This window comes from Bradyrhizobium genosp. A, from assembly GCF_049949275.1.
Classification (GTDB): Bacteria; Pseudomonadota; Alphaproteobacteria; order Rhizobiales; family Xanthobacteraceae; genus Bradyrhizobium.
In genome coordinates this window covers 2,071,420-2,126,710 of sequence record NZ_CP188196.1, presented here as the reverse complement: position 1 = coordinate 2,126,710, position 55,291 = coordinate 2,071,420, and the positions used below count along the sequence as shown (strand labels likewise).

Sequence of the window (55,291 nt, the reverse complement as noted above, 5' to 3'; positions counted from 1 at the left end):
CTCGACCACCAGCATCTGGCGCACGCCGCTCGACGCGGTGCTGCCGGCCGAGCCGGTCGGCGTCACCGAAAAGCCGTTCTATGCGCATCTCTCCGACATCGGCAAACGCCATCCCGTCACGCGCGGGCTGGAGGGCTCGGCGTTCGAGCCGCCGCACTGGAGCCGCTTCTTCCGCACCGTCGAAACCCGCAATTCGGTCAACCCGCCGGTGATGACGGGCGCGGACGGCAAGCCGCTGCTGTTCCTGTCGCGCTTCGGCGAAGGCCGCGTCGCGCTGCTGCTGTCCGACCACATCTGGCTGTGGGCGCGGGGCTATGAGGGCGGTGGTCCGCATCTCGATCTGCTCAGGCGGATGTCGCACTGGCTGATGAAGCAGCCGGATCTCGATGAAGAAGCGCTGCGCCTGCAGGTGCAGGGCAAGGATCTCGTGGTGGTGCGCCAGACCATGGCGGACAGCGTCCAGCCGGTGAGCGTGACCTCGCCCTCCGGTGTCTCGCATGACCTGACGCTCAACCCCGGCGACCCCGGCGAGTGGCGCGCCAGCCTGCCGGCCAGCGAGCTCGGCCTGTGGCAGGCGACCGACGGCACGCTGAAGGCGCTGATCAATGTCGGCCCGACCAATCCGAAGGAGTTTTCGGAGGTCACCTCCACGACCGACACTTTGAAGCCGCTGACGCAGGCCACCGGCGGCAATTCCGTGCGGATCGCGGATGGCGGGAGCGTCGAGCTGCCGCGCATCGTGCCGGTGCGCTCGACCAGCGTCTTCTCAGGCGACGGCTGGATGGGCGTGCGGATGCGCGACGCCAGCGTCGTCAAGGGCGTCGGTGTGCTGCCGATCTTCGCCGGCCTGATCGGCCTGTTGCTGCTGCTCGGCGCGTTCGCCGCGACGTGGCTGCGCGAAGGGCGCTGATCCCGCTCCTTGTTAAGGCACCGACGTGCTGCGGAGGCAAACTCGCCAGCGAAGTCTATCCGGTAAACATCCAGAGGCGCTCGCTCTCGAGATAGCCGGCGAGCAATAATGCTCCGAACGCGACGATAAGCGCCGAGGCGCCCACTTCGATCGCTCGCATGGCGAGCATGCCGATTCCGGAGACCATACCGGTCGTGCAGGTCGCGAGAATCACGGTCCAGGCAGCCCAGGAGAATTTGCGGGAATTTTGTCACGGGCACTTCACCTGGATTTTGTTGGCGAAGATTTCTCCATAGGTGCTGGAGGAATCGAGCGGCACGGCATCGAGTTGGCTGAGCCGCGCCTGCTCGGCCGGCGTCGGCTGGTGCGGGAGATCGTAGGTCACGGCGCATTGCGGCGCGCCGCTCAAGGAGACCGGCTTGTCCTTGGCGAATTCGAAGTCCACGAAGATGGTGGGGTCGTAGACCTCGATCTGCATGGCGTTGGCAGAGGCCGCCGCTCTCAGAGGCAAGGTGAAGTGCAGGGTCAGCGCGGCGTTCTTGTATTCGAGCCAATACTCGACAGGGTCGCCGAACTTCAGCTTCTTGCCGTCGGCGCGCGCGTAGGTGAAATAAGCGTACTCCTTCAGGGAATCCATGTTGGTCTGGGCCAGCGAGGCCAGCTCCTCGCGCGTGTACTGTCCTTTTTTGGCGTGGGAGATGCCCTGAAGCGCATAGGCCGAAAACATGTCGTCGAACGTCCAGGCATGACGGACGCCTGTCATCTTGCCGTCGGCCGCGTAGAGCACTTCGCTGTGGAACGTCACCCAGACGTGGGGATGCGCCTCCGCACGGTCCACAAGCGACCAAAGCAGAATGACTGCGCAGCAGTAAGACATCAGTTTCATGATGATGTGTTCGCCGAATCGAGAGATTGAGCACCCGCAGCAGCGGAGACGGTGACTTAAGGCCCTTGTCGTACGCGCGAGCTGCCGCAGGCATGCGCACGCGCGCTACTCTGGGGATATCCTGGCAAGCACGGAGAGCGTTGTCGATAATCAGAGGGCCGGCGGCGCGCGCGACAGGAATGCCGCACGGCGCTGTCGAAATATTCGATCGGAAACCGGGTTGAACGCACGATCAATTGCGGCGAACTGCAGCGAATGCGGATGTGCCGCCGCAGCCGGCAGCGAAGAGTTCGAGAGCAGGAAGCTCGAGAAGCAGATTTGACAGCGGTCCTCGTCATCGGCCAGCCGCGACGGGAGCTTCTCGAGGGTTTGCAGGGCCGAGCGGTTCTGTCCGACGCTTGCGATATCGGCGCGGTCGAACCCTGAAGAAGCGAGATCGTGCTTGTGGACGTGGGCGAAGGACAGCGCGAGCTGCAGCATCAACGCCATCAGCGCGAGATACGCTCCGCATCGCCGGACGAACCTTGCCGGCGCGATGTTCGCTCCTGCCAAGAGAGCTGTTCCCTTCTGGTGGTTCTGCAGCTTAAGAACCAGTGGCGCCATACCTGGCCGCTTGCGCGGCGATCGTGGCGCAATGGACGCGGAGAATGTGGCGACCGAGGGGCTTTCAGCGGCCCCAACGAAGTGGCACTTGGTCGGCGCAGTCGCCCCACATTCGACGATTGGACGCAGACGCCCGAAGCGATGCATTGCGGCTTGACGACCTCGGCCAAGGCGGTGTAGCTGAATGTAATGTTATAACATTACATATCCAGAGCGGCCATGTCCAAGCCTCTGATCTCCAAGCCTCTGATCGGGGAAATCCTCAGCCTGCCCGTCGGCCCCGAGACGACAGTTTGCAAGGCTTTGACCGCGGACGTGGTCATTCGCGGCGTCGACTTCAGGCCCAGACGTCGGGAGCGAATCTATGACGCAGACAAGATCTGGTCCGGGGACCACACGATGCTGGACTACACCGAGATCTGAGCCCGTTGCGCCGCGGAGCTCGATGCGGAAGCGCCCGCAAGCCTGTCCTCGACTGTCCACGTCCGATTCGGAGTGTTCATGAGCAAGCCCCAAATCGCGGGCGACCGCCGTCTCCCCGTCACCGTCCTGTCCGGATTCCTTGGCGCGGGCAAGACCACGCTGCTCAACCACATCCTCAACAACCGTGACGGGATGAAGGTCGCGGTCATCGTCAACGACATGAGCGAGGTGAACATCGACGCCGAACTAGTGAAGCACGACGGCGGACTCTCGCGTACCGACGAGAAGCTGATCGAGATGTCAAACGGCTGCATCTGCTGCACGCTTCGCGATGATCTCCTGAAGGAAGGCCTGATCGGCAGTCGAAGCGGAGGCGATCGGCCCGAAATTGCCGGCTACCAGGAGGACGCCGGCGTCCGACGAGCCGGAAATGCAGATCTCCGTCACCAATTGGCCACAACGCGGAACATTCGAGTTTTCGACGCGGCCACCGCCAATTGACCGGAGAGCCCGGTCAGATAACATTGCGGACTTAGGATAGCGGTTTGGGATGCGCTGGTTTCGGAAACATATCGGGCAAGGTTCGTGGCTCGCACTGGTTGCGCTGGCCATCAACTTCACGCTCGCTTTGGGTCACGTCCATACGCTGGACGGGCGCGCGTCCGGACACCCTCTGTTGCTGGCTCTCGGGGCGGCTGACAGCGGTCCAAGTGAAACCGGCCAAAGCCAGAACCATCCTGCGAACCATCCCGACGACGATTTTTGCCCGATTTGCATGGCCGTCGCCGCGATGGGCAGCGCGCTGGCCCCAACGCCTCCGGCGACGCTGCCGATCGAGCTGGCCGAGGCAGCGATCGATCGCCCGGTCGATCGATTGCTCTCGGCACCGCGTCCCCCGCGCGCCAGCTTTCAGTCGCGCGCGCCTCCGATCTCCTGACGTCAAAGCTTCGATCCATAGCTAGCGCCGCGTAATAGGGCGCGCCGCGGGCCCAGGAGCGAAGCTCCTTTCGCCCGCGCGCCGTCGCCTTGCGGAAAAGTGTGTTGTCAGGACTTCTCAAATGAATAGCCCTTCCTCGTTGCGTGCGTTCCGCGTCCTGCTCATGTCAGCATCCTCGCTGACTCTCGCGACCCTTTGGAGCGCGGGCGCGATGGCGCAGAACGACAACGCGACGCCCGGCACCGCCACGCCGCAGCCGACCGCTTCTCCAGCCGCAACGCCCTCGCCGACGCCGCAAGCGACGGAAACACCCGCTCCCGCGCAGCCGGCAGCGCAAGCGCCGCAGCAGCAGGCCGCTCCCACTGCCGGGCCCGGAACAACCGTGCTGCCGGAAACCCGCGTGGCCGCGCCGGTCGAGCGGCGGCGGCCGCGCACGCCACCGCCGACGACGGCAAGGCAGGTCACGACCAATCCGCCCGCGACCGTGCCGACGCAGGCGCAGGCCGAAGCCGCAGCCAATCGTCAGGTCGTCCAGCAGACCCAGAATTTCGACCAGCGGCGTGACAGCGTCATCCTGCCGAAGACCGGCACGACGAACTACCAACTCAACCAGAGGGACCTCGAGACACTCCCGCAGGGAAGTGCCGCCCAGCTCAGCGACATCGTGCTGCAATTTCCGGGCGTCTATCAGGACTCGACGAGCGCCGGCGATTTCCACATTCGTAACGAGCACGCCAACGTTCAGTACCGGATCAATGGCATCCTGCTGCCCGACGGTGTTTCCGGATTCTCGCAGCTTCTGGAGACCTCCTTCATCAGCAACATACAGTTGCTCACCGGCGCGCTGCCGGCGCAATACGGCCTGCACACGGCGGGCGTGCTCGACATCACCTCGAAGAGCGGAGCCGCGCTGTCCGGCGGCAGTGTCAGCATCTATGGCGGCAGCCGCCAGACCATCACGCCCAGCTTCGAATATGGCGGGGTCGCGGGAAACACCGACTATTATGTCGCCGGCCGCTATCTCAACACCGGCCTGGGTCTTGAGAACCCACTACCATCCCTCAACGCCATTCACGATCATTCCGAACAGGGACGCTTCTTCGCTTATACGTCGACGGCTCTCGATCCGCAGACGCGCGTCGTCACCATTTCCGGCTTCGGCCTGACCCGTTACCAGATTCCCAACAATCCCGGGCAGCCGGGCAACGCCGGCGGCTTTTGCACCGACCCGGCCTGCAGCACCTATACCGCTTTTGGCAAAAGCGACTTTGATTCGGCGACCCTCAATCAAAACCAGTACGAGAAGAACGCCTACAACGTCATTGCCTGGCAGAAATCCGAAGGCAATTTCGATGCGCAGCTTTCCTATTATTCGCGCTACAGCGATCTTCACTTCGTTCCCGACCCGGTCGGTGATCTCTTCATCAACAACGTCGCATCGGACGTTTATCGCAGCTCGTTCCTGAACGGCGTTTCCGGCGATTTTTCCTACCGCTTGAACGAGGCGCACACCGTTCGTGCCGGTTTCTACACGCACGGCGAGCAGACCAGGATCGCAACCACAAGCACGGTTCAGCCGCTCGATCCGACCGATCCGACCGGGATGACGGCGTTCGACACGCCGGTCAACATTCTCGACAAGAGCAATCTGTTTGGCTGGCAGGTTGGCGCCTATGCTCAGGACGAGTGGCGGCTAACCCGCGAGCTCACGCTCAATTACGGCCTGCGGTTCGACCAGATCTTCCAATACACTGATGCCAACCAGTTCAGTCCCCGTGCAAGCCTGACCTACAAGCCATGGTGGTCGACCGTTCTGCACGTCGGCTACATGCGCACGTTCCAGCCGCCGCCCCAAGTTCTTGGTCGAACGATTCCAACCGACATTTTCAACGGGACGACTGCGGCCGCTCCGACCGTGACGGCCGATCAGGCCGCCGTGCTGCCCGGCCAGGTGGCCGGCCAGCCGCTTCAGAATATCGGCGCGATCCAACCCGAGCGGGCGGATGTCTACGACGCGGGTTTCACGCAGCAGCTGCTGCCGCAATGCCCGACGAGCGCTGGCGCGATGCCGACCAAAGCGCCCGTTGCAGCCGCAAATTGTCCGAGTCTGGAGGTCGGCGGCAGCGTCTACTACAAGAAGGCCAGGGATCTGCTTGACGATGGGCAGTTCGGCCAAGCCTATGCGCTCACCGCGTTCAACTACGACAGAGCGGAAAATTACGGCGCCGAGGTGAAATTCAGGTTCAGATGGGGCGGCTTCTCTGCCGACACCAGTTGGGCGTGGGGGGTGCAGCACGCACACACTGTCGTCTCAAACCAGACCCTGTTTAACCCGGACGACCTGGTCTACATCCAGAACCATTGGATCCACACCGACCACGATCAAACCTACACGGGTTCGGGGAGGGTCGCATACCGGTGGTTCGACACCAGCAGCTGGTTGGACGGCACCACTGTAAGTGCGTCCTTCATCTACGGCAGCGGCCTGCGCACAACTCTGGACGGAGGGTGTCCCAACTGCGACCACCTGCCGTCCTATTGGCAGGTCAACACCGGCGTGTCGCACGAGTTTATCAATGGCTGGAACGGACTGCCGGTTACGGTGCGGTTCGACGTCGTCAACGTGGCCGACTACATCTACCAAATCCGCAATGGCAGCGGCATCGGCGTGTTTGCCTCGCAATACGGACCGCGCCGCGGATATTATTTCGGCATCTCGCAAAAGATCGGCGGACCGGAAAGGACTCCCGGCGTCCTGGGTGCCTTCTACACCAAGGCCCAAGCCCCGATTGCCTATCATTGGGAAGGCGCTTATCTCGGTGCCAACTTCGGAAGCGCACTGAGCGCGGGCGAGCATGTGCTCACGCCGATCGGCCCGGGCGCGACAAATCCGGCCGGCGCGCTGGGCGGCTTGCAGTTCGGTTACAATCATCTGGTTGCGCCGAACTGGCTGGTCGGCCTCGAGGCCGAACTCGACTGGACCTCGGCGCAGGGCAAAGCCAATTTCATCGATCCCGCCGGAACGGCCGCATTGTCGATGACCAGCGATCACAACTGGTATGACACGTTGAGCGGCCGGATCGGTTATGTCATGGGACCGCTGATGCTGTATGCAAAGGGCGGCGCCGCCTGGATGAATGCGGATTACCGCATGGACGTGAACAGCGGGCTCGACGGCACATCCGTGGTCAGCACGACCAGGCCCGGCTGGCTCGCCGGCGGCGGCGTGGAATATATGCTGGGGTCGCGCTGGTCGGCCAAGCTGGAGTATAATCATCTCGACTTCGGCAGCAAAACCTTGGGGCTCGCAACCCCGTTCGGCAATAGCGTGACCGTCGAGACCGCGGTCGACCAGGTCAAAGCCGGCGTGAACTATCACCTGGACGGACTACTTTGACAGGGTTTCGCGGAACCTAGAGCTGCGGGGAACGATTGGGGGGCCGATCGAGACACGAAAGAGCGATATGAACAGTTGCGGAAACAAACGCGGGAGCATTCTTTGCTCCCGGCCCGTCGTGGGTGCCTTCAGCTTGCTAGCCACGGCTGCGCTGCTTGCGCAGCCCGCGCAGGCGCAGGCCCCAAATCCCCTGCTGCCGCACAATCTGTCGCCATGGGGGATGTTCCTCAATGCCGACATCGTGGTGAAGGGGGTGCTGATCGGGCTTGCCTTCGCCTCGCTCGTGACGTGGACGGTCTGGCTTGCCAAGACCATCGAGCTTCGCCTCGCGAGGACTCGCGCAAGGCGCCGGATCGACATGCTGGAACAAGGCGGCAGCCTGCGTGACGCGGCGGACGCATGCGACGGCGACCGCGACGCCATCGCGCAGCAGATCCTCTCGACGGCGCGCGAGGCGGAGCTGTCGGGCGGCGTGGTCGATGACGGCTTCAAGGAGCGCGTCGCATTGCGGCTGGAGCGCGCAGAAGCGGCGGCGACGCGGCAGATCTCGCGCGGCGTCGGCATCCTCGCCACCATCGGCGCCACCGCGCCCTTTGTCGGGCTGTTCGGCACCGTGTGGGGCATCATGAACTCCTTCATAGGGATTTCCGAGTCTCACACGACCAATCTCGCCGTGGTGGCGCCGGGAATTGCCGAGGCGCTGCTTGCCACTGCGCTGGGGCTCGTCGCCGCAATCCCGGCCGTCGTGATCTATAACCACCTTGCGCGTGTGATCGCGGGCTATCGCGCCTTGTTGGGCGACGCCTCGGCGCAGCTGCTGCTCATGATCAGCCGGGGCCAGCGCGGCCGGACCATGTCGCTGCCGCACGCGGCGGAGTGACGGCCATGGCGATGCGTCTCGGCTCACGCTCCGGCGGCGACGATCTCGAAATCCAGCACGAGATCAACGTCACCCCCTTCATCGACGTGATCCTGGTGCTGCTGATCATCTTCATGGTGGCGGCGCCGCTTGCGACCGTCGATATCGGCGTCAATCTGCCGGCGAGCACGGCCCCGGAACAACCGCGGCCCGACAAACCGGTTTTCGTCACCATCAAATCGGACCAGACCGTCGCAGTCGGCGACGCCGTCATCGATCATTTGGCGCTTCCCGGAGCGCTCGATGCGGCGACCAACAGTCGCAGGGATGAAACGATCTTCATCCGCGCCGACAAGGCGCTGAGCTATGGCGAGCTGATGGAGGTCATGAACATCATGCGTGACGCCGGCTATCTGAAGCTCGCTTTGGTCGGGCTGGAAACGCCGGCAACCAAGCCATGAACGCACACACCCTGCATCTGCCCGAGCGACCGGGCTTCTCGCGCTGGAGCATTGCCGGCGTGACGATCCTGCTCGCGCATGCGGCCCTCGTGGCGGGCGTTGCGCTCTGGTATGCCCACCGGCCGCGGGCCGAACCCAACATCATCCCCGCTATTTCCGTGTCACTCGCGCCGGTCGAGGCCAGTTCGCCCGAAATCCAGGACCAGGACGTCGCGGTCGGGCCGTCCATGCAGCAGGCGGAGGAGGCGCCGCAGGAGCCGCCCAAGCAGGAGCAACCCGTCGAAAAGGTGGAGCAGCCGCCACCGCCGCAGCAGCAGGCCGAAGTCACCTTGCCGCAGGAGACGCCCAAGCAGGTCGAGCAGCCGAAGCCAGAGCCTGAGCCGCCGGCACCGGAGACCCGTGCGCCGCCGAAAACCGAGCACATCGGACAATTCAGTCAGGCCAGCGCCAACGCTTATAGCGCGCTGGTGTTCGGTCACCTGCAACGATTCAAGCGCTATCCAGCGGCCGCGCGCGGCGCGTCCGGCACGGTTACCGTGCGGTTTGAATTGAACCGTGCCGGCGACGTCATCGACAGCGAGGTGGCAAAGACTTCCGGCAATGCGGTGCTCGACCACGAGGCGCTCGACCTCCTCCAGCGCGCCAGCCCGTTCCCGGCATTTCCGGCCGCCAAGCCGGAGGCGCGAGACAGCTACCTCGCTCCGGTAAGTTTCGCCCGGTAAGCGCAACACGACGGCTCCGGCGTTGGCTTCTCCTTCGGCATCTCGCAGCACTTCTAAAGCGCAGTGAGATCAGGGTGAAACGTCATCGCTGCAACGATCGTTCACCTGCGATAGGCGACGCAGTCGATTTCCACCTTGCAATCCACCACCATGCTCGACACCACGCAGGCCCGCGCCGGAGGATTGGCGCCGAAATATTCGGCGAAGACCTTGTTGAAGCTTTGAAAGTCTCTGGGATCGTCGAGCCAGACGCCGCAACGCACGACATCCTTGGGCTCAAAGCCGGCTTCAGTCAGGATGGCGAGCAGGTTGCGGATCGCCTTGTGCGATTGGGGGATGATGCCGCCCTCGATCACCTCGCCGTTTTCCATGGGCGTCTGACCCGAAACGTAGAGCCAGCCGTCGGCCTCGACGGCACGGGCAAAAGGAAGATGCTGGCCACCGGTGCCGGTGCCGCCGGCCGCGCCGTATCGTTTCAGCGTCATTGGTATCGTCCTGTGTGTGATGATTAGACTTGCGGGGCCGTCAGCCGGTGATCAGGGCCCGGCCCGGCCGCGCGAAGGTGCTGCGTCCCTCAGTGACCACGGCCTCGCCCGCGACGAAGACAGAACGGATGCCTGTGGGCATTTCCGTCGGCGTCTCGAACGTCGCCTTGTCCATGATGGTCTCGTCGAACAGCGTGAGATCCGCGATCATGCCCGGCCGCAGGATGCCGCGGTCGGACAGGCCGAAGCGCTGGGCGGGCATCGCCGTCATCCGCCGCACGGCATCTTCCAACGTCAGCCAGCCTTGCTCGCGTGTCAGGCGGCCGGCGACGCGCGGGAAACTGCCATAGGCGCGCGGATGCGGCTTGGTGCCCGGGCGCGGAATGCCGTCGGAGCCGACCATGTGCAGGCGATGGGTGAAGGCCGCGCGCAAATCGGCCTCATCGAGCTGGAACATGATGATGCCGGTCTGGCCCTGATCCTCCTCGATGCACCGAATCATGAGATCGAACGGCGAGATGCCGAGCTCGCGCGCGGCATCGACCATCGACTTGCCCTCAAGCGGCTTCAGCGCGGGATTGCCGGTGCCGGAGATGCGCACATTGTGCCAGCCGATCAGCACGATCTTGGACTGCGCGGCATGCGGATCGGGATCGCCCTCCTCCACCAGCACGCGCAGCGCTTCGCGCTTGACCGGATCGTGCAGCCGCGCGCGCAGCGCGTCGATGCCGCCTTCGAGCGCGGCCGGCGGCAACAATTGCAGCATGTAGGAACTGCCGGCAGGATACGGATACATGTCGAACGAGATATCGATCCCCTCCGCGCGCGCGGCCTCGAGCCGGTCGAGCGCCCTGGGGATCGCGCCCCAGTTCGGCTTTCCCGCCGATTGCAGATGCGACAGCAGCCCCGCCGCACCGGAGGCGCGCAGGATCGCGATGAACTCGTCGATGGATTGCAGCAGGCCCGCTTCATAGCTGCGGATATGCGCGGTGAGCAGCTTGCCGTGAGCGCGCACGGTCTCCGCCAGCGCGCACAGTTCGTTGGTGTCGGCATAGGCGCTCGGCGGATACACGAGGCCGAGCGACAGGCCGGCGGCGCCTTGGCTGAGTTGCCGCGCGAGCAGCGCCTGCATGGCCGCGATCTCCTGCTCCGTCGCCGCGCGGCGATCGTAACCGAGCACCGCGAGCCGGATCGCGGCATGTCCGACCAGCGAGACGAGGTTGAGCGCCACGCCCGGCCCTTCCAGGGCCAGCCGGTAGCCGTCAAAACTGTCGAAGACTTCGTTCGCCCGGGTTTCACCGGCGAGACCCGAGAAGTGCAGGCGCAGCATCTCGGCGGAGCCTGCGGTCGCCGGATAGAGCGAGAAGCAGCAATTGCCGACCACGAGCGTGGTGACGCCCTGCAACACCTTCTCGGGCCTGTCAGGTTCGCGCAGGCAGATCAGGTCGTCATGGCAATGGGCGTCGATGAAGCCCGGCGCGAGATAGCATCCGCGCGCGTCGATGATCTCGGCCTCCTCCGCCGGCAGCGAGGCCCCGATCGCCGCGATGCGGCTGCCGCTGATGCGCAAATCGGCCTCGAACCACGGCGCGCCGGTGCCGTCGATCAGCCGGGCGTTGCGGATGAGCGTGTCCTTGGCCCTGCTCTGGCTTGTAGCTTGGGGCATGCCCCTCTCCTCAGTGGGCCGGCACGGCGCCTGGCGGCGGCGCCTCGGCGAAATCCGGAATCGATTCGATCCGCCCCAGCACCACGACATAGAAGAAGATGCCGATCAGCAGCACGACGCCGGCGATCAGGAAAGCACCGGCAAACGATTGCGTCCAGTCGACCACGATTCCGGTGACGATCGGTGCGAGCACGCCCATCATGTTGTTGGTGAAATTGAGAATGCCGCCAACCGTTCCCGCCCCGCCCTTCGGCGCGATCAGCGACACGATCGAGGACCCCACCGGCGCCGCGGCGGACAATCCCGAGATCGCGATCGACAACCACAGCAGCGCCCAGCCCGGCTTCACGGTGAAGGCGGCGCCGATCACGGCAAGCCCCATCAGCATGCCGACGATGATCACCGATTGGCGCACCCGCGTGCTGTCGTAGCCGCGCGCGATCAAATGATCGACCAGGAACCCGCCGATCAGGAGGTCCGACAACGTCGCGAAAATCCAGGGGATCGTCGAATAGCCCGCGGCCGACATCAGGTTCATATGCATGGTCTGCGCAAGATAGCCCGGCAACCAGGTGAGGAAGAGATAGAAGGTGTAGCCATAGGCGGAGAACCCGATGGTCAGCCCCCAGACCTTGCGATTGCGCAAGAGGTAGCCGAGCATGCGGCTCTGCCCCGCCGTGGCCGGGCCTTCCGGCGTGCCGCCGCCGGCAATGATGTAGTCATGCTCCGCCTTGGACAGCTTCGGATCCTCGCTCGGATTTCGATAGATGAGGTAATAGGCGACGAAATACAGAAAGCTCAGCAGCGCGGTGACGCCAAAACCCCAGCGCCAGCCGTAGAGAAAGATCACATAGGCGACCAGCGGCACGCCGATCACGTTGGAGAATTTCGCGGCGGAATCGAAGATCGCAGTCGAACGCGCGCGCTCGTCGAGCGGAAACCAATGGCCGGTCGCCTTCTGGCTTGCCGGAAAGGCCGGTGCTTCCGCGACGCCGAGCAACAGGCGCGCGGCGGCGATGCCCCAAAGTCCGCTGGCGAGCGCGGTGATGGTGGCGGCGACCGCCCAGAGGAAGCTGCTGGCGCGGCCGACGGTCGTGACACCGTAGCGGTCGAGCACCATGCCGCCGGGGACCTGCAGCAGCGAATAAGTCCAGAAGAACGCGCTGCCGAGCAGGCCTATGTCGGTGGCGCTGAGGCCAAGCTCCCTGGTGAGCTCGGGCGTCGCGGCAGAGAGCCCGACGCGATCGATGTAGTTGATGAGAATTCCGACACCGAGCAGACAACCGATCAGCCAGCGTCGCCCGGGTACCTGTTGGCCTGCATTCGCCATTTTGAATCCTCTCTAGATAACGTGGGATCAGATCTCTCGTGCCGCCAAACTGCGGAACGGGGGACCATCGCCGCGTCGATCATCGTCTCTTATAATGGACAATATTATCTTATAGCGTCACGTTAGATATTACGGCGCCAGGATGTCAAGCCCCGACATTCCGCCGCGCCGCCTGTGCGCGCGGCAACGACCGCGCACAACGGTGCGCGTTCGGCGACCTGCCGGCTCGGTTCAGTGACGATCTGAGAGTTCGGTTGCGGTGGCGACGAGGTCGTCGAGCAGCGCGGTCCTGCGCTCCTTCACCGAGTCCGCGGGAACGACGAAGCAAAGCGTCGCGACCGCGACCCCCTTCTTGTCGCGAATGGGCGCGGCAAGACACGACGTAAACCGATCGGACAGCGCCGTCGTCACGCATTTGCCGTCGCGTCTCGCGCGTGCGACGTCCTTGATGAAATCGTCGATATCGAGGACGCGGCCGTCCGGAAGGCGAAAATCCTCTTTCGGAACGAACGCACGAATTTCCGTTGGGCTCATATGATCCAGCAGCAACCGGCCCGATGCGGTCCACGGCAGCGGCACCTCGATGCCGACATCCGTCGTGATCCGGAACAGGCCCGACCCGTCCCGCGTATCGACCACCACGTATTTGCGGCCGCGCAACGCGCAGAGTTGCGCGGTGGCGCTATGCTGGGTCGCCAGCCGGTCGAGGGCTTCGCGGCATCGGCGATGCAGGGGATTGGCCTCCGCATAGGCCCGCCCGTAGAGATGCACCGCCTTCCCGAAATAGACCTGACCACCCTCGCCGACGCTCTCCAGCAAGTCCGCCTCGATCAGGCGGTTGGCGATGGCATAGACGGTGGATCGCGGCGCGCCCATTTGCTTGGCGAGGTCGCTGAGCCTGGAGGGCGCGCGCAAATGCAGCAGCGCTTCCAGGAGATCGATGGTCCGATCAATCCCGTTCTGGCGTTCCGCGGGCGAGGCGCCCTTTTTGGATGCAGCCAAACTTCACATATCCTTCGTCAGCTTCGCGCCTGCGGTTTTTGGCATAAACCGCGGCGACGGTATAGCGTGTCAGGCTTTCCGCTTTCAGAATAAAGCTTTGGAGTTACAGTCGGGGCACCGGCGAGTCACGAGCCCTGCATATAGCGAATGGGGTTTTCAGGATCCGCTTTGAAGATGCCGGCAACCTCCGCGAAGAGGGCCGATACCGCATCTTGCTTGAGATCATCGAACCGCTCGAAACTGAAGTTGTTGGCCCCCATCCGCAGTTCGCCCAGTTTTCCGGCATAACGGGAGACGATCGGCGTACCTTGGCTGGTTACGGCCACGTACACGCTGATGTAGTTCTTCTGGAGCGCAACGCCGATCACCGGCCACTCCGTGCTTTTTCCCGATTTGACGGCGTAGCGAAACTTTCCATAGCCGATCATCTTCATGCGCATTCCCGCCTCTCCCGCGGGCGTTCCTCGATGGAAATAGCGCTTGAGGGTCGGCGCAGCCGAGACGATCAGCTTGTGCAACTCGGTCAGATCGCGCCTTCGCTCCGGATCGAAATCGAGGTAGGCCTGCAATGTGTCGGCTGTCATCCGGAACATGTGAGCCTCGACTACCCGCGCGCCTTGCTCCAGTCGGGAGCGACCGTGCCCGAGACGCCTTCAAAGGCGCCGTCGACGAGCTCGAACACCAGGACGCGGGCGGCGTCGACCGGGCCCGGCATGGTCACGCGCCCCTTGGGGACGAGCTTGAAACCGACGCGGCTGTAATAGGGCTCGTCGCCGACCAGCAGCACGATGGCGTGGCCTTTGTCCCTGGCGTCCTGCAGCGCCCGCTCCATCAGCATGCGGCCGATGCCGCGGCTGCGGAACGGCGGCTCGACGGTGAGCGGCCCGAGCAGCAGCGCCGGCGTCTCGCCGATCACAATGGGCAATTGCCTGACGGAGCCGACCAGCAGCGTGCCGATGCGGGCAGTGAAAGAGACGTCAAGCAGGTGGTCGACGTGCTCGCGGATGCGGTAGGCGCTGAGCACGAAACGGCCGGGGCCGAAGGTGCGCTCGTGCAGCCGCTCGATCGCCTGGGCGTCGCCCGGGGCTTCGGGACTGATGGTGATTGAGAGGTCGGTCATGTTGCTTCGCGGGGTAGCATCTGCGTTTGTGGAGGTCCATGGGCGTTGCGCCCGGCTTCAGTTCCTTTTCGGCGCCGGCTGGGACAGATAGGCCAGCATCTTCATCTCCCGCCGTCCCCGCGTCACGGTATCGAGCACAAGGCCCGACGAGACCGACAGCATCGCCACGATCGTCAATCCCATCGACAGCACGGCGGTCGGCAGGCGCGGCACCAGGCCGGTTTCGATGAACGTGACGACGATCGGGATCGCAAGGGTGATCGCGGCCAGCGCCAGCAGGATCCCCATCACGGTGAAGAAGCGCAGCGGCCGCTCCGAGCGGTACAGCTTGAGCATGGTGCCGAGAATGCGAAAGCCGTCGCGCCAGGTGTTGAGCTTCGAGAACGAGCCTTCCGGCCGCGCGTAATAGGGCGTCTCGACCTCGGCGACCGGCAGCGACAGCTCCAGCGCGTAGACCGCGAGCTCGGTCTCGATCTCGAAGCCATCGGACAGCACGGGGAACGATTTGACGAAGCGCCGCGAGAACACACGGTAGCCGGACAGGATGTCCTTGAAGGCGTGGCCGAAGGTCGAGGACAGGAAGCCGGTCAGCATGCGGTTGCCGGTGCGATGGCCGAGACGGTAGGCGGCCTGCGACTGGTCGATGCGGAGCCCGACCACCATGTCGAGATGCTCCTCGAGCAGCTTGTCGATCATGCGCTGCGCGCTCGGCGCATCGTAGGTGGCGTCGCCGTCGACCAGCACGTAGATGTCGGCCTCGACATCGGCAAACATGCGACGCACGACGTGGCCCTTGCCCTGCCGCCGCTCGCTGCGCACGATCGCGCCGGCCTCGCGCGCGACGGCCGCGGTGTTGTCGCGCGAATTGTTGTCGTAGACATAGATCTCCGCCGCGGAGAGCGCCTTGCGGAAGTCGGCGACGACGGTCGCGACCGCCGCCTCCTCATTGTAGCAGGGCACCAGCACGGCGATGCGGGGTTGAGTGGATGTCATCGCGGCAGCGCTCCCAGACTGGCCGGCTCACAGCCAGCCGATGCAGCCTCTCGCACCTCGGCCGGCTGCAACAGCCGGGTGAACGACAGCGTCCACAGCGACAGCATCGCGATCGGCACGACGTAGTACGGCGTGAAGATCGGATGGCTGAGGAAGAAGCCGAGATTGACGACGAGGTTACCGGCAACGACGAAGGCAGCCTGCCGCACATGCCGCTCGCCGGACCATAACAGCGAGAGCGTCGCGCCGATCGCAAGCACGATCAGCACGATCTGCATGTCGCGCAGATACTGGCCGAAAACCGCAAGATCGAACGCCGGCGCGACCAAATCGGCGCTGCCATAGGTTGTCGCCAGCGCGCTGCCGGCGTTGATGGCCTGGGCGGCCAGCGTCGGCGCCATGCCAACGAGCACGCCGGCACCGAAGGCGAGGCCCTGCACGAATGTCGCGAGCGAGCGCGTCCACAGGAAGGGAATGCCGAGGAACAGGAAATAGCCGGCCGCGAGCAAGGCATTCGGCAGTCTGAAATTGACGGATGCGCCGAGCAGGAGACCGATCAGCGCGATCAGCAGGACGCTGCGCTTGCCCCTGGCCAGCCACAGTGCCGTCAGGAAGCCCGCGACCGCGCACAGCGCCATGGTCGGCGCAACCGAATAGCTCGCTTTCGCCGGATTGATCATGAGATAGACGGCAAGCGCGCCGAACAGGCCTGCGCCCGAGATCGACGGCAGCGTCCGCGCCACGGCAATGCCTGATAGCGCGAGGCCGCACACGATAAGGCTCGCGGTAATGTAGAGCGGCACGACCTGACGACCTTGCGGAAACAGCGCCAGCAGAAAGCCGGTGCCCGGCGGATATTGCAACACGACCTTGCCGTCCGGCATCGGATTGTGGCAGGGCCAGCGGATCGGATCCTTCCATTCGGCGAAGGCGATCTCCTTCAACTTGCCTTCGAAATAACGGTCGTCGTCCCTGACCGCGTTGGTGTCGAGCCCACCGGCGCCGAAGCGCTGGAACAGATGCGCCTGCCGGAGATAGCAGATGTCGTCATAGACCCCGCGCGCCTCGCTCCAGCGCGACATTGTCGCAATGTTGCTGGCGAGGATCGCGAGGCAGATCAGGCCGAAGGCGAGTTTTGGGGCTTTCATCAGGTTTCCGTGGCGCCCATTCGGACTGGTACTAGCATAGCCCGCCCTCAGCGCCACGTCGCAATCAGGGGCTTGCCGTGAAGCACTTCCGCGATCCGCAGCCGCGTGCCGGGGGTCGCCTCCTCCGGCAGCGCGGCGGTGTCAAAGAAGCCGCATTCGATGATCTCGTGGTTGGGCGCCGGCAGCCGGTCCTGCCGGAAATGCCTGACCACATAAACCGCGACATGGTCGCGGCGAGAGATGTGGCTGTTGAGGAAGATACCGTGCAACAAGGCCTCCCCGGTGAGATCGATATCGCCCTCCTCCTTGAGCTCGCGGCGCATCGCCTGTTCCATGGTCTCGCCATAGTCGACACCGCCGCCCGGCAAATACCAGCCCGAGACGTAGCTGTGCTTGACCAGAAACACCTTGTTGTCGGCATCGAGCACCACGGCGCGGACGCCGAGCGTCATGCCGCGGATCAGCAGGAAATAGGCGTGGAAGACGCGCCGCAGCAGCGGCTCGAATCTCCGTCGGATCTCGTCGAGGCGCATCGCCATTAGTCTCTCGTGATGCGCCCTTTCAGGCGTCCCTTGCGCGTTTGTCGCGACCTTGCCATTACAGCAAGCGAATAGCGAGGCAATCGCGCGCCATGGCACCTTTCACGCTCGCCCATCTGTCCGACCCGCATCTGCCGCCGCTGCCGAAGCCGCGGCTGATGGAGCTCGCCGGCAAGCGCGCGCTCGGCTACGTCAACTGGACGCGCAACCGTCACAAATACCAGCGCCGCGACGTGCTCGACGTGCTGGTCGCCGACATCAAGGCGCAGGCGCCGGACCACATCGCGGTGACAGGCGATCTCGTCAATCTGGCGATGGAGGCGGAGTTCGCGCCGGCACGCACCTGGCTCGACGGGGTCGGCTCGCCCGACCGCGTCACCACGATTCCCGGAAATCACGACGCCTATGTCCGCGCCACCGCGCATCGCTTCGGCGAGACCTTTGCGCCCTGGCTTGCCAGCGACGACGGCAGCGTCGGCTTTCCCGGCGTGCGTCGGCGCGGCCCGGCCGCGCTGATCAGCCTCTCCAGCGCCGTGCCGACGCCGCCTTTGATGGCGACGGGTACGCTCGGGCGCGATCAGCTCGACGCGCTCGATAAGGTGCTCGACCAGCTCGCAGCCGAGGACGTCTTCCGCGTGCTGCTGGTGCATCATCCGCTGAAGTCCGACGCGCGCCAGAAGCGGCTGACGGATTCCGCAGCCCTGCTGGCGCTGCTCAAGCGCAGCGGCGTCGAGCTGGTCCTGCACGGGCACGACCACATCCATTCGACGATGTGGTTCGAAGGCCCCAACGGCAACATTCCCGCGATCGGCGTGCCGTCGGCCTCGGCGCTCGCGCACGGGCGCTACCCGGCGGCGGCCTACAATCTGTTCGCGGTCGAGAAGGACAATGCCGGCTGGCGCTGCGAGCAGATCGTGCGGAGCATCGATCATGGCCTGCAGATGCGCGAGATCAAGCGTGCGCGGCTGCTTTGAGGCGCGCGCGTCAGCGCGAGCACGGACGACGGCGAGCAATCACCAGCTCCGCAATGCCGCGAGCACGGCGACGCCGAACAACGCGGCAGCGCCAAGGACGAAGCCGAACACGAACGGCCAGACGCGCGAGCGGCGGGGCGGCTCCGCGATCTCCGGCTTCGGCTCGGGCAGAACCACCATCGCGCGCTCGCGCTCGATCATGCGGCGGGCGACGTAGTCGGTCACGGCGTCCACGATCACCGAAGTGTCGTGCGATTCGGTGAGCACGATGCGGCCGAAGCGGGTGTCCTGGACGAAGCGGTACATCCGCTTGTCGCGCCCCATCATGATGTGGGCGACGACGTCGATCCAGAGCCTGGGCGTATCGCCCTGGCTGATGCCGCGGTCGAACAAATCGATCTGATCCGGCACCTGGGCGAACAGCGGGTCGAGCGCGTCGTTGAGGATCTCGAGCCGCGCCACCTCGGCGTCCCTGAGATCGACGACGACGCCGGTCCGGTCGGCGGCCTCAATCCGCGCGCGCAACAGCGCGTCGCGCAGCCGCACCGGGCGCGGCTGGCTGGGATGGGTCCCGCTGGTCTCGGGCTCTGACATTGTCGGCCTCGTCCTCGACTTTTCGGCCATTAACCTATCAGCAACCACAGTGCCCGCAAAGGGTCCATCATTCCAGATACTTACGGCGCCCACAGGCCGTTGATGTGTGCCAAAAACAGACGATCCCACCCGGCTTGCGCCGGATGGGACCCTCCGTCCTTGGACGTCTTCTTAAGTCGGTCAGGCAGCCGTCAGGCCGAGACCCGCGACGGCTCTTCCACGATCGAGAAACGGACGCCGGCCTTGTGGCGGTTCTCTTCCGAAACCGAGCGCCAGGCGTCTTCGGCTTCCTTGCGGGTCTTGAACGGACCCTGCACCTGGGCCGAGCCTTCGACGAGCTTGTGGAAGTTCATCGAGCCGAACTCGCCGCCGATCACCCAGAAATTGCTGCCTTTGGTCATTGTCAGTCTCCTGTTGCGTGGCGTTAGCCGAACTGGTTCATCGTGTTGTGCGCGCCGCCCGCCTTCAGGGCAGCTTCACCTGCGAAGTACTCCTTGTGGTCGTCGCCGATATCGGAGCCGGCCATGTTCTGGTGCTTGGCGCAGGCGATGCCCTGACGGATCTCCTGGCGCTGGACGTTCTTCACGTAGCCGAGCATGCCCTGCTCGCCGAAATACTCGCGTGCGAGGTTGTCGGTCGACAGCGCCGCCGTGTGATAGGTCGGCAGCGTGATCAGGTGGTGGAAGATGCCGGCGCGCTTGGCCGAATCCGCCTGGAAGGTGCGGATGCGCTCGTCGGCTTCAAGCGCCAGCGGCGTATCGTCGTATTCCGGCTTCATCAGCTCGGCACGGTTGTACTTCGAGACATCCTTGCCCGCTTCCTTCATCGCGTCGTAGACCTGCCAACGGAAGTTGAGGGTCCAGTTGAACGAGGGCGAGTTGTTGTAGGCGAGCTTGGCGTTCGGGATGACCTCGCGGATGCGGTCGACCATCTTGGCGATCTGCTCGATATGCGGCTTCTCGGTCTCGATCCAGAGCAGGTCCGCACCGTTCTGCAGCGAGGTGATGCTGTCCAGCACGCAACGGTCCTCGCCCGTGCCGGGACGGAACTGGTAGAGGTTCGAGGGCAGCCGCTTCGGACGCATCATCTTGCCGTTGCGGTTGATGATGACGTCGCCGTTGCGAGCGTTGTCCGCCGTGACTTCCTCGCAGTCGAGGAAACTGTTGTAGAGGTCGCCGAGGTCGCCCGGCTTGTGGCTGACAGCGATCTGCTGCGTCAGGCCGGCGCCGAGCGAGTCGGTGCGGGTGACGATGACGCCGTCCTCGACGCCGAGCTCGAGGAAGGCGTGGCGGCAGGCGCGGATCTTCGCGATGAACACCTCGTGCGGCACGGTGACCTTGCCGTCCTGGTGACCGCACTGCTTCTCGTCGGAGACCTGGTTCTCGATCTGCAGCGCGCAGGCGCCCGCCTCGATCATCTTCTTGGCGAGCAGATAGGTCGCCTCGGCGTTGCCGAAGCCGGCGTCGATGTCGGCGATGACGGGCACGACATGGGTCTGGAAGTTGTCGATCTTCGCGATCAACTCCTTCTCCTTCGCCTTGTCGCCTTCCTTGCGGGCGGCATCGAGGCTACGGAAGATGTCGTTCAGCTCACGCGAGTCGGCCTGACGGAGGAAGGTGTAGAGCTCCTCGATCAGCGCCGGCACCGAGGTCTTCTCGTGCATCGACTGGTCGGGCAACGGACCGAACTCGGAACGCAGCGCCGCGATCATCCAGCCGGAGAGATACAAATAGCGGCGATCGGTTCTGCCGCCGAAGTGCTTCTTGACCGAGATCAGCTTCTGCTGGGCGATGAAGCCGTGCCAGCACCCCAGCGACTGGGTGTACTTGGTGGGATCGGCGTCATAGGCCGCCATGTCGCTGCGCATCAGCGCCGCAGTGTAGCGGGCGATGTCCAAACCGGTCTTGAAGCGGTTCTGCAGGCGCATGCGCGCGACGGCCTCGGCCGACACCCCGTTCCAGGTCGGTTGGGTCTTGAGGAGCGCCTGGGCCGCATCGACTTCGCTCTGATACGACGCCGGGCCCTGGAGGGTGCTGATGCCACGGGGCTGGTAGTTCATGTGCCTTATCCCTTTCGACTGATGGCAAGGCGCTCGGCCTTGTCATCGACATTTTTGACAGTGAATTGCGAGATGCGTGTCATGAGCTAAACGCGAGAAAGGGAAGCTCGTACAGAGGGCTTGTATTTGAATGGTGATGTCATGTAACATCAGAACATGTAATAGACGTTATTTTGTAAATTTTGTAAAAAATACGGGTTAGCCTGTCTGTCCTTAACGCGTCTGGAGGCCTGAAAATGCCCGCCGAGTCCGGGAAAAAGCTGTTCGTCGGTCCCCGCTTCCGGCGAATCCGGCAGCAATTGGGACTCTCCCAGACCCAGATCGCCGAGGGGCTCGGGATCTCGCCGAGCTATGTCAATCTGATCGAACGGAACCAGCGCCCGGTGACCGCGCAGATCCTGCTGCGGCTGGCTGAAACCTACGACCTCGATCTGCGCGACCTCGCCACCGCCGACGAGGACCGCTTCTTCGCCGAACTCAACGAGATCTTCTCCGATCCGCTGTTCCGCCAGATCGACGTCCCCAAGCAGGAACTGCGCGACCTCGCCGAGCTCTGTCCCGGCGTGACACATGCGCTGCAGCGGCTCTACGCGGCCTATACCGAGGCACGCCAGGGCGAGACGCTGGCGGCAGCCCAAATGGCCGACCGCGACGTCGGCACGCGCTATGAGGCCAATCCGGTCGAGCGCGTGCGCGAGCTGATCGAGGCCAACCGCAATTATTTCCCGGAGCTCGAGCAGGCCGCGGAGAACCTTCGCGACGAGCTGAACGTCCCGGCGGAGGGACTTTATGCCGCGCTCGCCGCGCGCCTGCGCGAAAAGCATTCGATCCAGACCCGCATCATGCCGGTTGACGTGATGCGCGAGACGCTGCGCCGTTTCGACCGCCACCGCCGCCAGCTCCTGATCTCGGAGCTGGTCGATCCGCCCGGCCGCGCCTTCCAGCTCGCCTTTCAGCTCGGGCTTGGTGAATGCGCGCAGCATCTGGAGACCATCATCGGCCGCGCCGGCCCGCTCGACGACACGCCGCGCCGGCTGTTCCGCATTACGCTCGCCAATTACTTTGCGGCGGCCGTGATGATGCCCTACCCGGCGTTCCTCGCGGCGGCCGAAGCGCTCAATTACGACATCCACGTGCTGGCGCAGCGCTTCAATTCCGGCTTCGAGCAGGTCTGCCATCGTCTCACCACGCTGCAACGGCCGAACGCACGCGGCATTCCGTTCTTTCTGCTGCGCGTCGACAATGCCGGCAACGTCTCGAAGCGCTTTTCGTCGGGCACGTTCCCGTTCTCGAAATTCGGCGGCACCTGTCCGCTGTGGAACGTGCACTCGACCTTCGACACGCCGGATCGCCTGCTGAAGCAGGTGATCGAGCTCTCCGACGGCACGCGCTATTTCTCGATCGCGCAAATGGTGCGCCGGCCCGTCGCGCCGCACCCGCTGCCGCAGCCGCGCTTCGCCATCGGCCTCGGATGCGAGATCCGCCACGCCGCGCGCCTGACCTACGCTGCCGGCATGGATATGGAGAATACGGAAGGCACGCCGATCGGCGTCAACTGCCGGCTCTGCGAGCGCGAAAACTGCGCCCAGCGCGCCGAGCCGCCGATCACGCGCACACTGATCCTGGACGAGACGACGCGGCGGGTGAGCTCGTTCGCGTTCTCGAATGCAAGGGAGTTGTGACCGGCGGCACGCATCTGCCTCACTCTCGTCATTGCGAGCGAAGCGAAGCAATCCAGACTGTTTCCGCAGTAACAGCCTGGATTGCTTCGTCGCCCGCGACAAAATTGCTTCGCAATTTTGTCGCGGGCTCCTCGCAATGACGGAAGGCTTACGCCAGCGTATGCACGATCACAGGGCCCGCTGCCGCGCTCGCATGCCCTGCGAGCAGCGAGCCCAGATCCTTTTCGATCCAGGCGATGGCGCGCTTGTTCGCTTCCTCGGCCTGCTCGAACTTGTCGAAGATGGAGATCGCGGTCACCGTGTCATCGCCGGCATAAACCACGTAATAGGCCCTGAAGCCGTCGACGTCGCTGATGATCGGAACGGCGCCGTCCTTGATGCGGCGCGCCAGCTCTTCGGCGCTTCCGCTTTTCGCCTTGGCCTGACGGATGGCGGCATACATGGCATCCTCCCTTCAGCTTCTGATGTGGGCCTGGTGCCCGGCTTCGATCTTACGCCGAAGCGACCGGCCAATCCACGCTTGGTTAACCCGCCCCTAATCCACTTCCGCGATCTGCAACCAACGATTAAGCACGCCTCAACATCGCGGCCTTAGTCTCGCCCCACTCACTTTTCGCAAACAACGGCAGCCGATCCTGCCGCGTGAAGTGACATCAGGGGGTTCATCATGCGCATTGCGTTGCTGCTGACCGCGACCATTGTCGGCGCGCTGTTCGCCAATCCGTCCAACGCCGGCTCGCTCGACGTCGCGTCCGCCGATGCCGCGAAGGCGGTGCCGCCCGGCTTCCAGAGCTACCGCGGCTACATGTTCGACGTGTCGGAGAATTCCGATCGCAAGGACGTCGACAAGCTCACCGCGAATCTGAAGCAGCAGATCGACGTCGTCGAAGGCGCCGGGTTCTCCCCGCGCGTGCTTCGCTTCTTCCGTACCGTCCCGATCATCGCAAGCGAGCTGGCCTGCCTCGACGAAGGCGCCGCGACCGCGTGCTACGGCCGGGTCACGCCGGACATCCAGCGCACCAGCCCGCGGACGCTAACGGTGTGGGACCACGACAAGCAGCGCTGGACCAACCCGAGCGCCGTCGACCTCGCGGTCGATTCCGGGCTCGGCGTGATCATGGTCCGGCCAGACATGATGCGTTACGAGAAAGAGGCCGTGCTGCTCCACGAGATGCTGCACGCCTATCACGCGCGGCTGCTGCCGGACGGCTACGCCAACAAGGGCGTGATCAGCTATTACGCCTATGCCAAGTCCAAGGATTTCCTGCCCAAGGAAGCCTATGCGCTGAAGAACCACATGGAGTTCTTTGCGGTGACCGCCAGCATCTTCCTGGCCGGCAAGAGCGAATTCCACGATCCCAAGACCCGCGAAGCGCTCAAGGAGAAGATGCCGGACTATTACAAATATCTGGTCGGCGTGTTCGGCTTCGACCCCGATCCTGCGGCCGTCTCTAGCGGGCCGGTTGCCTCGCTGAAGTGAGGCACCTCCCGGCACCCGCCAAGGGCCGCGCCAGCAAGGCGGCCCGGCAGTCTGCAAGGCCTGTCTTGGGCCGTGTGACGTACAGCACGGCCGTTCGCTGAAGGATCGGGCATCGTCAATTTCAGAGGGCTGCGATCGGCAGCCCCGATTTGAATAAGGTGCTGATCATGAAAAAGCCGACTCTTTCCGCCATCGCCGCTCTCGTCGCCGTCACGGCGCTGGCCGGCTCCGCCCAGATCTCCCCCGCGGCCGCCGGCGGCCTGGACTGGCTCGGTAACGACAATTACGTGCGCTGCTTGAAATATGTCAGCGGGCTCGCCCATGGTGATGCCGCTGCCTACGACCGTGGCCGCAGGGCCTGCAATCGGCAGTACTATCCCGGACATCCCGGCTACGATTACTGATCATCCCGGACCAACCTGGATCAAGGCCGCGCGAAGAGCGCGGCCTTCTCGTTTCGTAAACCGGAAGCTGCGGATGACGCCCGGGCGGGAATTGCCAAGGCGGGGCCCGATCTGCATAGTCCCGCCGCATCGATTGGGACTGTTTCGAAGAGGATAGAAGACATGGCGGACGCCGACCTGGATGTCGTGATCCGGCAACTGGCCAGACAGCTGCAGACGGGCCTGATGACCCGCGCCAAGGAGCGGCGGGATCGCTTCAGCGGCCTTGCGGCCAAGGCCAAGGGCAAGGAGACCGGCGCCCGCTTCAAGATGATGGCCAAGGCCACCATAGAGCAGGCCACCGCCGCGGCAAGGCGCCTCCAGATGTCCGCCGACAACGTCGCCGACAGCTACGCCCGCGCGATGCGGCTAGCCGCCAGCACGCCCGTCGAGGCGAAGGCGGAGAAGCCGCCCAAGGACAAGCCGGCGAAGAAGGCCGCAAAGGCCAAGAAGGCCAAAGCCAAGAAGGCGAACTCGTAGCGGCGCTTTCTTCCTTCTCCCCTTGTGGGAGAAGGTGGCATAGGCGGCTTCGGCCGCGGTTCTTAAGAGCGCCGAAGCGAAGCTTCGGCTATGGCGCCGGATGAGGGGTTGTTTCCACGAATTCAACGCGAGAGGTTCGCGCGCGGTGAGATACCCCTCACCCGTCTCGCCGCTCTGCGGCGAGCCACCCTCTCCCACAAGGGGAGAGGGAAGAGGGCAGCGCGAGAATTTCACCGCCGCGGCGCGGCGATCCGGCTCGGCTCGGCACTCGAAAGCTCAGCGAGTTTTGCGCGCGCGGCGTCGCGTGTGCGGCCGTCCTTGCCGGGCGGCAACGCAACGGCGGCTTCGAAATCTGCACGAGCATCGTCGGCCTGGCCGCGGGCGAGGAACGCAAGGCCGCGGTCGAGGCGGGACTGCGCGTCCGTTGGATCGAGGCGGACGGCGGTGCTGTAGCTCAAAATCGCGCGGTCGAGATCCCCCTTGGCGGCGAGCGCGAGGCCGCGCTCGTGATAGGGCGCCGCCGGCTTGGGATCGAGCGCGATCGCCTCGTCAAAATCGGCAATCGCAAGACTCAGCTCGCCGTTTTGGCGGTACGCCTGCGCGCGGTCGCGATAGAGCGAGGCGCGGTTGGGATTGAGGTGGATGGCCTCGTTGAAATCGGCGATCGCCCGGCCGTTGTCGCCGTGGCGCAGCGCGATCCGTCCGCGCCCCTCATAGGCGAAGGCGATCAGGGAGCCCTGAAACGGCGAGAAGCCGATCACGGCCGAGCAGATGTCGGGCTCGTCCTCATCGCCGCAATTCACGACCGTATGCGTGGACAGGCCAATGGCCACGCCCAGGACGATCAACAATGGCACGGCAGCTCTGGTCATCTTCGACGGTGACCGGCGACGAGCCGGCCACGCATCCCCTTTCGAAGGAACACTCTCGATCAGGTGTTAACACCGGCCGTGCCGATCCTGTGTGCGCCAGGTCACTAAGCCAGGCAAAATTCAGCCGGTTTCGTATCAGCCCCAGGAACCACGTGAAGGACCACGTGAAGGACCATTTGAAGGACCACGTGAAGACGAGCGGCCCCATGGGCCCTGCGGCGGATAGTTCTCGTTGGCGCCGACCGACGGCGCTGCGCGCGTGCCGAGCTCGGCCGCGAGTTGCTGAAGAGCGGCGATCCGGTTCTGCGTCGAGGGATGGGTGGCGAAGAGATTGTCGACGCCATGGCCCGACAGCGGGTTGATGATGAACATATGCGCGGTCGCGGGATTTCGTTCGGCGTCATAGTTCGGCACCTGATGCGCGGCGCCCTCGATCTTCACCAGCGCCGACGCCAGCCACATCGGCTGTCCCGCGATGCGCGCGCCGAGATTGTCGGCGGCGTATTCGCGCGTGCGGCTGATCGCCATCTGTACCAGCATGGCCCCGAGCGGGGCGAGGATCATCATCAGGATCGAGCCGACGATGCCGGGGCCGTTGTTGTCGCGGTGGCCGCCGAAGAACATGCCGAACTGCGCCAGCATGGAGATCGCGCCCGCGATGGTCGCGGTGATCGTCATCAGCAGCGTGTCGTGGTTCTTGATGTGCGCAAGCTCATGCGCGATCACGCCGGCAAGCTCTTCGCGGCTGAGCTGGTTCATCAGGCCGACGGTGACGGCCACGGCGGCGTTCTCGGGATTGCGGCCCGTCGCGAACGCGTTGGGCTGCGCCTCGTCCATCACGAACACGCGCGGCATCGGCAGGCCGGCGCGGCCCGCAAGCTCGGCGACGAGCCCGACCAGCTCCGGCGCGCTTTGACGGTCGACCTCATGGGCACCGCACATCGAGAGCACCGCGCGGTCGGAGTTCCAGTAGGTGAAGAGATTGGTCGCCGCCGCAATGACGAGCGCGATCATCGCGCCTGAGGCGCCGCCGATCAGATAGCCCACGCCCATGAACAGGGCGGTGAGGCCTGCGAGGAGCATTGCGGTACGCAGATAGTTCATGGCCGTCTCCCGGAGCCGGCCGCGGGTAAACCTCTGGCCGGCACACCGGAAGTATGAATGCGGCGAGCCGCTGCAAGGTTCGTGCGTCGCCGGGCCGCAGATTCATCTGCGTTGCGGCCAAGCTTTCACGCCTCGCTAAACCTTGACCGGGATTTGCGCAAAAACGCGCGCGGACGCTTAGCGACCTGGAAAGCGCGTCGTCGGCTTAATCCGCGGTAACCGGCGCGCTGCACGATCCCTGCGCATTGACCGGTTCCGTTGGCCTTCCGTCAGCAAGGTGACCGTCATGGCAGACCGCTCGCGTGCCGCTTCCGTCGACCCCGGATCCGCTCCCTCGCAAGACACCAAGGCTGACGCGAAAGGCTTGCAGGACGCGCTGCACGAGCAGCTGTTCGCCAATGACGAGGCCAGCCATGCGCCCGATGCGCAGACGTCGTCGGATACCGTGCGCCGCTGGCCCCATCTGCGGCGCGGCGCCAAGATCGCGATCGGACTGGCCATCATTGCCGTGTTCGGCTGGCTGCCACTACGCGCGGTCTGGGAAAATTCGAGCGTCGAGGCTGTGCTGAATTCCCGCATCGTCACGCTGCGCACGCCGATCGGCGGGCGCGTGTCGGCGGCGCAGCATGTCACCGACCAGGCCAAGCTCGATGCTGGAACCGTGGTTCTGCGCGTCGTCAATTCGCGCGGCGATCGCACCCGGCTCGACGATCTCCGCCGGCAGAAATCGCGTCTTGAGAACGAGCGGCCGAGCCTCGCCGCCAAGCTGACCTCGGCCCAATCAGCGCAAAAGGATCTGGCACGGCAGGCCTCGCAATTCCGCGACGGGCGCGTGCTCCAGCTCGAAGCCCGCATCGCGGAGATCCAGACCTCGATCGAGGCGGCAGCCGCGCGGCGGGACGAGGCAAGCGCCGCCGTCGAGCGCGCGTCGTCGCTGGCAAAGTCCGGCAATATCTCGACCGTCGAGCTGGCGCGGCTGACGCGCGAGCTCTCGGTATCGCAACAGACCGAGCTCGGCGCGCGCAAGCGACTGGACGCAGCCAAGGTCGAGCTTGCCGCTGCACAGAACGGCTCGTTCCTCGGCGACAGCTATAACGACCGGCCAAGCTCCGTGCAGCGCGAGGAGGAAATGCGCCAGCGTGCCGGCGACCTCGAAGCCGATCTCGCACGCACCGACACCGACATCGCCTGGCTCGGCAACGAGATCATCATCGAGGAGGTCCGCTTCGCCGATCTGTCCGAGGCCAATATCACGACACCTGTCGCGGGCCGCGTCTGGGAGATGATGACCTCGCCGGGCGAGGACGTGCAGGCCGGCCAGCCCCTGCTCAAGGTGCTCGATTGCAGCGGCGCCGTCATCACCGCCAATGTGACCGAGAGCGTCTACAACCGTCTGCAGCTCGGCGATCGCGCCACCTTCGAGCCGAACGATGACGGCGCACCGATCTCCGGCACCGTGGTCAATCTGACCGGCGCCGCCGGCGCGCCCGCTAATCTTGCCATCAATCCCGATGCGCTGAGCAAGGAGCCCTATCGCGTGACCGTGGCGCCGCGCGATGCCGCATCTCACGCCTGCACCGTGGGACGCACCGGCCGCGTCGTGTTCGAACGACGCGAGACCGCGTCGTGATGATGGCACTGACGCCTGGCCTGATTGCGCTCGGCGCCTTCATGGCGATCGTGCCGCTGCTCAGGCGCGACAGCACGATGGCGCGCTCGTTCCTCGCCGGCATGTCGCTGGTTTTCCTGCTCCGCTATCTCTCCTGGCGTGTCACGACGACGCTGCCGCCGCCGCGCCTGACCGTTGATGCCGTGATCGGCTATCCCTTCATGCTGCTGGAAGCGGCCTCGTTGGTTGCGGTCGCCCTGTCGCTGCTGTTCCTGAGCCGGACGATCGACCGCACCAAAGCGGCCAGGATCGACGGCCGCGCCACCGATCCGCGCGCGCCGCTGATCGATGTTTTCATCTGCACCTACAACGAGGAGCGATCGATCCTCGAGCGCACCATCATTGGCGCAACCGGCATGGAGTACGGCAACTATCGGGTCTGGGTGCTGGACGACGGTCGGCGGCCGTGGCTGCGGCGGCTCGCCGGCGAACTCGGCTGCGAATATCTCACGCGACCCGACAACCACCACGCCAAGGCCGGCAACATCAACCATGCACTCAGGCATGTCGGCACATTGACGGAGCGGCCGGCCTTCGTTGCCATCCTCGACGCGGATTTCGTGCCGCGGCCCGACTTCCTCGCGCGCACCATCGCGCTGATGGACGATGCCTCGGTCGGCGTGGTGCAGACACCGCAGCACTTCATCAATTCCGATCCGATCCAGACCAACCTTGCCGCAACCGACGTCTGGCCCGACGAGCAGCGCTTCTTCTTCGACATCCTGATGCCGGCGAAGGACGCCTGGGGCGTCGCCTTCTGTTGCGGCACCTCCTCCCTCATTCGCTATGAAGGGCTGAAGCGGATCGGCGGCTTTCCGACCGACTCGGTCACGGAAGACTATCTCGTCACGCTGCGTCTGAAGGAGTTCGGCTTCAATACCATTTATCTCAACGAGCGGTTGACGATCGGGCTCGCGCCGGAAGGGCTGAAGGAGTACATCACCCAGCGCGCCCGCTGGTGCCTCGGCTTCATGCAGATCATCCGCGGCCGCAGCGGTCCGTTCTCGCGAACGTCAAAACTCTCCTTCATCGACCGCTTCTCGCTGGTCGATTCCTTCATGAGCTGGTCAGCGGTCTACGCATCAAAGGTCGCGGGCCTCGTGGTGCCCTGGCTGTTCCTGCTGTTCGGCATCAAGGCAGTGCGGGCTGATCTCGCCGAACTGCTCCGCTTCTTCCTGCCGTTCTATGTCTGGCACAGCCTCACCATGGCCTGGCTGTCGCGCGGCCGTTCGCTCGCCATGATGACCGACGTCTCGCAACTCATCGCCGCGCCCGCGGTGCTCAAGGCCGTGGCAGCCGGCCTGCTGAAACCGAAGGGACACAAATTCAAGGTCACGGCGAAGGGCGGCGACCGCGACAGGCGATTTGTCGAATGGCCGCTGCTGCGGATCTATGGCTGCGCCCTCGCGATTACGCTCGCGGCCATTGCCTATGCTTTCATTCTGCATCTGCGCGGCGAGAACATTGCCTATGGCGGGCTGGCACTGGCCTGGAGCCTCTACAATGCATTCATCCTCGCCGTGGTCTGCTTCGTCTGCATCGAGCAGCCGCGCAAGCGCAAGGCGGAGCGCTTCGACCGCAACGAAGCCGTTCTGCTGCGCCAGGACGGCAAGTCGCATTTGGCGCAGCTCGCTGATATCTCCATTACCGGAGCGCGGCTGATCGATCCCGATCCGCCGCTCCCTGGCAGCACGATCGAATGCCGCATCTACGGCCGCTCGATCGCGGCGATCGTGGTCCGACGTACCGCGGACGGATTCGCGGTTCGCTTCGAAGAGAGCATGGACACGCGCGTGCATGCGATCAGGGCGTTCTATGCCGGCGAGTATGTGCGGGCCTATCAGGGTGTCAGGGCGCTGCCGGTCGGCAAAGCGCTGCTGATGCGACTGTTTGGCTAGCTCGCATTCCGCGCGCTGGCATGGCATGGAAAGGATGGCCTGAGGCCATCACTTCACCTAAACTTCCGCCGAATCCACGCCTGCCCCTCCCCACCGGAACCCCTATGGTCCAGACCCGATTTGCGATCGCGGCCGCCGCTCTGCTCGCGCTCTCCGTTCCCGCCGCCGCCCAGTTCGCGCCGCCGCCCGCAAGGCCTGTTGCGCCGAAGGCCACGGCGCCTTCGCCGCGCGCGGCGTCGTGCCACAATGGGGCGAGCTTCGATCGCTTTCTCGCCGACGTGAAACAGCAGGCGGTTGCTGCAGGCGTGTCGCAGCGGACGATATCGGAGGCGTCGCCCTATCTCGTCTACGACCAGGGCATCGTCAATCGCGACCGCGGCCAGCGCGTGTTCGGCCAGCTCTTCACCGAATTTGCCGGCCGCATGGCCGCGCCTTATCGCATGCAGAACGGCCAGCAGCACATCAAGCAACATGCAGCAGCGTTCGCGCGCGCCGAGAAGGAATACGGCGTGCCGCCGGCGGTGATTGCCGCGTTCTGGGGGCTGGAGAGCGATTTCGGCGTCAACATGGGCAATCTGCCGACGCTGAAATCGCTGGTGTCGCTCGCCTATGACTGCCGCCGCTCGGAGATGTTCGTGAGCGAGACCATCGCCGCGCTGAAGGTGATCGACCGCGGCGATCTCACGCCCGACGAGATGATCGGCTCCTGGGCCGGCGAGCTCGGCCAGACGCAGTTCCTGCCGACGCATTACGTCAACTATGCCGTTGACTATGACGGCGACGGTCGGCGCGACCTCCTGCGCAGCGAGGACGACGTGATCGGCTCGACCGCGAACTACATCGCCAATGGCTTGAAGTGGCGGCGCGGCGAGCCTTGGCTGGAAGAGATCAAGGTGCCGCAGAACCTGCCATGGGATCAAACCGATCTCAGCGTGCAGCTGCCGCGCTCGAAATGGGCGGAGTTCGGCGTCACCTATCCCGACGGCCGGCCGCTGCCGAATGACAATCTCGCGGCGTCCGTGCTGCTGCCGATGGGACGCTTTGGGCCGGCTTTCACGGCGTATGCGAATTTCGCGGCCTATACCGAATGGAATAATTCGCTGATCTATTCGACCACCGCGGGCTATCTCGCCTCGCGCATCGCGGGCGCCGCCCCAATGCGCAGGCCGGCCGGGCAGGTCGCGCAACTGCCGTTCAACGAGCTCAAGCAATTGCAGCAGCTTCTGGTCCAAGCCGGCTTCAATGTCGGCAAAGTCGACGGCGTGCTGGGCCAGCAGAGCCGCGCCGCCGTGAAGGCGATGCAGATCAAATACGGCCTGCCCGCCGATTCCTGGCCGACCGCCGAGCTTCTGGCCCGCATGCGCGGCGGCACGGCACAAGCGCAGCCGGCGGGGGTGGTGCGGTAGAAATTTCGCACCGCACAAGCCGCTTTGGCGATTGTATTATTCCATGAGGCTCCCATGTGAGTGGCTCAGGTTTTCCCCTGAGATTTCCCACCATTTGAAGCGAGCATCACATGTCCTTCCACGACGCCGTCGTCCCCGCTTATCTGCAGATGCTGAACAGCCTCACCGGCCTGCTCACCAAGGCTGAGGCGCACTGCGCGGCCAAAAAGATTGACCCGAGCGTCATGCTCGGCTCGCGCCTCTTCCCGGACATGCTGCCGCTGTCGAAGCAGATCCAGCTCGCCAGCGATTTCGCCGCCAAGGGCTGCGCCCGGCTGACCCATAGCGAGGTGCCTTCGATGCCCGACACGGAAAAGACGTTTGAGGAGCTGAAGCAGCGGCTCGCCAAGACGATCGACTACGTGAAATCGTACAAGCCGGAGCAGTTCGAAGGCGCCGACACCAAGGACGTGACCTTCCCGGCGGGCCCGGACCGGACCATGACACTCAAGGGCCAGCAGTTCTTCAGCGGGGTCTCGCTGCCGAACTTCTATTTCCACGCCACCACCGCTCACGGCATTATGCGTCATAACGGCGTCGAGATCGGCAAGCGCGACTTCCTCGGCGCGAACTGACGTTGTCGGATCGCACAGCCGCGGCAGCAGAAATCCGCTGCCGTGGCCTCCGATTGCACATGAATTATGCTGCGCGGGGCCTGCCGCGCAGCTCGCCTGCACTTTCCGTATGGCTCGTCCCTTGCGCTGATTGTCGCAATGCACAAGTGTTCCAGACCTTTAACCCCTGGAAGCATCCCAATGAGCCGTCTGACCAAATTGTTTGAGACCTACAAGCTCGGCCCGATTACGCTGGCCAACCGTTTCGTGATGGCGCCGCTGACGCGCAACCGCGCGGCGCCGGGCACTTTCGTGCCGAGCCCCCTCGCTACCGACTATTACGGCCAGCGCGCTTCCGCAGGCCTGCTGATCACCGAAGCAAGCCAGGTCTCGCAGCAGGGCCAGGGCTACCAGGACACTCCCGGCATCTATTCGAAGGACCAGGTCGCAGGCTGGCGCAAGGTCACCGACAAGGTACATGAGCGCGGCGGCAAGATCTTCATCCAGCTCTGGCATGTCGGCCGCATCTCGCATGTCGACCTCCAGGCCAATGGCGCAGCCCCGGTGGCGCCGAGCGCGATCCGCGCCAAGGGCAAGACTTTCGTCAACGGCGGCTTCGCCGACGTCTCCGAGCCGCGCGCGCTCGCGCTCTCCGAGATTCCAGGCATCATCGACGACTTCAAGCGCGCCGCCAGGAATGCGCTGGAGGCCGGCTTCGACGGCGTCGAGATCCATGGCGCCAACGGCTATCTGCTCGAGCAGTTCGCCAAGGACGGCACCAACAAGCGGACCGATGCTTACGGCGGCGGAATCGAGAACCGCGCGCGACTGATGCTGGAAGTCTCCAAGGCCGTCGCCGCCGAGGCTGGCGCCGACCGCACCGGTATCCGCATCTCGCCGGTGACACCCGCCAACGACATCTCGGATTCGGACCCGCAGGTCCTGTACGACCATATCGTCGACGGCCTCAGTGCGCTCAAGCTCGTCTATCTCCACGTCGTCGAGGGCGCCACAGGCGGGCCGCGCGACGTCGCCCCGTTCGACTATGCCGGCCTGCGCAAGCGCTTCTCAGGCGCCTATGTCGCCAATAACGGCTACGACTTCGAACTCGCCACCAAGGTGCTGGACGCGAATGCGGCCGACCTGATCGCCTTCGGCAAGCCGTTCATCTCCAATCCCGATCTGGTCGAGCGGCTGAAGACGGGCGCGACGCTGAACGATTGGGACAAGAACACGTTCTACGGCGGCGGCGCGAAGGGGTATACGGACTACCCGGCGCTCGCGGCCGAGCCGGCGGAGTAAGGGATCATCCATCCTTCGAAGCGCGCCCACGCGCCAAAGAAAAAGGCCGGGATCGTTCCCGGCCTTTCGTTGTTGGACGTGTACAAGCCCCGCCATATTGCTGTGTTCCAGCATCCTTGCTCTAATGCGGCGATGGACGACACCCAGACACTCGTTCGCCGCGCGACTGCGGCGGTCAATGCGGGCAAGCCGGATGAGGCGCAACGTCTGTGCGAACAGGGCCTCACACGTGATCCCGGCGATCCCGTACTGCATCATCTGCTGGCCGCCGTATTGTTCTCCAGGGGTGTCATCGCCCCGGCTCATGCGCATATCGACGTGAGTCTTGCCAAGCGGCCGAACAACGCGCCGGCCCGGCTGTTGGCCGCCCGCATCGCGCGCAGCCAAGGTCAAATCGACGCTGCGCTCGTACATCTCGATGCCGCGATCGCCACCAGCCCGCAGCGCGAGATGTTCATCGAGAAGGCACGAACGCTCGATATGGCTGGGCTGCGAGATCAGGCACGCGGAGCCTGGCAGGCGATCCTCAAGGTCATCCCTGGTCATCAGGAAGCAACGGCGCGGCTTGGCCGGCTGGCGTGGGAGGACGGCGACCCCGCCACCGCCGCAAAACTGCTCGCGCAAGCGACCGCGACCGACGCGCCGTCGTCCGTGTGGTTCAACCTTGGCCTCGCGCGACAAGATCTGCATGACCACGCCAGCGCTGCAATCGCCTACCGCAAGGCGTTCGAACTCAAGCCCGACCATGCCGAGGCCGCACTCAATCTCGGCATCGCCTTGCAGGAGGGTGGAGACGTCGATGCTGCCATGCGCGCCTTTGGTCAGGCCTATCGCCTGCGTCCGCAGCTGTTCGGCTCTATCGCGATGGCGCTGACCTCGGCCTCACACGGCCGTCTATGGCTCGACGAGGACGGACTGCGGCGTGCTCTAGCGCGTTAGCCGCCCACGCTTCGCGCGAAACTGCTTGCGGTAGACATTGGGCGCAGCCAGCACGTCGGCGACGACCTTCGCGTAGGATTGCCGGTGCGCCTCGTCAAAGGGCTCGAACATCAGCTCGGGCGCTTGTCGCGGAACGGCAAAGCACTGCGCAATCGGCGTGCCCTTTTGCAGGATCCCGGAGAAATCGGGCTTGATCCAAACGGCTGGAAAATTGATGCCGCCGTCGTGGAAGCGATCGGCGTCAACCAGGCCCGAAACGAGGCGAAACGGCAGGTCATCGCGGTTGACGGGATGCGTCGCGAACAGCGACCAGCCGGGCTCGAGCTCGATGGTCCAGAAACTGTTGAACTTGATCGCACAGCGTCCATTCGCGAAAGGTGCCGCAGCAAATTGCGCGGCCGGATGGAAGCTGAGCGGCGCGCGTGGATGTCCAGCCGTCTCCGGCTCGGGAATGTCCCAATCCCACGAAAAGGCACCGGCCTCGATCCTGATATCGCATGACAGGGGAATCATGACTCCGTAGGCCATTGCATCGACGAAGGGCGGACATTGCTTGACCGTGCGGATGTCGCGGCCATGGATGTCAGAATGCGCCGTCGCAGGCATTGCCCGCAGCCAATCGGGCAAGGCGCTGCGCGCCGGAAACGGTCGCACCAGATGATCGGCCAGCTTTGGATCGCAACGGAAAATCATGCGCATGGCGAAGTCTCGCTTCTTGATCCGAGCCACTCAGGACCGGATTTGGCCAATTCAGATCACCACCGCTGATAAGGCAATAGGCCAATAAGACAAAAGGCCGGGATCGCTCCCGGCCTCCTGCTTTCATGCATGGCCGGGACGAACCCGACCATCGCGATGCCTGCGAATTACTTCGCTTCGGCGCGCTTCGGCGGCGAGGCCGGCCACGACTTGATCAGCGTGTCGTAGTCGACGGTCTCACCCTTCGGCTTCTCGTTCGCCAGCTTGCGCTGCGGAGCGATGTTGCCGTCCTTGGCCGACTTTGCGAACCAGTACTCAGCCGTTTCCTTCTTGTTGAGCTTCGGTCCGCAGGCGCCTTGCACGCCGGACTTCTCCAGACGCTCCATCACCGAATCCTGGGCAGCGGCGAGCGCATCCATCGCGGCCTGCGGCGTCTTCGCACCGGACGATGCATCGCCGATGTTCTGCCACCACAATTGCGCGAGCTTCGGATAGTCAGGCACGTTGTTGCCGGTCGGGGTCCACTGCACGCGCGCGGGCGAGCGGTAGAACTCGATCAGGCCGCCGAGCTTCGGCGCACGCTCCGTGAACGACTTGTCCCAGATGTCGGATTCACGGATGAAGGTGAGACCGACATGGCTCTTCTTCAGGCTCACCGTCTTGGAGACGATGAACTGCAGATAGAGCCAGGCAGCCTTGCGGCGATCGGCCGGGGTCGACTTGAGCAAAGTCGCCGATCCCACGTCCTGGTAGCCGAGCTTCATGCCTTCCTTCCAGTACGAACCGTGCGGCGACGGGGCCATACGCCACTTCGGCGTACCGTCCGCATTCATCACCGGCAGGCCGGGCTTCACCATGTCGGCGGTGAAGGCGGTGTACCAGAAGACCTGCTGGGCAATATTGCCCTGGGACGGCACCGGGCCCGATTCGGAGAAGGTCATGCCCTGCGCCTGCGGCGGAGCATATTTCTTCATCCAGTCGAGATACTTGGTGATCGAGTAGACCGCCGCCGGGCCGTTGACGTCACCGCCACGCTCGACGCTCGAGCCGACCGGGCGGCAGCCTTCCATACGGATGCCCCACTCGTCGACCGGAAGGCCGTTCGGAATGCCCTTGTCACCATTGCCGGCCATCGACAGCCAGGCGTCGGTGAAACGCCATCCGAGCGAAGGATCCTTCTTGCCGTAATCCATGTGGCCATAGATCCGGGTACCGTTGATCTCCTTGATGTCGTTGGTGAAGAAATCAGCGATATCTTCGTAAGCCGACCAGTTCACGGGAACGCCGAGGTCGTAGCCATACTTGGCCTTGAACTTGGCCTTGTAGTCGGGGTTGGTGAACCAGTCGTAACGGAACCAATAAAGGTTCGCGAACTGCTGGTCGGGCAGCTGATAGAGGTGACCGTTCGGCGCCGTCGTGAACGACTTGCCGATGAAGTCGTTGACGTCGAGCATCGGGTCGGTGACGTCCTTGCCGTCCTTCGCCATCCAGTCGGTCAGGTCGACTGCCTGGCCGTAGCGGAAGTGCGTTCCGATGAAGTCGGAGTCGTTGATCCAGCCGTCATAGACGTTCTTGCCGGACTGCATCTGGGTCTGGATCTTTTCGACGACGTCACCTTCCTGGATGATGTCGTGCTTGACCTTGATGCCGGTGATTTCCTCGAACGCCTTGGCAAGCGTGCGGGATTCGTATTCGTGCGTGGTCAGCGTTTCGGAGACGACGTTGATCTCCATGCCCTTGAAGGGTTCAGCGGCCTTCATGAACCACTGCATTTCCTTCATCGCATCGTCTTTCGACAGGGTCGACGGCTGGAATTCGCTGTCGATCCACTTCTTGGCGGCGGCTTCGTCCGCGCGCGCCGGCGCGGCGATCGTCATCGAAGCCGCGATCAGCGCCACCGCGCTGGTCATGGTCAGAAGACTATCCTTGGTCGTTCGCAAGTGTCGCATAAAATGTTTCCTCCGGTTGCAGCGACAAACTAAATCCAGGCCCGGGTAGACCCCGGATCTGCTCTTTCTCGCCTGCCTCAGACGGTGCGAAAGATCACCGCGCCTGAGACAAGCGAAATCACGGTTGCGAGCCACAGGCTCGTTATTTCAAATCCTTCTCCGATCGGAAGCGTCGCGATCGGATCAGTGCCGACGAGGCCAATCCACACCAGGTGAATGACGGCAGCCATGATCAGCGAAATGAACAGGCGGTCGCCGCGCGTGGTCGGGATGCGCAGAAGCCCGACACGCTCAGCTTCGGGATAGGTGGCGGCGAGCCAGGTCATCACGGCCAGAGTGCAGGCCAGCGCCGCAAAGAAGATTGCGGTCGGCGGCGTCCAGGCCATCCATGCAATGGACTCCATTATCGCCTCCCTTACACCCGGCCGAGCGCGAAGCCGCGCGCGATGTAGTTGCGGACAAACCAGATCACGAGCGCGCCCGGAATGATCGTGAGCACGCCAGCTGCCGCCAAAAGCCCCCAATCCATGCCGGCCGCCGACACCGTTCGCGTCATGACCGCCGCGATCGGCTTGGCGTTGACCGAGGTCAGCGTGCGCGCCAGCAACAGTTCGACCCAGGAGAACATGAAGCAAAAGAATGCCGCGACGCCGATGCCGCTCGCGATCAAGGGCACCAGGATCCTGATGAAGAAGCGAGGGAAGGAATAGCCATCGAGGAAGGCAGTCTCGTCGATCTCGCGCGGCACGCCGGAGACGAAGCCCTCGAGGATCCACACCGCCAGCGGCACATTGAAGATGCAGTGCGCGAGCGCGACCGCCCAGGGCGTATCGAACAATTCGATCGCCGAATAGAGGTTGAAGAACGGCAGCGCATAGACCGCCGCCGGCGCCATCCGGTTCGACAGCAGCCAGAAGAACAGATGCTTGTCGCCGAGGAAGCGATAGCGCGAAAACGCATAGGCCGCCGGCAACGCCACGGAAATCGAGATAATGGTATTGATAACCACGTATTCCAGCGAATTGATATAGCCGGAATACCAACTCTCGTCGGTGAAGATGCGCTTGTAGTGCTGCAGCGTCGGCGCATGCGGCCACAAGGTCATCGTCGAGACGATCTCGGCGTTGGTCTTGAAGCTCATGTTGACGAGCCAGTAGATCGGCAACAGCAGGAAGATCAGGAACAGCCCCATGATGAGGCGGCGGCCGGGGATCGAGTGCATCACGCCGCTCCTTCCTGAGGTTTCCGTTCGCTACCGGCATTGGTCATGACGGTGTAGAAGATCCAGCAGACGATCAGGATGATCAGATTGTAGACCAGCGAGAGCGCGGCGGCCTTGCCGAGGTCGAACTGGCCGAGCGCGATCTTGACCAGCTCGATCGACACGAAGGTGGTCGAGTTGCCAGGTCCGCCGCCGGTGACGACGAACGGCTCGGTGTAGATCATGAAGCTGTCCATGAAGCGCAGCAGCACGGCGATCAGTAGCACGCGATTCATTTTCGGCAACTGGATCGCCTTGAACACAGCCCAGCGCGAGGCACCGTCGATCTGCGCAGCCTGGTAATAGGCCTCGGGGATCGACTTCAGGCCGGCATAGCAGAGCAGCGCGACGAGGCTGGTCCAATGCCAGACGTCCATCACGATGACGGTGACCCAGGCGTCGATGGCGTTGGACACGTAATTGTAGTCGATGCCCATCGCATTGAGCGTATAGCCGAGCAGGCCGATGTCGGGCCGACCAAAGATCTGCCAGATCGTGCCGACCACGTTCCACGGAATCAGCAGCGGCAGCGCGAGGGTGACGAGGCAGGCCGCGACGGTCCAGCCCTGACGCGGCATCGACAACGCGACGACGATGCCAAGCGGCACCTCGATCGCGAGGATCACCAGCGAGAAGAACAGATTGCGGCCGAGCGAGGCCAGGAAGCGGCCGCCGAGATCGGTCGAGGGATCGAGCAATTCCTTGAACCAGCCGACGCCATTCCAGAAGAACTGGTTGTTGCCGAAGGTGTCCTGCATCGAATAGTTCACCACCGTCATCAACGGCAGCACCGCCGAGAAGGCGACGACCAGGAACACCGGCAGCACCAGGAACCAGGCTTTTTGGTTGATGGTCTTGTCCATCAGGCAGCTCCTTCCACCAGAAGGCTGTCGGCATAGACGTGGATGTGCGCCGGATCGAATTTCAGCCCGGCGGTACCATCCGAGCCGGTGAAGCCCGCAGGCGCCCGTGCCGCGAGTTTGGCGTCGCCGAGACGCGTGCGCGCGAAGCGGATGCGGCCGAGATCGTCGATGCGCTCGATCTTGGCGGTGAGCAGGCCCGGTGTGGGCGCGACGACCTCGACGAATTCCGGACGCACGCCGATCTCGATCTTGGCGCCTGCCGGCAGATTGTCGTAAGCGCGGTTGAGCGCGATGACGTGGCCGTCGATCCGCGCCTCGCGTCCCTTCACTTCGGCGGCCAAGATGTTCATGCCGGGCGAGCCGATGAAATAGCCGACGAAGGTGTGGGCGGGCTTGTCGAACAGCTCGGCCGGCGTTCCGCTCTGCACCACGCGGCCGTCATGCATGACGACGACTGTGTCGGCGAAGGTCAGCGCCTCGGTCTGGTCGTGGGTGACGTAGATCATCGTGAGGTCGAGCTCGCGATGCAGCGCCTTCAGCTTGGAGCGGAGCTGCCATTTCAGCTCGGGATCGATTACCGTCAGCGGCTCGTCGAACAGCACGGCGGCAACATCGGAGCGGACGAGGCCGCGGCCGAGCGAGATTTTCTGCTTGGCGTCAGCGGTGAGCCGCGTCGCCTTGCGATTCAGATAGGGCTCAAGATCGAGCAGACGGCCGATCTCGGCGACGCGCTTGTCGATCTCGGCCTTCGGCACGCCGCGGTTCTTCAGCGGAAACGCCAGGTTCTGCCCCACCGTCATGGTGTCGTAGATTACCGGAAACTGGAACACCTGGGCGATGTTGCGCTTCTGGGTCGACAGCGGTGTGATGTCCTGGCGGTCGAACAGGATTTTCCCCCGCGACGGCGCGATGATGCCGGAGATGACGTTGAGCAGCGTGGTCTTGCCGCAGCCGGACGGGCCAAGCAGCGCATAGGCGCCGCCCTGCCGCCAGGTCATGGTCACCGGCTTCAGCGCAAAGCTCTCCTCCGGCGCATCGTTGCCGCCGTAGGAGTGCGCGAGATCGACGAGGTCAATGCGGGCCATATCGCATCTCCCTCAAGCGCTTTTACTTGTTGACGCGTTTTCTTCGCGCGAACCGCTACGTACTTCGCTCGAAAACGCTATGGCAGGCGCCGCGACGAGGCGATCAGCCGCGTCGAAGACAAAGACGTCATTGGGGTCGAGCACGGCGTCGATGGTCTGACCGGGCTCGAACTCGTGCACACCGTGCAGCACTGCAACCCAGTTCGATCCGTCGCGGGTCAAATGCACGAAACTCTCCGAACCGGTGATCTCGGTCACCGTCACCGTGGCATGGAAGGCGTGACGATCAGTCTGGCCATTGGCGAGTGCGAGCTGATGCGCGCGAAAACCGACGCGATAGGCGCCATCGGCGAGTGAGGAATAGAGACCGGAAGCGGTCGCGGCGATGCCTCCCGCATATTGCACCGAGCCGTTCTTCTTCTCGATGCCGACGAGATTGAGCGGCGGATCGGAAAACACCTGCGCGACCCGCAGGGTCTGCGGCTGGCGATAGACGTTGGGTGTCCCGCCGATCTGGAGCGCCTGCCCTTCCCACATGCAGACCGTGTTGCCGCCGAGCAGCAGCGCCTCGGTCGGCTCAGTCGTGGCATAGACGAAGATCGCGCCCGACGCCTCGAAGATGCGCGGCAGCTCGGCGCGCAGCTCCTCGCGCAGCTTGTAGTCGAGATTGGCGAGCGGCTCGTCGAGCAGCACGAGATCGGCGCCCTTCACCAGCGCGCGCGCCATCGCGGTGCGCTGCTGCTGGCCGCCGGAGAGCTGGAGCGGCGTGCGCTTCAGGAACGGCTCGAGCCGGAGCAGGCGCGCGGCTTCCGCCACGCGCGCCTCGATCTCCTCGCGCGGCTTGCCCTGCACGCGCAAGGGCGAGGCAATGTTCTCATAGACCGTGAGCGAGGGGTAGTTGATGAACTGCTGATAGACCATGGCAACCGAACGCTGGCGCACGTCCACACCCGTGACGTCCTTGCCGTTGACCAGCACCTTGCCCGTGGTCGGCTTGTCGAGGCCGGCGAGCAACCGCATGATCGAGGTCTTGCCCGACAGCGTCGGCCCGAGCAGCACGTTGAGCGTGCCGCTTTCCAGCGTCAGCGAGATGTCGCGGATGTGTGGGACCCCGTCGACGGTCCGGGTCACGTGATCGAGTGTCACGCTCATGAGCGTCCTCCTGCTTCCAGCAGCGGACTTTGCGGCACGGCGTGGGTCCTGATCCAGTCGTCCAGAGCGGCAATTTCGTCGGCAGATAGTCGCAGACCGAGCTTGGAGCGGCGCCAGACGATATCCTCGGCGGTCACCGCCCATTCATTGGTCATCAGGTAGCGAACCTCGCGTTCGGTCAGAGTTGCGCCAAAGGCCTGGCCGAGATCGGGGGCCGATTTGGCGTCGCCGAGCAATTTGATGGCGCGGGTGCCATAGGCGCGGGCGAGACGTCGCGCATGCTCGTGGCTCAGGAAGGGATAGCCGCGCTGCAGCTCGCCGATCAGGCCGTCGACGGCCGACACGTCCATGTCGCCGCCCGGCAGCGGCCATTTGCCGGTCCAGCCCTCGCGCGCTTTCGCACTGCGAAGATAGGGCGCGAGCCGTTCCAGCGCCTCTTCGGCAAGGCGGCGATAGGTTGTGATCTTGCCACCATAGATCGACAGCAGCGGCACTCCGCCCGGCGTGTCGAGCTCGAACACATAGTCGCGGGTCGCGGCCTTGGCTTCGTTGGCGCCGTCGTCATAAAGCGGCCGCACGCCGGAATAGGTCCAGACCACGTCCTCTGATGTCACGGGCTTGGCGAGATATTCGCTTGCGGCGGCGCAGAGATATTGGATCTCCTCCACTGTGGCCTTCACCTTGGAGGGATCGCCGTCATAGTCGCGGTCGGTGGTGCCGATCAGCGTAAAATCGTCCTGATAGGGGATGACGAAGATGATGCGGCCGTCGGCATTCTGGAACATGTAGGCGCGGTCATGGTCGTAGAGCTTCTTGACCACGATGTGCGAGCCCTGCACCAGGCGCACCTTTGCTTTCGCGTTGACGCCGGCACCGCGGCCGAGCACGTCCTCGACCCAGGGACCGCCGGCGTTGACCAGCGCGCGAGCCTGGATCTGCGAGCGCGCGCCGGTCATCGTGTCGACCATGCTGACGGTCCAGACGCCATCGGACTGCTTGATATCCGTCGCACGGGTCCGGGTGCGAATCTCGGCGCCCTTGTCGGCAGCGTCCCGCGCATTGAGCACGACCAGGCGGGCGTCATCGACGAAGCAGTCGGAATATTCGAAGGCGCGGCGATAGCGATTCGGGATCAGCGGACGGCCGACCTCGTCGCGCCTGAGATCGACCGAGCGGGTCGCCGGCAGCAAATGACGACCGCCGATGTGATCGTAGAGGAACAGGCCAAGGCGCAGCAGCCAGGCCGGGCGCAGGCCCGCGTGGTGCGGCAAGACGAAGCGCAGGGGACGGATGATGTGGGGCGCGATGCCCCAGAGAATCTCGCGCTCGATCAGCGCCTCGCGGACCAGCCGGAACTCGTAATATTCGAGATAGCGCAGGCCGCCATGGACCAACTTGGTCGACCAGGACGACGTCCCGCTCGCCAGATCGTTCATTTCACACAGGAAAACGGTGTTGCCGCGGCCCACCGCGTCACGCGCGATACCGCAACCGTTTACACCGCCTCCAATGATGGCGAGGTCGAAAATACGCTCCAACAGACGCATCCCCCGGCGACCACTCGTTCCGTCGAGTGGTTACTTTCGTTTTTGATTAGATCACACCGAAAAACGAAAGCAAGACGAAAGAGAGGGGAAGGGAAGTGAAAATGGAACTTTTTCCCCACCAGAATGGTGCAGAAACAGGCAGAGAGATGGGCGGATTTAGAGGCAATCGGCGTGATTGAACGGCATGCGGATATGACCGAGCAATGAGCCCGTTCGCGGCCTTGAATGTAGAAACATGTCTACATATACTGCCTATGACACCGCCGCAACTGGGAGCGCCCACCATGGTGACCACCCTCACCAGCCGAGAATTCAATCAGGACACCAGCGGCGCGAAAAAAGCTGCATCGCAAGGACCCGTCTTCATTACGGATCGCGGCCGCCCGGCCCATGTGCTGCTGACGATCGAAGATTATCTGCGCCTGAGCGGCGAACACATGAGCCTTGCCGAAGCTCTGGCGCAAGCAAGCGCGGACTTTGATTTCGATCCGCCTCGCGTGCCCGGCGGGGTCTTCAGGCCCGCCGATCTCGATTGATGTTTCTACTGGATACCAATGTCATTTCCGAACTCAGGCGACCGGATAAAGCCGATCGCAATGTCGTCGCTTGGGCCAATGCAGCCCCCGCGGCGAATTTCTTCATGTCTGTCATCTCGATTCTCGAGATTGAACTTGGCGCGCGTCTGATCGAACGCAGGGACGCTGCGCAAGGCGCTCTCTTGCGCGCGTGGATCGGCGATCAAGTTCTGACTCGCTTCGAGGGGCGCATTCTAGCTATCGACACAGCCGTGGCACAGCGCTGTGCGCAACTTCACGTTCCCAATCCGCTGGCTGAACGCGACGCTCTCATCGCAGCGACGGCGCTTGTTCACGGATTGACGGTTGTCACGCGCAATGTCGGGGATTTCGAACCTACGGGCGTGCCGCTGCTCAACCCGTGGGACGCCGCCTGAGGCACTAGCGCAACCGCACCACCGGCGCGGCCTCCTGCGCTTCGGCCTGAGCATCATCGATCTCCCCCGCCCCCTTCGGCATCGCCGCCATCACCTCGATGCCCTTGCTGTGGCAGATGGTGGCGAGGCGCTCGGGCAGATCCTGATCGGTGACGAAGGTCTGGATCTGGCTGATATGGGCGATGCGGACCGGCGCGCTGCGGCGAAGTTTTGTGGAATCGGCCACCAGCATGACGCTGCGGGCGTTGGCGATGATGGCCTGCGCCACCTGCACCTCGCGATAGTCGAAGTCGAGCAGCGCGCCCTCCTCGTCGATCGCGGACGCACCGATGATGGCGTAGTCGACCTTGAACTGGCCGATCAGTTGCGTCGCGGTCGAACCGACCACGGCGCCGTCGGCGCGCCGCACCGTGCCGCCGGCCACCACCACCTCGATGCGGGGATGGCGGTAGAGCAGCATGGCGACATTGAGATTGTTGGTGATGACGAGGAGATCCTCATGCGAGGTCAGCGCGCTCGCGACTTCCTCCGTCGTCGTGCCGATGTTGATGAAGAGCGAGCAGCCGTTCGGGATCAGCGAGGCGGCGGCCGCGCCGATCGCCTTTTTCTCGTCGGCGGCGACGAAGCGGCGCGCTTCATAGGCGAGGTTCTCGACGCCGGAGGCGATGATCGCGCCGCCATGGACGCGGGTCAGCGAACGGCGCTCGCAGAGATCGTTGAGGTCCTTGCGGATCGTCTGCGCCGAGACTTCGAACCGGCGCGCCAGTTCCTCGACCATAACGCGGCCGGAGGCTCGGGCGATGTTGAGGATTTCAGCTTGGCGATGGGTCAATCCGGTCACGGCAATGGCCTCAAATCAGAGCGACACATGGTGCGGCGGTTCGCGCGCGCGGTCAATGCGCGCGCCGATCACGGTTAATCGATGAAACCCTGACCACGCCGTTTCTTACCAAGTCATGGCAGCAGCGAGCCGCGCGAGCAGCGCCGGATCGTCGAAGGCGCTCGCGGAGGCAACCGCGCCTGATCCAACAAGGTCAGCATCGCTGAGGCTGGTCCGGATGCCGATGGTCGGAATGCCGGCGGCGGTGGCCGACTGCACGCCGGAGCGGGAATCCTCGAAGGCGATCGAGGCAGCCGCGCTGGCGCCGACGAAGCGCAAGCCCTCCTGGTAGGGCAGCGGATGCGGCTTGCCGTGCGGCAGCTCGTCGCCGATCACGAGCGCCTTGAAGCGGTGCGTGATACCGAGGCCGGACAACAGCAGCTCGGCATTGAGTCGCGGCGCGTTGGTGACGGCGACCATGGGAATGCCGGCGTCGTCCGCGCGGTCGAGCAGCGCCATCAGGCCCGGCAGCGGTTCGATCTGTCCCGCGACCAGCGTGCGGAAGACTTCCTCCTTCTCGCCGAGAATCGCGGCGCGTCGCTCCAAAGTTTCATTGGGCAGAAATCGCTCACCGATCGACACGTTGGCGAAGCCTTGCAGCTCCCTGGAGAAGCGCGCGTGGTCGAAAACATGACCGTGAGGACCGAGCACCTGATTGAACGCCTTCAGGTGCAGCGGGTCGGTGTTGGCGAGCGTGCCATCGATATCGAACAGCAATGCCCTGCCGAGAGTCTCGATCATGTCCGTACCTTCCCGAATGCGCGACGCATCAATGCCGAAGACGTATCAATAGAGCCTCGCGCGCGCAATGACGCACGCGCATGACGACCACGCGCCACTCGACAAAGCCGCGCGCCGCTGCAACACTCCATACAAGATCAAAAAGGAGGAAACGATGACGATCAACCGACGCGATCTGGCTCTCTCGACTCTCGCCGTCTCCGCGCTTGCGCTCTCGACACCCGCGTTCGCCGCTTCGGCAGACGAAGAAGCCGTGGCGAAGCAGGTCGAGGCCTTCCGCCTCGCCCAGATCGCGGCCGATCCCAAGGCGCTCGGCGCGCTGTGCTGGGACGATCTCAGCTATAGCCATTCCAACGGCAAGGTCGAGGACAAGGCGACCTTCATCACCAACGCCACAGACGGCAAATCAAAATTCCTCTCGATCGAATACAAGGACCCGACCATCAAGGTCGTCGGCCCCGCCGCGATCGTGCGCTTCCACTGGGTCGCGGAACAGGAGATGGCGGCCGATGGGAAAAAAGTGCCGACCAACCTTCACATCCTGATGAACTGGCAGAAGCAGGGCGACGAGTGGAAGCTCTTGTCGCGTGCGGCGACGAAGTTGTGATCGACGACGTCATTCCGGGGCGCGCCGAATGGCGCGAACCCGGAATCTATTGGTCGGCAATTTCTGAAGCAAGATAGATTCCGGGCTCGCGCGACGCGCGCCCCGGAATGACCGGCAGGCTACTACGCAGCCTCCTTCACATCCCCGCTAACCAGCTTGCGCGCAGCGCGCTCGGCTTCGCGCGCGTTGCGGAAGAGCTGGCCTTCGAGGCGATTGAATTGGTGGGACGAGGCGAAGAAGCAGTAGCCTCCCTGACCGCGAACCACGATGCCCGCGGTCTCTGAATTCACTTCAATGATGTAGCTATCCGGCATGGCCCGTAGATTCCTCAGTGCGGGCAAATAACGACGACTCTGCCCAAAGGTTCCTGAGGACAAATCGGCCGTTTCCACCCCGAATCGACGCGCTATTGAGTACGCCGGGACCTCATCCATTTTATGACTGGTTGTTGGCAAAGCCGCGGCGCATTGACTCATCAGCGCCGCGTTTCGCGGTGCTGCAAGTTTTTGTGAGATGGGACAGAGCGCCGCGCGCGGTTACGTCGCGATCGGCGGATCGCCGCGCTGGATCGCCTGCGGATGGCCGTTATCGTCGATCGAGACATAGGTGAAATTGCCGTCGGTCACGAGGATCGGCTGCTGCTCGCGTCGTCGCAGCGCCCAGGCTTCGAGATGGACCGTGAGCGAGGTGCGCCCGACGCGCACCAAATTGGCATAGACCGAGACGAGGTCGCCGACATAGACGGCCTTGCGAAAATTCATCGCCTCGATCGCAACCGTGACAGTGCGTGACTTCGCGACTTTTGATGCGAACACGCCGCCGCCGACGTCCATCTGGCTGAGCAGCCAGCCACCGAAAATGTCGCCATTGGCGTTGGTGTCGGCGGGCATCGCCAGCGTGCGGATGCAGAGGTCGCCGCTCGGCTCGGTATTCCCCTGTTCGCTCATGCTTCTCTCGCGTGAAATCTGCTCACTTGAAATTGTCCCAGCCCGGATCTGGCGCGAAACGCCCACCGAATCGGTCGGCCAGCGCGCGCATGGTCGATACGACATTCTCCACGCCGCGTGCACGCGCGTAATTCAACGGCCCACCGCGGAACGGCGCGTAGCCGGTGCCGAAGATCATGGCGCCGTCGACCGCATCGGGATCGTCGACGATGCCTTCGCGCAGGCACGCGACGCAGACATTGGACATCGGCAGCACCAGGCGGTCGATCATCTGGTCGGTCACGCGCGGACCGGTCTCCGGCAATGGCGCCTTCTCCGCTTTGCCGTCCTTCCAGGTGTAAAACCCCTTGCCGGTCTTGCGGCCGAGCTCGCCCTTGGCGACTTTTTCGCGCAACCATGCGGGCGTGGGCGGCAGCAAGTCACCAAACCTGGTGCGCAGCATGTCGCCGACGTCGAGACAGATGTCGAGGCCGACCTGATCGGCCAGCTCGATCGGCCCCATCGGCATACCGAACTGCTCCGCGGCAGCATCGATCAGGCGCTGGTCGATCTTCTCGTCCAGCATCACCATCGCTTCCAGCATGTAGGGCGTCAGCGCGCGGTTGACGAGGAAGCCCGGCGAGCTCTTCACCGACAGCGGCAAACGGTCGATCGCGCCGACGAAAGCGAGCGCTTCCTTAAGCACCTCTGGCTCGTTGCCGTCATGGCTGACGATTTCGACCAGCTGCAGCCGCGACACCGGATTGAAGAAATGCAGGCCGACGAGCCGCTCCGGCCGCGACAAATTGGTGCGCAGATCCTGAAGCGGAATGCTCGACGTGTTGGTGGCGAGAATCGCGCCCGGCTTCATCTTGGGCTCGAGGCCGGCATAGACCTTCTGCTTGAGCTCGAGCTTTTCCGGCACCGCCTCGATGATCAGATCGGCGTTGCGGACGCCCTCGCCGTCCATATCGGGGATCAGGCGATCGAGCGCGTCGCGGACCTCGGTCGGCTTGCGGAAGATCTTGCCGTAAAGCTCGGCCGCGCGCTTGACCGCACCTGCAATCGGCTCGGCCTTCATGTCGGCCAGCGAGACTCTTAACCCCTGCCCTGCGCACCAGGCCGCGATATCGCCGCCCATGGCGCCGGCGCCGATGACATGGACGTGCTTGACCGTGTTGCCGGAGCCGGCCGCCTTCTTCATCTGCTCGCGCAAGAAGAACACGCGGATCAGATTTTGCGCGGTCGGAGTCACCATCAGCTTGGCGAAGGACGCCTGCTCCGCCCTCAACATCGCAGCTTTGCCGCCGCCATGCGTCTCCCAGAGATCGATCAGCGCGTACGGCGCGGGATAATGCTCGCGCGGCGCGGCCTTCGCCGCCTCCGAGCGCATGCGTTTGGCAAGCAGCCCGCGCACCGGGCCGAGATTGGCCGCACGGGTGAGCAGGCCGGGCTTGGCCCGCTTCAGGCGGCCGAACAGCACATCCTTCACGGCGTTGCGGACGTGGCGCTCCTGCGTCACGCTGTCGACGAGGCCGAGCGACTTGGCGCGACGCGCATCGATGGTGCGGCCGGTCAGCATCAAGGCCATCGACTGGGTCGGATTGACCAGCGCGGTGAAACGCGCGGTGCCGCCGAGGCCGGGATGCAGGCCCAGCATGACCTCCGGGAAGCCAAAGCGCGCGCCGTCGATGGCGATGCGCGACTGGCAGGCGAGCGCAACCTCGAGCCCGCCGCCGAGGCAAAAACCGTGTATGACCGCGACCGTCGGCAGCTTGAGCGCTTCAAGATGATCCACTACCGCATGCGCGGCGCGGATGCGGGTTTCCACCATCGCGGGATCGCTGGCGCCACGGAATTCGTTGACGTCGGCACCGGCGATGAAGCCGGACGGTTTTGCCGAGCGGATCACGAGGCCGGCGGGCCGCTCCGTCTCGATCGCGGCGAGAACGGCGTCGAACTCCTCCATCACATCGGAGGACAGCGTATTGGCGCTGGCATCGGCCCGGTCGAACAGCAGCCAGGCGACACCGTCGGCATCACGCGTCAGCTTGAAATGCTTGTACGGACCGTCTTCTGCTGGCTGGGGCCCGAGCGAGAGCACACGGTCGCCGAGCGCGGTCATGATCTTGGAATCCATGGTCACACCGCCTCGATCAGCATCGCGCCGCCGAGTCCGCCGCCGATGCATTCGGTGGCAATTCCGCGCCTTGTGCCCAGCCGCTTCATCGCATTGACGAGATGCAGCACGATGCGGTTGCCGGAGGTGCCGACGGGATGGCCGAGCGAGATCGCACCGCCGTCGACATTGAGTTTTTCACGGTCGATCTCGCCGGCCGCGCCATCGAGCCTGAGAATCTCGCGGCAGAACTTGTCGTCGTTCCAGGCGGCGAGACAGCCGAGCACTTGCGTGGCGAAGGCTTCGTTCAGCTCCCAGGTCTCGACGTCCTGGAGTGTGAGGTTGTTGCGGGTCAGCAGCGGCGTCGCCGACATGACGGGGCCGAGCCCCATGATAGCAGGATCGAGCGCGGCCCAGTTGCTGTCGACGATCGCAGCCTTCGGCGTCAGCTTGTGCTTTGCGACCGCCGCGTCTGAGGCGAGGATCACCCAGGAGGCGCCGTCGGTGATCTGCGAGGAATTGCCCGCGGTGACCTGGCCCCAGGGGCGTTCGAACACCGGCTGGAGTTTTGCCAGCGTCTCGGCCGTGGAGTCCGGACGCACGCCGTCATCATGGTCGAAGAATTTTCCGCCGCGGGAGAAGGCGGTCTCAACCTCGCCCTTCAGAAAGCCCTCGGCCTGCGCGTGCGCAAGGCGCCGATGGCTCTCGGCGGCGTAGGCGTCGGACTCGGCGCGCGTAATGCCGAAGAGATGGCCGACGACTTCGGCGGTCTGCCCCATGTTCAATTCGGTGATGGGATCGGTCAGCCCGCGCTCGAGGCCGATGATCGGCTTGAGATAGCGCGGTCGCAGCTTGAACGCGGCGGCGAGCTTCGCGGCCACGCCCCTTGCAGTGGCGAGACCGGCGAACCAGCGCACGCCAGAGTTCGGCCAGACCAGCGGCGCGTGGCTGAGCGCCTCGGTGCCGCCGGCCAGGATCATGTCGGCGTGGCCTTCGCGGATGTAGCGGTAGGCGGTGTCGATCGACTGCATGCCGGAGCCGCAATTGATCTGCACGGTAAAGGCAACCATGTCCTCGCCCATGCCGAGCCGGAGCGCGGCAACGCGGGCCGGGTTCATCTCGTCCGCGATCACGTTGACACAGCCGAGGATGACCTGGTCGAAATCGGTCGGCGAAAACGGCTGGCGCGCCAACAGCGGCCGGCCGCATTGCACGGCGAGATCGACTGGCGTGAACGGGCCCGGCCCCGAGCGCGCCTTCAGAAACGGCGTCCGGCTACCGTCGACGATGAAAACCGGTCGTGCCATCAGCTCGCCGCCCTCTGTTCACCGAGTTCCTGGAAGAACTGATGCACGTCGCCGGATTTCTTGTAAATCGGCGACAGCGCTTCCGGCGCAAAATCGTCGACCTCGATGACTTTTGTGACGGCTTCCTGAGCGGCCGCGAGCTGCTCACCTTCCGCCTGCGTGATCACGCCCTTGGTGACGGCGTCCTTCCAGTCGCGGATATGCGCGGCGCGCATGCGCTTGGCGATGGCGTCGGTCCCCGCGACCAGCTTGAACGCGCGTTCCAGCCGGGCGAAGCCGCTGTCGTCGTCGACATAAGCGAGATCCGGCGTGAGCCGATCGCGCGCGGCCGAGGGCTCCAGCACGAGGCTCGCGCATTGATGCACGACGCGGTCGGACGGGCCGAGCACGCGCGCGCCGAACGGCTGGACCACGAGCTTGAGGATCACGGCGACGAAGCGATTGGGCAGGTTGGCGAGGATTTCGGCGAACCGGTTCTCGATCGTCCTGAAGCCGGTCGCCATGCACCATTCCAGCGCGGCAAAATCTTCCTTCTGCCGGCCCTCGTCCTGCCAGCGCTTTAGTGCGGCGGAGAGCAAGTACAGCTCAGAGAGGATGTCGCCGAAGCGCGCCGACAGCATCTCCTTGCGCTTCAGCGCGCCGCCGAGTGTGAGCAGCGCCATGTCGGCGCAGAGTGCGAACGCCGCCGAGTAGCGCGAGAGCTGACGATAGAATGGCGTGGCGTCACCTGCATCGGGCGCAAGCGCAAAGGCGCCAAAGGTCCAGCTCCGGCCGAAGGCGCGGAGCAGGGTCTGAAAACTGTGGCCGATATGCTTCCAGAACGCCTTGTCGAACGCGGCGAGGCCCCGTTCACGGTCGGTGTCGGCGAGCGCATTCATCTCGTCGAGCAGATAGGGATGCGCGCGGATCGCGCCCTGCCCGAACACGATGAGATTGCGGGTGAGGATGTTGGCGCCCTCGACCGTGATGCCCACGGGCACAGCGCGGTGCAGATTGCCGAGATAGTTCTGCGGACCGTCGATCACGGCCTTGCCGCCATGGATGTCCATGGCGTCGTCAACCGCGATCCGCATCCGCTCGGTGGCGTGCAGCTTCATGATGCCGGAGATCACGGCGGGATGGACGCCGGCATTCAGCGCCGCGCAGGTGAGCCGCCTCGCCGCATCGAGTTGGTAGGCGGTCGCAACAATGCGCGCGAGCGGCTCCTCGACACCCTCGAATTTGGAGATCGAGATGCCGAACTGCTCGCGGATGCGGGCGTAGGCGCCGGTGGTGCGCGCGGCAAAGGCGGCGCCCGCGGCGGAGAGCGACGGCAGCGAGATGCCGCGGCCGGCAGCAAGCGCCGTCATCAACATCTTCCAGCCCTGCCCGAGCCGCTCTTGGCCGCCGATGACATAGTCGAGCGGAATGAAGACGTCGCGGCCCCAGTTTGGGCCATTCTGGAACACCTGCATCGACGGCAGATGGCGGTGGCCAATCTCGACGCCGGGCAGATTGGTCGGGATCAATGCCACGGTGATGCCGAGCTCCTCCTGATCGCCGACGAGGTGGTCGGGGTCATAGGCCTTGAAGGCGAGACCCAGCAGCGTCGCGACGGGGCCGAGCGTGATGTAGCGCTTGTGCCAGTTGAGCTTCAGGCCCAGCACCTCGCGGCCCTCGAAGGTGCCCTTGCAGATGATGCCGGTGTCGACCATCGAGGCGGCATCGGAGCCGGCCTCCGGGCTGGTGAGGCCGAAGCAGGGAATGTCGCGGCCATCTGCCAGGCGCGGCAGCCAGCGCTCCTGCTGCTCTTTCGTTCCGAAGCGCATCAGGAGCTCGCCGGGGCCGAGCGAGTTCGGCACCATCACGGTGACCGCGGCCGCGATCGAGCGGGTCGAGATTTTTCGCACCACTTCCGAGTGCGCATAGGGCGAGAAGCCGAGGCCGCCAAATTCCTTCGGGATGATCATGCCGAAGAATTTTTCGTGCTTGATGAAGGCCCATGCGTCCTGCGGCAGGTCGCGCCATTCCCAAAAGATCTTCCACTCGTCGAGCATGGCGCAGAGCTCGTCGACGGGACCGTTGAGGAAAGCCCGCTCCTCGTCCGTCAGCGTTGCCTGCGGAATCTTCAGCAGCTTGGACCAGTCGGGATTGCCTGTGAAGAGATCGGCGTCCCACCAGACGTCGCCGGCCTCCAGCGCCTCGCGCTCGGTGTCGGACATCGCCGGCAGCACGCCGCGCGCCCAGGAGAAAATCGGCTTGGTGATGGTGTCGCGGCGGAAGCTCATGGCGGACCTCATGCAACGGCGCGGTTATCGGTATTTTAGCGGAAACTGGCCGGCGGAAGTGAAGACTTCGCGGGCAAAATGAAAGGAATTGACGCGGCCGGGCGGCCCCGGGCCATAACGGTTGGGCGTGCTAGCAGTTCCGGGAGGGTGTCATTCCGGGACGCGCCGATTGGCGCGGGCCCGGAATCCATTCATCCAGCGCCCCGCGGCCCAATGGATTCCGGGCACGCGCTTCGTGCGCTCCGGAATGACGGCGTGGAGAGATTTGTGGCCTAATCCGGCCGGACCATCTCGAACATGTTTTCCGGCTTGATCTCGAAATAGTCGCCGCGGCGGCCGGCGCGCACGATCGGGCGGGCCGCGGCGGTCTGGTAGACGCCGTCCTTGATCATGGCCTTGTCGATGTGGACGGCGACGACCTCGCCGAGCGTCAGCCAGGCATCGGCCTCCTTGCCGTCGGCGCCCTTGAGGCGGACGATGTCGGAGACCTTGCATTCAAAGGCGACCGGACTCTCGCCGACGCGCGGCACGTTGACGAGCTTGCCCGGGACGGCGGTGAGGCCCGCGATCTCGAACTCATCGACCTCAGGCGCGACATGCGCGGCGGTCGCGTTCATGTGCTTGGCGAGATCCATCGTGGCGAGATTCCAGACGAATTCGCCGGTCTGCTGGATGTTCTCGACCGAGTCCTTCCAGTTGGTGGAGGAGAAACCGATGATCGGCGGCACGTAGCAGAAGGCGTTGAAAAAGCTGTAGGGCGCCAGATTGACGTGGCCCTTGCTGTCACGCGAGGAAATCCAGCCGATCGGCCGCGGCGCGATGATGGCGTTGAAGGGATCGTGCTTGAGGCCGTGGCCCTTGGAGGGCTCGTAAAAGTACAAGTCTTTGTCGGTCACGCGCTGCTTCCTTCTCGTCATTGCGAGCGCAGCGAAGCAATCCAGAATCCCTCCGCGGAGAAAATCTGGATTGCTTCGCTGCGCTCGCAATGACGGTGTTTGTGGATCCGTCCTTGCCCGCCATCGTTTGCCGGGCGGCATATCCGCTTATAAAAGGAAACCCGCCCGCCCGTCAGTGGCGCGGCGACAGACCCGCGATGACGAAATCGATCATCTGGTCGATGCTCGGGCCCGGCTTGGTGGCGCACTGGGCGATCATCTGGGGGTGGAAGAAGCGCATCATGGCGGTGCAGGCGCAGAGCGAGGCCAGTTGCAGGTCGGGCGCCTCGAACTCGCCGGAGGCGGCGCCTTGGGCGATCATCTGGCCGATGAACCCGGCAATGCACTCCATATGGGTGACACAGACGTCCCAGTCCTCCTGCATGGCGATCTCGACCATCTCATGCAGCTTGGAATCGCCGACATAGCGCTCGGTGTTCATCCGGTTGATGGTGGTGAGCAGCTCGCGGAAGCGCTCGAGCACCGGACCGGGCCTCGCCACGATCCGCTGCGCCTCGAGCTCGACCTCGCCCATCAACGCCCGTGCCACCGACTGATGGATCGCCTTCTTCGACTCGAAGAAGCGATAGACGTTGGCGGGGCTCATCCTGAGCTCTTTGGCGATGTCCCCGACCGTGGTCTTCTGATAGCCGATCTGGCGGAACAGCCGCTCGGCCACCTCGAGGATACGATCCCGGGTGTCGCCTTCGATATGTTCCGAAATAAGGGCCATCAATCAGGACTCGTTCGTCAGCAGTCTTCTCACTTATTCAGCCGCTTCAGCAAGCGGAATTGTGTGCTGGTCATCGCTGCCATGCTGCGGCGCAGCAGGCTGCTCGGGCGTACCGGCCTCATCGAGGCTCTTCCTGAACCACAGGGCATAGAGGCCCGGCAGGTACAGCAGCGTCAGGAAGGTCGCGACGAACAGACCGCCCATGATGGTGATCGCCATCGGGCCCCAGAACGCCGAGCGCGACAGGGGGATCATGGCGAGGATGGCGGCGAGCGCCGTCAGCACCACCGGA

Annotated in this window: 57 protein-coding genes and 1 pseudogene (2 of these 58 running past the window's edge); 22 read left to right on the top strand and 36 right to left on the bottom strand. The window is 64.2% G+C overall.

Annotated features, from left to right (window positions below):
- Positions 1-910, top strand: partial view of a hypothetical protein gene (locus ACP2YP_RS09920; RefSeq protein WP_426423947.1) — the end only. It extends 1,154 nt beyond the left edge of the window; the window shows 910 of its 2,064 coding nt (coding positions 1,155-2,064); its start codon lies off the left edge, out of view; the stop codon is at positions 908-910.
- Between the two features lie 55 nt (positions 911-965).
- On the opposite strand, the gene ACP2YP_RS09915 is transcribed toward ACP2YP_RS09920, so the two are convergent.
- The 3 genes from ACP2YP_RS09915 to ACP2YP_RS09905 form a co-directional block, all read right to left on the bottom strand.
- Positions 966-1,124 carry a hypothetical protein gene (locus tag ACP2YP_RS09915; RefSeq protein WP_426423946.1) on the bottom strand — a complete coding sequence of 53 codons (159 nt, stop codon included), beginning with the start codon at positions 1,122-1,124 and terminating at the stop codon, positions 966-968.
- 36 nt (positions 1,125-1,160) lie between these two features.
- Complete coding sequence (locus ACP2YP_RS09910) at positions 1,161-1,796, bottom strand: DUF1007 family protein (protein ID WP_426423945.1); 636 nt, start codon at positions 1,794-1,796, stop codon at positions 1,161-1,163.
- Positions 1,797-1,946: 150 nt separating this feature from the next.
- Positions 1,947-2,348, bottom strand: a complete 402-nt coding sequence (locus ACP2YP_RS09905; protein ID WP_426423944.1) for a hypothetical protein — start codon at positions 2,346-2,348, stop codon at positions 1,947-1,949.
- A 270-nt stretch (positions 2,349-2,618) separates the two neighbouring features.
- Here ACP2YP_RS09905 and ACP2YP_RS09900 point away from each other — a divergent pair, with 270 nt between their 5' ends.
- The 7 genes and pseudogenes from ACP2YP_RS09900 to ACP2YP_RS09870 all read left to right on the top strand — a co-directional run bounded on the left by ACP2YP_RS09900 (position 2,619) and on the right by ACP2YP_RS09870 (position 9,198).
- A complete protein-coding gene (locus tag ACP2YP_RS09900; protein ID WP_426423943.1) occupies positions 2,619-2,822 on the top strand; it encodes a hypothetical protein in 204 nt (67 codons plus the stop codon).
- Between the two features lie 78 nt (positions 2,823-2,900).
- A pseudogene (locus ACP2YP_RS09895) lies at positions 2,901-3,170 on the top strand (GTP-binding protein); the annotation flags it as partial.
- A gap of 202 nt (positions 3,171-3,372) precedes the next feature.
- Complete coding sequence (locus ACP2YP_RS09890; protein WP_426423942.1) at positions 3,373-3,759, top strand: DUF2946 domain-containing protein; 387 nt, start codon at positions 3,373-3,375, stop codon at positions 3,757-3,759.
- A gap of 121 nt (positions 3,760-3,880) precedes the next feature.
- Complete coding sequence (locus tag ACP2YP_RS09885) at positions 3,881-7,156, top strand: TonB-dependent receptor domain-containing protein (RefSeq protein ID WP_426423941.1); 3,276 nt, start codon at positions 3,881-3,883, stop codon at positions 7,154-7,156.
- 67 nt (positions 7,157-7,223) lie between these two features.
- Positions 7,224-8,036 carry a tonB-system energizer ExbB gene (exbB, locus tag ACP2YP_RS09880; protein ID WP_426423940.1) on the top strand — a complete coding sequence of 271 codons (813 nt, stop codon included), beginning with the start codon at positions 7,224-7,226 and terminating at the stop codon, positions 8,034-8,036.
- Positions 8,037-8,041: 5 nt separating this feature from the next.
- Entirely contained in the window at positions 8,042-8,476 is a 435-nt protein-coding gene (gene exbD / locus ACP2YP_RS09875; RefSeq protein ID WP_426423939.1) for a TonB system transport protein ExbD, read from the top strand.
- Positions 8,473-9,198, top strand: coding sequence for an energy transducer TonB family protein (locus tag ACP2YP_RS09870; RefSeq protein ID WP_426423938.1), 726 nt, complete (start codon positions 8,473-8,475; stop codon positions 9,196-9,198). The genes exbD and ACP2YP_RS09870 overlap by 4 nt, the downstream gene beginning before the upstream one ends.
- 101 nt (positions 9,199-9,299) lie before the next feature.
- Here ACP2YP_RS09870 and ACP2YP_RS09865 read toward each other — a convergent pair whose 3' ends face one another.
- From ACP2YP_RS09865 to ACP2YP_RS09825, 9 genes are all read right to left on the bottom strand, one after another.
- Positions 9,300-9,683, bottom strand: coding sequence for a RidA family protein (locus ACP2YP_RS09865; RefSeq protein WP_234681859.1), 384 nt, complete (start codon positions 9,681-9,683; stop codon positions 9,300-9,302).
- A 40-nt stretch (positions 9,684-9,723) separates the two neighbouring features.
- Positions 9,724-11,349: an N-acyl-D-amino-acid deacylase family protein gene (locus ACP2YP_RS09860; protein ID WP_426423937.1), complete on the bottom strand. Its 1,626-nt coding sequence runs from the start codon at positions 11,347-11,349 to the stop codon at positions 9,724-9,726.
- A 10-nt stretch (positions 11,350-11,359) separates the two neighbouring features.
- Positions 11,360-12,679, bottom strand: a complete 1,320-nt coding sequence (locus ACP2YP_RS09855; protein ID WP_426423936.1) for an MFS transporter — start codon at positions 12,677-12,679, stop codon at positions 11,360-11,362.
- Between the two features lie 231 nt (positions 12,680-12,910).
- Positions 12,911-13,681 (bottom strand): IclR family transcriptional regulator, encoded by a 771-nt coding sequence (locus tag ACP2YP_RS09850; protein ID WP_426423935.1) that lies wholly within the window; start codon positions 13,679-13,681, stop codon positions 12,911-12,913.
- Positions 13,682-13,806: 125 nt separating this feature from the next.
- Entirely contained in the window at positions 13,807-14,274 is a 468-nt protein-coding gene (locus tag ACP2YP_RS09845) for a hypothetical protein (protein ID WP_426423934.1), read from the bottom strand.
- A gap of 11 nt (positions 14,275-14,285) precedes the next feature.
- On the bottom strand, positions 14,286-14,801 hold the full coding sequence (locus tag ACP2YP_RS09840; RefSeq protein ID WP_426423933.1) for a GNAT family N-acetyltransferase: 516 nt from the start codon (positions 14,799-14,801) through the stop codon (positions 14,286-14,288).
- Positions 14,802-14,858: 57 nt separating this feature from the next.
- Positions 14,859-15,794: a glycosyltransferase family 2 protein gene (locus ACP2YP_RS09835; RefSeq protein ID WP_426423932.1), complete on the bottom strand. Its 936-nt coding sequence runs from the start codon at positions 15,792-15,794 to the stop codon at positions 14,859-14,861.
- Entirely contained in the window at positions 15,791-16,942 is a 1,152-nt protein-coding gene (locus tag ACP2YP_RS09830) for a hypothetical protein (protein WP_426423931.1), read from the bottom strand. The genes ACP2YP_RS09835 and ACP2YP_RS09830 overlap by 4 nt, the downstream gene beginning before the upstream one ends.
- A gap of 47 nt (positions 16,943-16,989) precedes the next feature.
- Positions 16,990-17,481 carry an NUDIX domain-containing protein gene (locus ACP2YP_RS09825; protein WP_426423930.1) on the bottom strand — a complete coding sequence of 164 codons (492 nt, stop codon included), beginning with the start codon at positions 17,479-17,481 and terminating at the stop codon, positions 16,990-16,992.
- Positions 17,482-17,573: 92 nt separating this feature from the next.
- On the opposite strand from ACP2YP_RS09825, the gene ACP2YP_RS09820 reads away from it, so the two are divergent.
- Positions 17,574-18,455, top strand: coding sequence for a metallophosphoesterase family protein (locus ACP2YP_RS09820; protein WP_426423929.1), 882 nt, complete (start codon positions 17,574-17,576; stop codon positions 18,453-18,455).
- A gap of 39 nt (positions 18,456-18,494) precedes the next feature.
- On the opposite strand, the gene ACP2YP_RS09815 is transcribed toward ACP2YP_RS09820, so the two are convergent.
- The 3 genes from ACP2YP_RS09815 to ACP2YP_RS09805 form a co-directional block, all read right to left on the bottom strand.
- A complete protein-coding gene (locus ACP2YP_RS09815) occupies positions 18,495-19,049 on the bottom strand; it encodes a hypothetical protein (RefSeq protein WP_426423928.1) in 555 nt (184 codons plus the stop codon).
- 191 nt (positions 19,050-19,240) lie between these two features.
- Positions 19,241-19,450, bottom strand: a complete 210-nt coding sequence (locus ACP2YP_RS09810) for a DUF4170 domain-containing protein (protein WP_008137787.1) — start codon at positions 19,448-19,450, stop codon at positions 19,241-19,243.
- A gap of 23 nt (positions 19,451-19,473) precedes the next feature.
- Positions 19,474-21,108, bottom strand: coding sequence for an isocitrate lyase (locus tag ACP2YP_RS09805; protein WP_426423927.1), 1,635 nt, complete (start codon positions 21,106-21,108; stop codon positions 19,474-19,476).
- Between the two features lie 236 nt (positions 21,109-21,344).
- On the opposite strand from ACP2YP_RS09805, the gene ACP2YP_RS09800 reads away from it, so the two are divergent.
- Complete coding sequence (locus ACP2YP_RS09800) at positions 21,345-22,790, top strand: helix-turn-helix domain-containing protein (RefSeq protein ID WP_426423926.1); 1,446 nt, start codon at positions 21,345-21,347, stop codon at positions 22,788-22,790.
- 148 nt (positions 22,791-22,938) lie between these two features.
- Here the strand turns inward: ACP2YP_RS09800 and ACP2YP_RS09795 are convergent, their stop codons facing one another.
- Entirely contained in the window at positions 22,939-23,232 is a 294-nt protein-coding gene (locus ACP2YP_RS09795; protein WP_074120044.1) for an antibiotic biosynthesis monooxygenase, read from the bottom strand.
- A 225-nt stretch (positions 23,233-23,457) separates the two neighbouring features.
- Here ACP2YP_RS09795 and ACP2YP_RS09790 point away from each other — a divergent pair, with 225 nt between their 5' ends.
- The 3 genes from ACP2YP_RS09790 to ACP2YP_RS09780 all read left to right on the top strand — a co-directional run bounded on the left by ACP2YP_RS09790 (position 23,458) and on the right by ACP2YP_RS09780 (position 25,193).
- Positions 23,458-24,270: a hypothetical protein gene (locus tag ACP2YP_RS09790; protein WP_426423925.1), complete on the top strand. Its 813-nt coding sequence runs from the start codon at positions 23,458-23,460 to the stop codon at positions 24,268-24,270.
- 167 nt (positions 24,271-24,437) lie between these two features.
- A complete protein-coding gene (locus ACP2YP_RS09785) occupies positions 24,438-24,674 on the top strand; it encodes a hypothetical protein (protein WP_426423924.1) in 237 nt (78 codons plus the stop codon).
- Between the two features lie 162 nt (positions 24,675-24,836).
- Complete coding sequence (locus tag ACP2YP_RS09780) at positions 24,837-25,193, top strand: hypothetical protein (RefSeq protein WP_426423923.1); 357 nt, start codon at positions 24,837-24,839, stop codon at positions 25,191-25,193.
- A 230-nt stretch (positions 25,194-25,423) separates the two neighbouring features.
- On the opposite strand, the gene ACP2YP_RS09775 is transcribed toward ACP2YP_RS09780, so the two are convergent.
- Positions 25,424-26,065 carry a tetratricopeptide repeat protein gene (locus ACP2YP_RS09775; protein WP_426423922.1) on the bottom strand — a complete coding sequence of 214 codons (642 nt, stop codon included), beginning with the start codon at positions 26,063-26,065 and terminating at the stop codon, positions 25,424-25,426.
- A 135-nt stretch (positions 26,066-26,200) separates the two neighbouring features.
- Positions 26,201-27,169 carry a zinc metalloprotease HtpX gene (gene htpX, locus ACP2YP_RS09770; RefSeq protein WP_426423921.1) on the bottom strand — a complete coding sequence of 323 codons (969 nt, stop codon included), beginning with the start codon at positions 27,167-27,169 and terminating at the stop codon, positions 26,201-26,203.
- 286 nt (positions 27,170-27,455) lie between these two features.
- Between htpX and ACP2YP_RS09765 the strand changes: the two genes are divergently transcribed.
- The 6 genes from ACP2YP_RS09765 (at position 27,456) to ACP2YP_RS09740 (ending at position 34,976) form a co-directional block, all read left to right on the top strand.
- Positions 27,456-28,799, top strand: coding sequence for an HlyD family secretion protein (locus ACP2YP_RS09765; RefSeq protein WP_426423920.1), 1,344 nt, complete (start codon positions 27,456-27,458; stop codon positions 28,797-28,799).
- A complete protein-coding gene (locus tag ACP2YP_RS09760; protein ID WP_426426099.1) occupies positions 28,799-30,736 on the top strand; it encodes a glycosyltransferase in 1,938 nt (645 codons plus the stop codon). The genes ACP2YP_RS09765 and ACP2YP_RS09760 overlap by 1 nt, the downstream gene beginning before the upstream one ends.
- A gap of 104 nt (positions 30,737-30,840) precedes the next feature.
- The gene (locus ACP2YP_RS09755) at positions 30,841-32,142 is read left to right on the top strand and encodes a lytic murein transglycosylase (RefSeq protein WP_426423919.1); all 1,302 of its coding nucleotides are present in this window, start codon (positions 30,841-30,843) and stop codon (positions 32,140-32,142) included.
- 110 nt (positions 32,143-32,252) lie between these two features.
- Positions 32,253-32,756: a DUF1993 domain-containing protein gene (locus ACP2YP_RS09750; protein ID WP_426412230.1), complete on the top strand. Its 504-nt coding sequence runs from the start codon at positions 32,253-32,255 to the stop codon at positions 32,754-32,756.
- Positions 32,757-32,936: 180 nt separating this feature from the next.
- Positions 32,937-34,037 (top strand): alkene reductase, encoded by a 1,101-nt coding sequence (locus ACP2YP_RS09745; protein WP_426423918.1) that lies wholly within the window; start codon positions 32,937-32,939, stop codon positions 34,035-34,037.
- Positions 34,038-34,169: 132 nt separating this feature from the next.
- On the top strand, positions 34,170-34,976 hold the full coding sequence (locus tag ACP2YP_RS09740; protein ID WP_426423917.1) for a tetratricopeptide repeat protein: 807 nt from the start codon (positions 34,170-34,172) through the stop codon (positions 34,974-34,976).
- On the opposite strand, the gene ACP2YP_RS09735 is transcribed toward ACP2YP_RS09740, so the two are convergent.
- The 8 genes from ACP2YP_RS09735 to glpD all read right to left on the bottom strand — a co-directional run bounded on the left by ACP2YP_RS09735 (position 34,965) and on the right by glpD (position 43,532).
- The gene (locus ACP2YP_RS09735; protein ID WP_426423916.1) at positions 34,965-35,675 is read right to left on the bottom strand and encodes a hypothetical protein; all 711 of its coding nucleotides are present in this window, start codon (positions 35,673-35,675) and stop codon (positions 34,965-34,967) included. The two genes, ACP2YP_RS09740 and ACP2YP_RS09735, sit on opposite strands and share 12 nt — an antisense overlap.
- Positions 35,676-35,842: 167 nt before the next feature.
- Positions 35,843-37,624 (bottom strand): ABC transporter substrate-binding protein, encoded by a 1,782-nt coding sequence (locus tag ACP2YP_RS09730; protein WP_426423915.1) that lies wholly within the window; start codon positions 37,622-37,624, stop codon positions 35,843-35,845.
- A 77-nt stretch (positions 37,625-37,701) separates the two neighbouring features.
- A complete protein-coding gene (locus ACP2YP_RS09725; protein WP_426423914.1) occupies positions 37,702-38,028 on the bottom strand; it encodes a DUF2160 domain-containing protein in 327 nt (108 codons plus the stop codon).
- 11 nt (positions 38,029-38,039) lie between these two features.
- On the bottom strand, positions 38,040-38,846 hold the full coding sequence (locus ACP2YP_RS09720) for a carbohydrate ABC transporter permease (RefSeq protein ID WP_426423913.1): 807 nt from the start codon (positions 38,844-38,846) through the stop codon (positions 38,040-38,042).
- Entirely contained in the window at positions 38,846-39,748 is a 903-nt protein-coding gene (locus ACP2YP_RS09715) for a carbohydrate ABC transporter permease (protein WP_426423912.1), read from the bottom strand. The genes ACP2YP_RS09720 and ACP2YP_RS09715 overlap by 1 nt, the downstream gene beginning before the upstream one ends.
- On the bottom strand, positions 39,748-40,833 hold the full coding sequence (locus ACP2YP_RS09710; protein ID WP_426423911.1) for an ABC transporter ATP-binding protein: 1,086 nt from the start codon (positions 40,831-40,833) through the stop codon (positions 39,748-39,750). Before ACP2YP_RS09710 ends, ACP2YP_RS09715 begins: the two co-directional genes overlap by 1 nt.
- Before the next feature lie 12 nt (positions 40,834-40,845).
- Positions 40,846-41,985, bottom strand: a complete 1,140-nt coding sequence (locus tag ACP2YP_RS09705; RefSeq protein WP_426423910.1) for an ABC transporter ATP-binding protein — start codon at positions 41,983-41,985, stop codon at positions 40,846-40,848.
- Positions 41,982-43,532: a glycerol-3-phosphate dehydrogenase gene (glpD, locus tag ACP2YP_RS09700; RefSeq protein WP_426423909.1), complete on the bottom strand. Its 1,551-nt coding sequence runs from the start codon at positions 43,530-43,532 to the stop codon at positions 41,982-41,984. Before glpD ends, ACP2YP_RS09705 begins: the two co-directional genes overlap by 4 nt.
- 284 nt (positions 43,533-43,816) lie before the next feature.
- Between glpD and ACP2YP_RS09695 the strand changes: the two genes are divergently transcribed.
- Positions 43,817-44,068, top strand: coding sequence for a type II toxin-antitoxin system Phd/YefM family antitoxin (locus ACP2YP_RS09695; protein ID WP_426423908.1), 252 nt, complete (start codon positions 43,817-43,819; stop codon positions 44,066-44,068).
- Positions 44,068-44,484: a type II toxin-antitoxin system VapC family toxin gene (locus ACP2YP_RS09690; RefSeq protein WP_426423907.1), complete on the top strand. Its 417-nt coding sequence runs from the start codon at positions 44,068-44,070 to the stop codon at positions 44,482-44,484. The genes ACP2YP_RS09695 and ACP2YP_RS09690 overlap by 1 nt, the downstream gene beginning before the upstream one ends.
- Before the next feature lie 4 nt (positions 44,485-44,488).
- Here ACP2YP_RS09690 and ACP2YP_RS09685 read toward each other — a convergent pair whose 3' ends face one another.
- Together ACP2YP_RS09685 and ACP2YP_RS09680 are read right to left on the bottom strand one after the other, a co-directional pair.
- Positions 44,489-45,325, bottom strand: a complete 837-nt coding sequence (locus ACP2YP_RS09685) for a DeoR/GlpR family DNA-binding transcription regulator (RefSeq protein ID WP_426423906.1) — start codon at positions 45,323-45,325, stop codon at positions 44,489-44,491.
- Between the two features lie 105 nt (positions 45,326-45,430).
- Positions 45,431-46,105 (bottom strand): HAD family hydrolase, encoded by a 675-nt coding sequence (locus ACP2YP_RS09680; protein WP_426423905.1) that lies wholly within the window; start codon positions 46,103-46,105, stop codon positions 45,431-45,433.
- 154 nt (positions 46,106-46,259) lie between these two features.
- On the opposite strand from ACP2YP_RS09680, the gene ACP2YP_RS09675 reads away from it, so the two are divergent.
- Positions 46,260-46,712: a nuclear transport factor 2 family protein gene (locus ACP2YP_RS09675; RefSeq protein ID WP_426423904.1), complete on the top strand. Its 453-nt coding sequence runs from the start codon at positions 46,260-46,262 to the stop codon at positions 46,710-46,712.
- Between the two features lie 122 nt (positions 46,713-46,834).
- On the opposite strand, the gene ACP2YP_RS09670 is transcribed toward ACP2YP_RS09675, so the two are convergent.
- The 8 genes from ACP2YP_RS09670 to ACP2YP_RS09635 all read right to left on the bottom strand — a co-directional run.
- A complete protein-coding gene (locus ACP2YP_RS09670) occupies positions 46,835-47,026 on the bottom strand; it encodes a hypothetical protein (RefSeq protein WP_426423903.1) in 192 nt (63 codons plus the stop codon).
- Positions 47,027-47,248: 222 nt separating this feature from the next.
- Complete coding sequence (locus tag ACP2YP_RS09665; protein ID WP_426423902.1) at positions 47,249-47,659, bottom strand: acyl-CoA thioesterase; 411 nt, start codon at positions 47,657-47,659, stop codon at positions 47,249-47,251.
- Between the two features lie 22 nt (positions 47,660-47,681).
- Entirely contained in the window at positions 47,682-49,778 is a 2,097-nt protein-coding gene (locus tag ACP2YP_RS09660; RefSeq protein WP_426423901.1) for a 3-hydroxyacyl-CoA dehydrogenase NAD-binding domain-containing protein, read from the bottom strand.
- Positions 49,779-49,780: 2 nt separating this feature from the next.
- Complete coding sequence (locus tag ACP2YP_RS09655; protein WP_426423900.1) at positions 49,781-51,064, bottom strand: acetyl-CoA C-acetyltransferase; 1,284 nt, start codon at positions 51,062-51,064, stop codon at positions 49,781-49,783.
- A complete protein-coding gene (locus ACP2YP_RS09650) occupies positions 51,064-53,331 on the bottom strand; it encodes an acyl-CoA dehydrogenase (protein WP_426423899.1) in 2,268 nt (755 codons plus the stop codon). Before ACP2YP_RS09650 ends, ACP2YP_RS09655 begins: the two co-directional genes overlap by 1 nt.
- A gap of 272 nt (positions 53,332-53,603) precedes the next feature.
- A complete protein-coding gene (locus ACP2YP_RS09645; protein ID WP_334535825.1) occupies positions 53,604-54,227 on the bottom strand; it encodes a flavin reductase family protein in 624 nt (207 codons plus the stop codon).
- A 172-nt stretch (positions 54,228-54,399) separates the two neighbouring features.
- The gene (locus tag ACP2YP_RS09640; protein WP_426423898.1) at positions 54,400-54,999 is read right to left on the bottom strand and encodes a TetR/AcrR family transcriptional regulator; all 600 of its coding nucleotides are present in this window, start codon (positions 54,997-54,999) and stop codon (positions 54,400-54,402) included.
- Positions 55,000-55,032: 33 nt separating this feature from the next.
- Positions 55,033-55,291, bottom strand: the 3' end of a protein-coding gene (locus tag ACP2YP_RS09635; protein WP_426423897.1) for an efflux RND transporter permease subunit. 2,879 nt of this gene lie beyond the right edge of the window; 259 of the gene's 3,138 nt are visible here — the last part of the coding sequence; its start codon lies off the right edge, out of view; its stop codon occupies positions 55,033-55,035.

Excerpts from the sequence above, each read along its gene's own strand:
- ACP2YP_RS09910 (WP_426423945.1), bottom strand. The coding sequence starts at position 1,796 with ATGAAACTGATGTCTTACTGCTGCGCAGTCATTCTGCTTTGGTCGCTT.
- ACP2YP_RS09900 (WP_426423943.1), top strand. The coding sequence starts at position 2,619 with ATGTCCAAGCCTCTGATCTCCAAGCCTCTGATCGGGGAAATCCTCAGC.
- ACP2YP_RS09890 (WP_426423942.1), top strand. The coding sequence starts at position 3,373 with ATGCGCTGGTTTCGGAAACATATCGGGCAAGGTTCGTGGCTCGCACTG.
- ACP2YP_RS09885 (WP_426423941.1), top strand. The coding sequence starts at position 3,881 with ATGAATAGCCCTTCCTCGTTGCGTGCGTTCCGCGTCCTGCTCATGTCA.
- exbB (WP_426423940.1), top strand. The coding sequence starts at position 7,224 with ATGAACAGTTGCGGAAACAAACGCGGGAGCATTCTTTGCTCCCGGCCC.
- exbD (WP_426423939.1), top strand. The coding sequence starts at position 8,042 with ATGGCGATGCGTCTCGGCTCACGCTCCGGCGGCGACGATCTCGAAATC.
- ACP2YP_RS09870 (WP_426423938.1), top strand. The coding sequence starts at position 8,473 with ATGAACGCACACACCCTGCATCTGCCCGAGCGACCGGGCTTCTCGCGC.
- ACP2YP_RS09865 (WP_234681859.1), bottom strand. The coding sequence starts at position 9,683 with ATGACGCTGAAACGATACGGCGCGGCCGGCGGCACCGGCACCGGTGGC.
- ACP2YP_RS09860 (WP_426423937.1), bottom strand. The coding sequence starts at position 11,349 with ATGCCCCAAGCTACAAGCCAGAGCAGGGCCAAGGACACGCTCATCCGC.
- ACP2YP_RS09855 (WP_426423936.1), bottom strand. The coding sequence starts at position 12,679 with ATGGCGAATGCAGGCCAACAGGTACCCGGGCGACGCTGGCTGATCGGT.
- ACP2YP_RS09845 (WP_426423934.1), bottom strand. The coding sequence starts at position 14,274 with ATGTTCCGGATGACAGCCGACACATTGCAGGCCTACCTCGATTTCGAT.
- ACP2YP_RS09840 (WP_426423933.1), bottom strand. The coding sequence starts at position 14,801 with ATGACCGACCTCTCAATCACCATCAGTCCCGAAGCCCCGGGCGACGCC.
- ACP2YP_RS09835 (WP_426423932.1), bottom strand. The coding sequence starts at position 15,794 with ATGACATCCACTCAACCCCGCATCGCCGTGCTGGTGCCCTGCTACAAT.
- ACP2YP_RS09830 (WP_426423931.1), bottom strand. The coding sequence starts at position 16,942 with ATGAAAGCCCCAAAACTCGCCTTCGGCCTGATCTGCCTCGCGATCCTC.
- ACP2YP_RS09825 (WP_426423930.1), bottom strand. The coding sequence starts at position 17,481 with ATGGCGATGCGCCTCGACGAGATCCGACGGAGATTCGAGCCGCTGCTG.
- ACP2YP_RS09820 (WP_426423929.1), top strand. The coding sequence starts at position 17,574 with ATGGCACCTTTCACGCTCGCCCATCTGTCCGACCCGCATCTGCCGCCG.
- ACP2YP_RS09815 (WP_426423928.1), bottom strand. The coding sequence starts at position 19,049 with ATGTCAGAGCCCGAGACCAGCGGGACCCATCCCAGCCAGCCGCGCCCG.
- ACP2YP_RS09810 (WP_008137787.1), bottom strand. The coding sequence starts at position 19,450 with ATGACCAAAGGCAGCAATTTCTGGGTGATCGGCGGCGAGTTCGGCTCG.
- ACP2YP_RS09805 (WP_426423927.1), bottom strand. The coding sequence starts at position 21,108 with ATGAACTACCAGCCCCGTGGCATCAGCACCCTCCAGGGCCCGGCGTCG.
- ACP2YP_RS09800 (WP_426423926.1), top strand. The coding sequence starts at position 21,345 with ATGCCCGCCGAGTCCGGGAAAAAGCTGTTCGTCGGTCCCCGCTTCCGG.
- ACP2YP_RS09795 (WP_074120044.1), bottom strand. The coding sequence starts at position 23,232 with ATGTATGCCGCCATCCGTCAGGCCAAGGCGAAAAGCGGAAGCGCCGAA.
- ACP2YP_RS09790 (WP_426423925.1), top strand. The coding sequence starts at position 23,458 with ATGCGCATTGCGTTGCTGCTGACCGCGACCATTGTCGGCGCGCTGTTC.
- ACP2YP_RS09785 (WP_426423924.1), top strand. The coding sequence starts at position 24,438 with ATGAAAAAGCCGACTCTTTCCGCCATCGCCGCTCTCGTCGCCGTCACG.
- ACP2YP_RS09780 (WP_426423923.1), top strand. The coding sequence starts at position 24,837 with ATGGCGGACGCCGACCTGGATGTCGTGATCCGGCAACTGGCCAGACAG.
- ACP2YP_RS09775 (WP_426423922.1), bottom strand. The coding sequence starts at position 26,065 with ATGACCAGAGCTGCCGTGCCATTGTTGATCGTCCTGGGCGTGGCCATT.
- htpX (WP_426423921.1), bottom strand. The coding sequence starts at position 27,169 with ATGAACTATCTGCGTACCGCAATGCTCCTCGCAGGCCTCACCGCCCTG.
- ACP2YP_RS09765 (WP_426423920.1), top strand. The coding sequence starts at position 27,456 with ATGGCAGACCGCTCGCGTGCCGCTTCCGTCGACCCCGGATCCGCTCCC.
- ACP2YP_RS09760 (WP_426426099.1), top strand. The coding sequence starts at position 28,799 with ATGATGGCACTGACGCCTGGCCTGATTGCGCTCGGCGCCTTCATGGCG.
- ACP2YP_RS09755 (WP_426423919.1), top strand. The coding sequence starts at position 30,841 with ATGGTCCAGACCCGATTTGCGATCGCGGCCGCCGCTCTGCTCGCGCTC.
- ACP2YP_RS09750 (WP_426412230.1), top strand. The coding sequence starts at position 32,253 with ATGTCCTTCCACGACGCCGTCGTCCCCGCTTATCTGCAGATGCTGAAC.
- ACP2YP_RS09745 (WP_426423918.1), top strand. The coding sequence starts at position 32,937 with ATGAGCCGTCTGACCAAATTGTTTGAGACCTACAAGCTCGGCCCGATT.
- ACP2YP_RS09740 (WP_426423917.1), top strand. The coding sequence starts at position 34,170 with ATGGACGACACCCAGACACTCGTTCGCCGCGCGACTGCGGCGGTCAAT.
- ACP2YP_RS09735 (WP_426423916.1), bottom strand. The coding sequence starts at position 35,675 with ATGCGCATGATTTTCCGTTGCGATCCAAAGCTGGCCGATCATCTGGTG.
- ACP2YP_RS09730 (WP_426423915.1), bottom strand. The coding sequence starts at position 37,624 with ATGCGACACTTGCGAACGACCAAGGATAGTCTTCTGACCATGACCAGC.
- ACP2YP_RS09725 (WP_426423914.1), bottom strand. The coding sequence starts at position 38,028 with ATGGAGTCCATTGCATGGATGGCCTGGACGCCGCCGACCGCAATCTTC.
- ACP2YP_RS09720 (WP_426423913.1), bottom strand. The coding sequence starts at position 38,846 with ATGCACTCGATCCCCGGCCGCCGCCTCATCATGGGGCTGTTCCTGATC.
- ACP2YP_RS09715 (WP_426423912.1), bottom strand. The coding sequence starts at position 39,748 with ATGGACAAGACCATCAACCAAAAAGCCTGGTTCCTGGTGCTGCCGGTG.
- ACP2YP_RS09710 (WP_426423911.1), bottom strand. The coding sequence starts at position 40,833 with ATGGCCCGCATTGACCTCGTCGATCTCGCGCACTCCTACGGCGGCAAC.
- ACP2YP_RS09705 (WP_426423910.1), bottom strand. The coding sequence starts at position 41,985 with ATGAGCGTGACACTCGATCACGTGACCCGGACCGTCGACGGGGTCCCA.
- glpD (WP_426423909.1), bottom strand. The coding sequence starts at position 43,532 with ATGCGTCTGTTGGAGCGTATTTTCGACCTCGCCATCATTGGAGGCGGT.
- ACP2YP_RS09695 (WP_426423908.1), top strand. The coding sequence starts at position 43,817 with ATGGTGACCACCCTCACCAGCCGAGAATTCAATCAGGACACCAGCGGC.
- ACP2YP_RS09690 (WP_426423907.1), top strand. The coding sequence starts at position 44,068 with ATGTTTCTACTGGATACCAATGTCATTTCCGAACTCAGGCGACCGGAT.
- ACP2YP_RS09680 (WP_426423905.1), bottom strand. The coding sequence starts at position 46,105 with ATGATCGAGACTCTCGGCAGGGCATTGCTGTTCGATATCGATGGCACG.
- ACP2YP_RS09675 (WP_426423904.1), top strand. The coding sequence starts at position 46,260 with ATGACGATCAACCGACGCGATCTGGCTCTCTCGACTCTCGCCGTCTCC.
- ACP2YP_RS09670 (WP_426423903.1), bottom strand. The coding sequence starts at position 47,026 with ATGCCGGATAGCTACATCATTGAAGTGAATTCAGAGACCGCGGGCATC.
- ACP2YP_RS09665 (WP_426423902.1), bottom strand. The coding sequence starts at position 47,659 with ATGAGCGAACAGGGGAATACCGAGCCGAGCGGCGACCTCTGCATCCGC.
- ACP2YP_RS09660 (WP_426423901.1), bottom strand. The coding sequence starts at position 49,778 with ATGGATTCCAAGATCATGACCGCGCTCGGCGACCGTGTGCTCTCGCTC.
- ACP2YP_RS09655 (WP_426423900.1), bottom strand. The coding sequence starts at position 51,064 with ATGGCACGACCGGTTTTCATCGTCGACGGTAGCCGGACGCCGTTTCTG.
- ACP2YP_RS09650 (WP_426423899.1), bottom strand. The coding sequence starts at position 53,331 with ATGAGCTTCCGCCGCGACACCATCACCAAGCCGATTTTCTCCTGGGCG.
- ACP2YP_RS09640 (WP_426423898.1), bottom strand. The coding sequence starts at position 54,999 with ATGGCCCTTATTTCGGAACATATCGAAGGCGACACCCGGGATCGTATC.